This is a genomic window from Leifsonia sp. NPDC080035, assembly GCF_040050925.1.
Taxonomy (GTDB): Bacteria; Actinomycetota; Actinomycetes; order Actinomycetales; family Microbacteriaceae; genus Leifsonia.
In genome coordinates this window covers 1,735,309-1,792,979 of record NZ_CP157390.1, presented here as the reverse complement: position 1 = coordinate 1,792,979, position 57,671 = coordinate 1,735,309, and the positions used below count along the sequence as shown (strand labels likewise).

Genomic DNA, 57,671 nt, shown 5'->3' with positions numbered 1-57,671 from the left:
TCGATGCGGAAGCCGTCGACGCCGACGCCGATCCAGAAGCTCAGCACCTCCACGATCTCCTCGAAGACGTCGGGGTCGGTCGCATTCAGGTCCGGCTGGAACGCGTAGAACTGGTGGTGGTAGTACCGCCCGGCGCGCTCGTCGTAGGTCCAGACGGTGTCCTCCTCGCCGGGGAACATCGGATGGTCGCCCCTCTCGACCGAGTCGTCCTCGCTCCACACGAAGAACCGGGCCGCCGCCGAGTCCGGGTCCTCGCACGCCGCGCGGAACCAGGCGTGCCGGTCGGAGGTGTGGTGCAGCACGGCGTCGATCGCCACGCGCATCCCGAGCTCGTGCGCCCGGGTGAGCAGGGCGCGCAGCCCGTCCAGGTCGCCGAAGCGCTCGTCGACCGCCAGATGGTCGTCCACGTCGTAGCCGTTGTCGCGCCGGGCGCTCGGGAAGAACGGCAGCAGCCAGATCCAGGTGACGCCGAGCGACGCCACATAGTCGAGGTGCGCGATCGCGCCGGCGAAGTCGCCGAAGCCGTCGCCGTCGCCGTCCGCGAAACGCGAGAGGTCGAGCCCGTAGACGAGCTCGCCCGCTCCGCCCGCCCATCCGGTCTCGCGGGTCTTCGGGTTCTGCTGAGTATCGGTCACCCCTTCACTAGTACGCCTCTCCGCCCGGAACGCGGAGGATCGGGGTCATTCGGAGCGCGGAAGGCTGCGCGAGGAGTCATCCCGCAGCACGCCGACGGGCGTAACGATCGCGCGTTCCAGCCGGCGCACGACCTCCAAATAGTCGGCCGTCCAGACGATCCGCACCGCGGTCGCGGAGGCCGTTCCCTTCTCGCCGTCGAGGTCGTCGAGCACCGCGTCGGCCAGCCGCTCGGGGGCGGCGGGATCCGCTGCGGCCGGCTCGGGGAGCGGGTCGCCGGCGACCAGGCGTGCCGCCAGCCCGCGGTACCAGTCGTCGAGCCGGCGGAGGGACGCGTCGAGCGACTGCCTGGCGGCGGTGTCGTCTCCCCGCACGGCCCCGCGTTCCCGCCAGAGTTCCAGGATGGCGTCGCTCGCCAGCCGCATCCCGGCGACGCCGGTGACCGACGCCGACACCTCGGCGAGCGGGCGACGCTTGGTCCCGCGCTCGGCGAGGTAGGTGCGGAACGCGTCGTCAAGCCGGCGGGAGGCGGCGGCCGCGCGCAACGACGGCGCCCGCGCATCCACCGCCGGCCGGCCGTCCTGATCCAGCGGCCCAAGCCCGTGGTCGACGACGGCGCGGAGATACTCGACGCCGTCGACGTAGGCGACGGCGAGCGCCTTCCGCAGCGACGCCGCGGCCCCGCGCGGCCAGAACAGCAGGCCGACGACCAGGCTCACCGCCCCGCCGAGCAGGATGTCCTCGATCCGGATCAGCCCGACCGTCCATCCCGTCGGCGCGATGATGTTGAACAGCAGCACCAGCACGACGGTGAAGGCGGCCTGTCCTGCGGCGAACGAGACCGCCGCCGGGGCGACACCGGCGATGAGGATGGCGATCGGCAGCACGATCCACAGCACGATCGGGTTGTCGCCGATCACGAACAGCGCGGCGGCGCCGAGGATGACACCCGCCACCGTGCCGAGCACGCCCCTGACCACGGTCTGCCCGGTGCTGAGCGCGTTCGACCGCAGCACGGAGAGGGTGCCGAGCACCACCCAGAACGAGTGCTCGACCCCGGTGAGCTTGGCGAGCAGCACGGCGGCGCTCAGGCCGATCGCGCCGCGGATGCTGTTGCGCAGCCAGACCGAGTTCCAGCCGACGTACCCGGCCGCGCGCTCGGCGGCGGCGGCGACCGGTCCGGCGAGGTCGCCGGGCTGGCGCCCGAGCAGCCGCTGCCACCAGGTGCGGCGCTCCGCGTGGGCGGTGAGGGCGATGTTGGCGGCGACGGTCGCCACCGCGTAGCCGAGCTCCTGCGCGCGGAAGCCCGGGTCGAGCGCGCGGACGAAGTCCTCCGCCTCCCGCTCTCCCGCGAGCGCGGAACCGGACGGCCCGGCAGCATCCCCGCCGGTCCGCCCGGCGACCGGCTCGCGCAACGTCGCCTCCTCGACCGCCTCCCGCGCTTGGGCGAGACGCCGCATCGCTTCCTGCAGCGGCCCGGGGTCGCCGCCGTGCTGGGCGAGGAGCATCGCGCCCTCGTCCAGCACGTCCGCTGCCGCGCGCTTCACCGTCCACGCGGCCTCGTGGATGCGCCCGGGCGCCGACGTCGCGCCGGGCCCGAACCGGTCGAACTGGTGGATGACGGCGTTCAGCCAGTTCAGCTCGTCCACCAGGCGCACCACGGTCCTCGCCGGCGTGCTCAGCCCCGTCGGCCGGTACGGGGTCGTGAGGAACGCGGAGTGCAGGGCGGCGACGGCCGCGTCCCCCTCGATCACGGTGCGGTCGCGCGCCTCCAGGAGCGCGGGGTCGGCGCCGCCGAGCAGGTAGGCGGTCTCCGCCCGCAGCCGCTGGCCGAGCGCGCGGCACGCCTGCGCCGCCGGAGCGCGGAGCGGCTCGCGCGCCGGCGACGGCCACAGCACAGTGATCGCCACGATGCCGACGACCGACGCGAGCCCCCAGCCGAGCAGCCGCGGCCCGAGCGCCGCGATCGGCGCCGGCAGCATGACCGGAAGGATGAACGCCAGCAGCAGCGCGGTCCCCGCCGAGGCGAGCACCGAGCTCACCGATCCGGCGAACAGGATGACGAAGGCGACGACCGCCATCCCCACCGCCGACAGCCAGACCGGCTCCGCGGTCAGCGTCCCGAGACAGATGAGCACGGCTCCGGAGACGGCGAGCGCGGCCTGCGCCTGGACGCGCTCGCGCAGCGGACCGCCGAAGTCGACGAACATCAGCATGGCGAACGAGCCGAATGCGCCGAACAGCGCGACGTCCGGGCTCCCGATCACCCTGCTGCCGAGCAGGAACAGCGCGGGGACGGCGATGGCCGCCCGTCCGGCCCTCCGCAGCGCCGAGTAGCCAGGATCGTGCCGGCTCAGCCAGGTCGCGACGCGCACGCCTCCTCCATCGCATCCGCGCGGAGCCCGGACGATCGGGCGCCGTCGACGCACACGTTAGTCGCGAGTCGACGTCGCGGTCACGGTCCCCTCGCCATCGCTCCCGGAGTTCTTCACGCTTGCCTTCGGCGCGTCGCGGGAAGAACTCCGGAAGCGATGGAGGCGGAGGGTGCTTCACGCTTCGGGCGGGTACTCCAGATGCCCGTCCACGACGTGGGCGGCCGGGGTGAGCACGGCCGCCCGCACCGACGTCTCCGACAGGATGTCGAAGACGTCCACGCCGTCCACCAGCAGCGCATCAGTGACGAGGCGACGGTGGCAGCGCCACGGAACCGCCTCGCTGCACATGATGGCGGGGCGGCACTCCTCCGCCAGCGCTTCCAGCTCGGCCAGGCCCTCGGCGAACGGCTCGGTCGCCATGTAGTCCGCGTAGTCCTGGAACGCCTTGACTCGCCAGAAACCGTTCGGGCTCGCGACACCGGCTGGCGTGTGCCTGCGCCCGCCGAGATTCGGCAGCCAGCGGTAGGAGATGTCCGCGGGCAGCTCCGTCTCGATCGCCTCCCGGTTCCACTGCGGCAGCCGCCGCGACGAGGGGAACGAGCGGATGTCGACCAGGCAATCGACCGCGTTGTCGCGCAACAGCGCGAGCACCTCCTCGAAGCTGCGCGTGGAGTGCCCCACCGTGAACACGACGCTCATCCCACGCACCGTACGCCACCGCCGCGCGCACGCGCGCAGTCGCCGAGCACAGGGAGAATGTCGCGAAATCGGCCGCGGAAGAGCGCTTTTCCTGTGCTCGGCGGCCTGCGCGAGGCGGAATCAGACCAGGGCGCGGCGGACCTCGGGACGCACGTCGGGGCGCACGGGGATGACCACCGGGTGGCTGCCCGCCATCCGCTCGAGCACCCGGACCACCTGGCACGAGTAGCCGTACTCGTTGTCGTACCAGACGTAGAGCACGAGGTTCACGCCGTCCGCGATGGTGGCCAGCCCGTCAACGATCCCCGCACGGTGCGAGCCGACGAAGTCGGTGGAGACCACCTCGGGCGACTCGACGTAGTCGATCTGCTGCCGCAGCTTCGAGTGCAGCGACGTGCGCCGCAGGTAGTCGTTGACCTCGTCCTTGGTGGTCGGGCGGTCGAGGGTCAGGTTCAGGATCGCCAGCGACACGTCCGGGGTGGGCACGCGGATGCTAGACCCCGTCAGCCTGCCCTCGAGCTGCGGCAGCGCCTTCGCGACCGCCTTCGCCGCTCCCGTCTCGGTGATGACCATGTTGAGCACGGCGGAGCGGCCACGCCGGTCGCCCTTGTGGAAGTTGTCGATGAGGTTCTGGTCGTTGGTGAACGAGTGCACCGTCTCCACGTGGCCGCGTGCGACGCCGTACGCGTCGTCGATCACCTTGAGCACCGGCGTGATGGCGTTGGTGGTGCAGGAGGCGGCGGAGAGGATGCGGTCGCCGGCGGTGATCGTGTCGTCGTTGATCCCGTGCACGATGTTCTTCAACGGGGTCTTGCCCGGCGCGGTGAGCAGCACGCGGGCGGCGCCGCGGCTCTGCAGGTGCGCGGCCAATCCCTGCTCGTCGCGCCAGCGTCCCGTGTTGTCGACGACGATCGCGTCGCGGATGCCGTAGGCGGTGTAGTCCACCTCGGCCGGGTCGTCGGAGTAGATGACCTGGATGCGCGTCCCGTTCGCGATGAGGACGTCGTTCTCCGCGTCCACGGTCACCGAGCCGGGGAACGGCCCATGTACCGAGTCGCGGGAGAGCAGGCTGGCGCGCTTGAGCAGGTCGTTGTCGGAGCCGCGGCGCACGACGATCGCGCGCAGCCGCAGCCCGTGGCCGTTGCCGGCGTGGCTGATCAGGATGCGCGCGAGCAGCCGGCCGATGCGGCCGAAGCCGTAGAGGACCACGTCGGTCGCGCCCGCGCCCGCGGCCTCCGCCGGGACCTTGGCGATCTCCGACGTCAGGTGCGGGATCACGTCGCCGTCGGAGGGCAGGGACATGGCCAGGCGTGCCACATCGATGGAGGCGGGCGCCGGCGCGATGGCGAGCAGCCCCTCCAGCACCTGCCTGGTGCGCTCGAGCGTCAGCTCGTCGTGACCCAGCTCGCGCGCACGGTCGTGCACCGAGATGACGCCGGTGGCGGAAAGGTTGATCAGGCGATGGCCGTGGATGGACGTGACGACGCCGTGGTCGCGGTACAGCCGGCCGATCAGAGGGATCAGTTGTTCCGCCGCCTCCTCGCGTGCCACCCAGGCGGCTCGGTACGACTCGACGGCGGAGGGGACCCCTCCAGTGGAACTCGCCATGTGCTTTCTCTGGTCCCTCTCCGGGCTGCGTTGTCCGACCGATCCATCCTAAATGACCCGAGCGCACGCCGATCTCCCCTAGGGTCGGGGGCATGACTGCGCGGGTTGCCAATGTCACGTTCCATGCCGAGGATCCGGCCGCGCTCGCGCGCTTCTGGTGCGCGGCGATGGGGTACCCGGAGTGGACCTCCTGGGATCCGGAGGACGTCGCCGCGCTGCGCGAGGCCGGCCTGACCGACGACGACCTCGCCGAGCGTGCGGAGGCCTGGGACGGCGATCCGGCTCACCAGCGCTTCTACTTCACCCGCTACCGCCACGAGAAGCGGCAACGCAACCGGATGCACATCGACATCACGCCGTTCGAGGACCGCCGCGCCACCCGCGAGGAGCTGGAGGCCGAGCGCGACCGGCTGGTCGCGCTCGGCGCCACCGAGGAGAAGACGCTCTCCGGCTCGTGGGGACCGTTCGAGGAGTTCGCGATCATGATGCGCGACCCGGAGGGCAACGAGTTCTGCCTGCAGTGAGGCGGTCGGGGGGTCAGTCGCGGGCGCGGGCCGCGAGCGCCCGGATGAACCGGGCCACCTCGTCCGGCTTCTCCTCCGCCATGAAGTGGCCCGCGTCGATCGGCTCGTAGCTCAGGTCGTCGGACCACGCGCCCCAGATCGCCGTCGGGTCGAAGCCGAGCTGCGATCCCCAGTCCTGCGAGAGGACGCCGACCGGCATCGCGAGCTTCCGCCCTTCCTCGCGGTCGGCGCGGTCCTGCTCCAGGTCGATTCCGGCGCTCGCGCGGTAGTCGGCGACGATCGACGGCACGGCGGCGACGGAGCTGTCCAGGTAGTGCCTGCGCACCTCGGGCGTGAAGGTCGTGCCGTCGATGTCCCAGGCGTCCAGGAAGGACGCGAAGAAGTCCTCCGCGACGGCGGCGATCATCCGCTCGGGGAGCCCGGCGGGCTGGGCCATGAGGTACAGGTGCCAGGCGACCTTCGCATCCACGCCGTGCAGCACCGCCCAGGTGTCGAGCGTCGGGAGCACGTCGAGGATGCCGAGGTAGCGCACGGTCTCCGGGTGGTCGAGGGCCGCGCGCACGCCGACGAGGGCGCCGCGGTCGTGACCGATCAGGCCGAAGCGGTCGTGGCCGAGGGCGGCGGCGACGCGGACGACGTCCTCGCCCATCGTGCGCTTGGAGTAGGTGTCGGTGGTCTCCTCCGCCGGCTTCCCGCTCGCGCCGTAGCCGCGCAGGTCGGGGAGGATGACGGTGTGCTCGCCGGCGAGGCGCACGGCGACCTCCCGCCACATGTAGTGCGTCTGCGGGAAGCCGTGCAGCAGCACGACCGCTGGCCCCGAGCCTCCGACCGCGACGTTCAGCTCGACGCCGCCCGCGCCGGGAAGGCGCTCGGTGCGGAAACCGTCGATGGCGGGGGTGTTGGTCATGGTGGTCATGCGGTGGTGCTTCCTTCGTTGTCGGGTCGGGCGGGTCTGTCGGCGGGCGGGTCGGCGACGGTGGCCGTCGCGCGGTTGGAGAAGATGCCGGCGGGCAGCGGGCGCGGCTCGGCGGTGGCGGTCGCGCGCAGGGCGGGGATCAGGACTGTGTCGATCAGCGCCGCGAGGTAGTCGTCGCCGGTGTCGAGTCCGCACAGCCGCCGCATCAGCAGCACCGACCCGGCGACCTCCTCGTACGGGAACGGATCGACGCCGTCCGGCAGCTCGCCACGCCGGACCGCGGCCTCGACGACCGACGCGGGGAGGCGTCCGCCGGTCGGGCCCATCGATTGCTCGATGGCGTCGCCGAGCGCCCGGTCCTCGAAGCCGGCCTGCAGCAGGGCGAGGGCGGAGTACCCGTCCGTGGCGCTCATCGTCACGAGCAGGCGGCGCGTGAGAGCGAGCAGGTCGCCGCGCAGGCTGCCGGTGTCGACGACGTCCGCGCCCTCCCGGCTGGCCGGACCTGCTCGGAGCGCCGCGACGACGAGCTCGCGTTTGGACGTCCAGCGCCGGTAGAGCGTCGGCTTGGATGCACGCGCCCGCCGGGCGACCTCCTCGAAGGTGATTCCCTCGTAGCCGCGCTCGACGAGCACCTCGTAGGCGACCGAGAGGATCTCGGCCTCGCGTGCCGCGTCACGCGGACGACCACTGCTCCTATTTAAATACGACACGTCCCGTATCGTATCACGACTCCCCCCGCCATCCGTTCCGGAGTTCTTCACGCGACACGCCGCGTGCGAGCGTGAAGAGCTCCGGAAGCGATGGCGAGGGTCAGCCGACGAGCTCGCTCGGCTCGACCACCACATCCACCAGGGCGCCGTTGCGCCAGAGCGTCAGCTCCATCCGCCGCCCGATCGCCGCCTCCACCATCAGCCGCTGCAGGCCGGTCGTGTCGGTCACCGGCGACCGGTCGAGCGAGACGACGATGTCGCCGGGACGCGCACCCGCCTCCGCCGCGGGGCTTCCTGGCACGACGGAGACCACCTGGATGCCCCTCGCCGAGCCGACCTTCGCGGCCGCCTCCGCGTTCAGCCGCACGGTGGCACCGGCGACACCCAGCCAGGCGCGGCGGACGCGCCCGGTCGCCCGGAGCGCGTCGATGATGGCGAGCGTGCTCGGGTTGATCGGGACGGCGAGGCCGAGCCCGATGCCGGCCACCGCCGTGTTCACGCCGACCATCCGGCCCGCGCTGTCCGCGAGCACGCCACCGCTGTTGCCGGGGTTCAGCGCCGCATCCGTCTGGATCACCTCGTCGATCACGCGCCCGGACGGCGTCGGGAGCGAGCGCCCGAGCGCCGACACGATCCCGGCCGTGACGCTCCCCGCGAGCCCGAGCGGATTCCCGAGCGCGACGACGAGCTGGCCCACCTTCAGGCCGCTCGCGTCGCCGAGCACGACGGGCCGCGGCGTCCCGCCCTGCGCCTGCAGCACGGCGAGGTCGGAGAGCGGGTCGGCACCGACGACGCGCGCGCCCACGGCACTGCCGTCGGCGAAGGCCAGCTCGACGCCGATCGCGTCGGCGACCACGTGCGCGCTGGTCAGCAGGTGCCCGTCCGCCGAGATGACCGCGGCGCTCCCCGCGCCCCGTCCGGCCCGCGTGCGAACGTCGACGGACGCCACCGACGGGAGCACCGTCTCGGCGACCCGGACCACGGCCGCCGAGTATGCATCGAGAGCATTGGAGTCGTCCACACGCCCAGTGTCACCCCGCCGGCCGCCGCAGCGGCACGCGTTCGCCGCGGGCGGACGGGGTGATGGGTCAGGACTGCCGCGCGCGTCGTCCCCTGCGAAGCCAGAGCCCGGCGGCGAGCAGGCCGGCCGCGAGAAGGAGGGCCGGCGCGATGTCGCTTCCGGTGTCGGAGAGTCCGCCGCTGCCTCCTCCGGCTCCGGCGCCCCCGCCGCCTCCACCACCGCCCGTGCTGGTGGTGGCCCAGACTCCCTGCGCGTCGTTGTCCGTCTCGGAGACGTCCGTGTCGGTGTCGATGGTCGGGACGACCAGCGGGCCGAACTGCTCGATGATGGCATCACTGTAACCGTCACCATCGAGGTCGGTGTCGGCTCCCGGGGCGATGTACGCCACATTCTTCATGGACGAGGTGCCGGGCGGAGGGGAGGTCACGCGGACGGTCACGGTCAAGGCAGGGCCGTCGTCCCCTGGCGGGATCTCTTCTGCCGACGTCGCGATGGCAGTCCGGCCGTCGACGGAGTACCCGGCACCGGACATCGAGACCAACTCGACCCCGGCCGGGACCAGCTGCCGGATGCTCCACCCTGCCGGCGCCGCGCGCGGTCCGTCGTTGTGCGGCGTGAGCGTCCACGTCACCGTCCCGCCGGCTCCGATGGCGCCGGCTGCAACGAGCGACTCGGTGAGCGAGAGATCGATGCAGTTCATCGGGTACAGCACCGGCGCGACGGACAGCTCGTGGACTTCCGCTCCCCCGCCGGCGTAGTACGCGTCGCCGTCCAGGAAGCCCGTCGCCTTGCACCGCGCGCCCCAGTCATTGGGATCGTCATAGTCACGGGCGTCCACCGCGACCGGGCCGTCCGCCACGGCGACCAGCGGTTCCGCGCGCGTGGCATCGGCGACGACCTCCGGAGCCGTGTCGTCGCCGTCGACCGCGTTCGCGTACGTCCGGATCGCGGCGGATGCGGCGGGGAAGGTGTTGCCGGTGACGAGCACGGGATCGCGCAGGGTCCGGCGGGACGAGTCCGGCGACGCGCCGTCGGCCGTCCCGACCTGGAGCCAGGTCCCCGCTCCCGAGAAGACGTTGTCGACGATCCGGACGCCTGACGACGAGTACGAGCCGGCCAGTGAACCGTCCTGCCACAGCGGCGCGACCGTGATGGCGGCGAAGCCGTCGGCTCCGGCCTGATCGATCGTGTTGCCGGTGATGGCCAGATCGTGCGCCGGCCCCGCGGTCACGACGGTTCGCTGCCCGCTGATCGTGTTCCCCGCGAAACTGACGGCCGTCGTGCCCTGAAGCACGAAGAGGCCGTCGTCGTTGTCCCTCATGGTGTTCCCGTGCACGGCGATGTCATGGCTGATGCCGTCCGCTGGCGTGGTCACGACGAAGAGCCCGACCGCGGAATTGCCCGTGAACGTCACGCCGCTGACGTCGACGTTCGCGGCACTCCGCCCGTACAGCCCGTACTCGACGAGGCCCGCCACCGTCGCGTCGGTGATGGTGGACCCGTCGGTGCCGGAGTAGAAGAACCCGTATGAGCCGGCGTCGATCGAGGAGTCATCGACGTCCACGTGTTGGGAGCCATAGGCCCGCAGGATCGACGACCCGGTGTTGGAGGTCGGGCCTTCGTGCCCGTGGACGACGATGTCGTGCGCTGTCACGCCAACCGACTGATGGATCACGAGCGCCGCGCCCGTGATGTCCGCATCCACCGCCTCGATCGTCGCGTTGCGAGCGCCGAGGAGGTACACACCGTGCGACGCGTTCGGCGCTCCGATCACCGTGACGTCGGTGATCGAGATGTCGGTGCGATCGGAGGCGGGATCGAAGCTGGACTGCGACCCGATCGCATAGAGGTACCCGGTCGCCTTCTCGTCCTCGACCGTGACCCGGCCCGCGTTGACGAGGTTGATCTCGGTCCCGCCCACGGCGCCGCCCGCGTCGAGCACGGCGCCCGTCACCCTCGCGCCCTGCGTCGAACCGAGGGTGATGCCGCCGAACGCGGTGATGGTCGGGTCGGTGATCGTCGGCCCCGCACCGGTGTTCGCGACGTTCGTCGTGATGCCGTACATCATCCCCGCGATGGTGGGTGTCGTGATCGTCGCGCCCGTGGAGAGCAGCGTCAGGATTCCCGTGGACTGAGCGGTATCGGCACCGGTCACTCGGGCGCCGACGACGCGCGGGTTTCCGGTGGCGCCGAGCGCGATCCCCTCCCGCGAGCTGCCGTCGATGACGGCGTTCGTGATCGTGGGGCCCGCGTTGGCGTTGGTGGTGGCCGTCCCGATGCCGCGTGCGAACCCGTGCACGACCGCGCTGTCGATCACGGCTCCGCTCGACTGGGCGAGGTCGATCCCGGTGCCGGCCGACGCTGGCCCGGTCACCTCGAGCCCGGACACGCTCGGGGAGACCGCGCTGCCGAGGGAGACGCCGGATGTGGAAGCGGTGATCGCGCCGCCGGTGATCGTGATCCCTCCGGCCGTCGACGCAGCCGTCGCGGTGACCCCCGTCGCGACGCCGGTCACGGCCGCGTCCATGATCGTGGCCGAACCGGTGGTCAGATTGACGCCGTACGACGACGCCTCCCCGCCGCCGTCCATGTCGAGCCCCTCGATCCGTACGCCGGAGATGCCGGCTGCGAGCTGGATGCCGGTTGGACGCAGCACCGGCGTCGGGTTGCGGATCGTGATCCCGGCGAGCAGCGCGCCCGAGGAGGTGACGGTCACGACGGCGCCGGTATTGGCGGCCGCGATGGTCACAGTGTCGCCGAGGGTCAGCCCACCACCGGAGACGGTGAACCGCGCGTACAGAATGGAGGCGGCGCTCGATGCGAGCGTGACGGCACGAGGAACCGTGAGGGACCCGGTGAAGGCGTAGTCGTTCGGATCGAACGAGACCGCGCCTCCCTCCGGAGCCGTGTTCAGCGCCGCCTGCAGCGTGATGAGGGCGGCGTCCGCCGGACGCTCCGCAGGGGTGCCCACCCAGGCGATCCGTGCGGTGTTCGCGTTCGGGACGATCGCCGGCGACGCCGGCGGCGGCATCTCGACGATCGAGTCGTCCGGCACCGGCGCGGGCTCATCGAGCCCGTCGGGCACGCTCGGGTCTGCGGGCGGCTGCGGGTCACCCGTGTCGACCGTCCCGGGCGGCGATGCCGCCGACGCGGCCTTGCTCTCCACCGTGAGCGACGCCAGCGCGAGCGCCCCGACCGCCGCGGCGACCACGAGCGAGCGCCCGAGGCCCGCCTGTGAACGAACTCTCCCCATTGACCGCACTGCGACCCCCGTCGTCTCGTCGCGCATCGTCGACCGAACCGGCCCCCATCATGGAACGATCCTGAGGGTTCTCTCAAGACCCGTCTTCACCCGACCAGCCCGGTCAGCCCCTTCTGCAGCTGCAGCGCCCCGATCACCAGGAGCAGGGCCGCGTTGAGCACGTGCGTGTTCCCTGCCACCCAGCCGCGGGTGCGCAGCAGGAAGGGCTCGGCCGCCTTCCCGCGCACCACGACCACCAGCACAGGCGCCACGATCGACAGCGAGGCGATCAGCGCGAAGACCGTGAGCACGACGACCGCAGCCTCCGTCGTGACCGCGGCCTGCCGGGCCTCGAGCGCGGCGATGATGGCGCACGAGACATCCACCGGATTGAGCACGAACAGTCCCAGTCCCAGCAGGAACGTCCGTCCCGGGCGGAACGAGGCGACCTGCTGCAGCCAGCCCGGGAGCTGTGGTGCGGCCGCTGCGACCTCGCGGGGGCTGCTCGCCATAGCCATCAGCGCGATGCGCGCCTTCCCGCGGCGGTACACGATGACGGCGCCGAGGACGAGGACCGCCCCGATGACGAGCTGCACGATCGGCACCCAGAGCGGCGGGTGCCGCGCGGATCGGAGTTGCAGGGCGCCGAACAGGGCGAAGAACGCGGCGAGCGCGATCACGATGCCGGCCAGCCAGGCGAGCGCGAAGGCGATGCCGTTCGCCCGGGAGCGGTCCGAAACGAGCACCGCGATGAGCGCCATCAGCGCGAGCGGACTGAGGAGGATGCCGAACAGCGGCGGGATGAGGTCGACGATCAGCCCGCCCACGCTCACACCGTCCCCGGCGGCGTCAGCGGAGGTTCGGGGTGCGCGGAGGTGACGGTCGCCGGTGTTCCGGCGAGCCCGGCGGTGATCGCGTCGACCACGGCGGCGACGACCTCGGGCCCATGCCCGGCCTGGTGCCAGAACCGAGCGGTGAAGGTCAGCCGGCCCGGTTCGGTGGCGGTGGTGAGCACCCGGACCGGCTCTCGCTTGTGCACGCCGTCGACGCTCGCGCACGCGTCCGCGATGCGCCCGCGGAATGCCTCCACCTCGGCGGGAGGCGCCGCCACCCGCACCTGGACCTCCGCCCGCCGGCCGCCGAGCTCCGACTCGTTCACGAACGGCTGGCCGATCACGTCGGCGTTCGGGATGTGCGCCACCCGGCCGTCCATCGTGCGGAGCACCACGGTCCGGCTGTTGAGCTCCCGGACGATGCCGGTGAACCCCGAGATCTCCACCACGTCGCCGACATGGAACGGCCGCCTGGTCTGCAGGACGACTCCGGCCGCGAAGTTCTCCGAGATGCCGCGCAGCGCCAGCACGGCCACGACGGCGACGATGACCGCGATCGCGAGAACCGGCTGGATGGGCGCGCCGAGGAACGCGATCGCGATGCCGACACCGAGCAGGATGACGACGAGCCGGGAGATCCGCGCGACCCGACGGATGAGGTCGGGCGAGAGCCCGCCGATGCGGCCCAGGAGTTTCTGTACGCCGCGGTAGGCGGCGATGCCGAGCAGCACTCCCGCGACGACCGACGCGAGCGCGAACCCCACATCCCACGGGTCGAGCCCGGCGAAGAAGCCGACCGCGTCGGACGGGCTCGCCGCGTCGACCACCAGGCACCTCCTCGTCGCGCCTCGACGGGTGTCCCACCGCACCGGGCGACCCGAGCGCCATCGGCGGCGAGGCTACCGGGGCCGGTCCGCTCGCGTCTAGCGGCGGCCTGGCGCCATCACCCCGGCGAGCAGCAGGTCCATCAGGCGCCCGGCCTGCTCGCGCTGGTCGGCGTCGGGGCAGGTGACGCAGATGCCGACGAGCGCCACCACCACGTCCTCGCCGCGGACGTCCGGCCGGAGGTCCCCGCTCTCGATCCCCGCGTCCACCAGCACTTGCGCGGCCTCCGTCAGGCGCGCCCGGGACGTGCCAGCGGTCACGGCGCCGCCGCGGACGAGCGACCAGACGGCGTCGCCCATCGCGCGCTTCATGTCGAAGCGGCGGGCGAACCGGTCCATCCACTGCCGGAGCGCGTCGGCGGGTGCGTCGGTCCGCAGCAGCTCGGAGGCGGCGACGGCCACCTGCTCCAGCTCGTCCTCGTAGACGGCCGCGGCGAGCGCCTCCCGGTTCGGGAAGTGCCGGTACAGGGTGCCGACGCCGACGCCGGCGGCACGGGCGACCTGCTCGGGACCGGCCTCGCCGGACTCCTCGTAGAGCCGCCGGGCGGCCTCCAGGATCTTCGCCCGATTGCGGGCGGCGTCGGCGCGCAGCGCGGGCTTTCCGCTCGCGGATGTTGACAACCGGAACACCTTCCGTTTAGCTGGAACCACGAAACGGAACGAATTCCGCTTCGTCCGATTCTCGCACAATGGAGGTCGACATGACCGATTTCACCCGCCTCGCCGGAAAGCCGGTCCGCCGCGTCGGCTACGGCGCCATGCAGCTCGGGGACGTACACCGCCTGTCGATGACGCACGCGGACGCCGTCGCCTTCCTGCGCGACGTCCTCGATCGGGGCGTGAACCACATCGACACCGCGGAGTTCTACGCCGATGGAGCGATCAACCGGGCCATCGGCGACGCGATCCGGGACCGCGCACAGGATGTCGTGGTCGCGACCAAGATCGGCGCCGTGCACGACCCCGAGGTCCGGCTGCGGCCGGCGCAGAAGCCGGACGAGCTGCGGCGCAGCGTCGAGACCAACCTGCAGCAGCTCGGACTCGACCGCATCGACCTCGTCTACCTCCGACGCGCGGACGTCGCACCCGGCATCGTGGCCACCGGCGACCAGGTCGTCCCCCTCGACGACCAGCTGTCCGAGCTCTCGGCACTCAGGGACGAGGGCAAGCTCGCCGCGATCGGCCTCAGCCACGTGAGCCGGGACCAGGTGCGCGCCGCGATCCCGATCGGTATCGCCGCCGTGCAGAACGCGCACAGCCTCGTCGACGCCTCCAGCGAGCCGGTGCTCGACCTCGTCCGTGCCGAGTCGATCGCCTGGGCGCCGTACTTCCCACTCGGCGGCGCCTTCCCCGGGATGCCGAAGGTCACCGAGCAGGACGCCGTGATCGCCGCGGCGTCCGAGCTGGGCGTGACGCCCTCTCAGCTCGGACTCGCCTGGCTTCTCGCGCGGTACGAGCGCACGCTGCTCATCCCCGGGACGAAGAACGCCGCCCACCTCGCCGAGAACATCGCGGCGGGAGAGCTGGTGCTTCCACCCGAGGTCATGGATGCACTGCGGCCCGTCGCGGAGGCAGCCGCCGCTAGCTGAGGCCGCCGGCTCGCGGCGCGAGCACCGTCCGGCACCAGGTGCGGGCGTCGATCCTCCCGGTCTCGGCCCTGGCCCAGTCCGCGTCGTAGATGCCGTCGACCTGCGCCGCGAACATCTCGGTGGTGTCGCGGACGGCCTGCTCGCCGGCGCCGCCCGCACGCATCGCGGACGCCAGCTGGTCGATCGTCATGGGGCGGTATGCGACGGGACGGTGCAGCTCCTCGCTCATCACGGTGGCCAGCTCCTCCAGCGTGAGCCGATCCGGGCCGAAGAGCGGCACATCCTGTCGACCGGACCAGTCGCGGGCGGCGAGCAGGCCGGCGGCGCGCGCGGCGATGTCGTCGGTGGCGATCGTGGCGAACGGCCGGTCGCCGGGCGCGGCCAGGGAGAAGAAGCCCTGGTCGCGGATCGCGTCCAGCTGCCCGAGCAGGTTCTCCAGGTAGAACGGCAGCGACAGTGCACGGTAGGCAGCGCCCGATGCCGCGAGCCGCTCGTCCATGGCGAAGGCCGCGGACAGCACACCGGCATCCCCGGCCCAGCCGTGCCCCGCGCTCGTGACCCCAACCACGTGACCGACCCCATTCCGGCGGATCGCGTCGACGGCCGGCTCCGTGAAGTCGAGGTAGTACGCCCGCGCGCCGGCGGCGGAGCGGCCGGGTGGGACCAGCCAGAAGAGCGCGTCGGCACCGGCGAGTGCGGCGTCGAGAACGGCGGGGTCTGCGTGGCTGCCGGCCACGACCTCGACGCGCTCTCGGACCCGCTCGTCCAGAGCCTCGGGACGCCGGGCGACCACGCGCAGGCTCTCGCCGCGCTCGAGGAGCTCGCGCACGAGGCTCGCGCCGATCTGGCCGGTGGGGGTGGTGATGACGATCACGTGGATCCTCTTTCTAATCGGAACCGGAATTCCGCTTCACCATAACACCCGCATCCCCGCCCGTGTCAACTACACTCGGATGCCATGACGTCTCCGGCCCGCCCCCTCCGCGCCGACGCGCGCCGCAACCGGGAGGCGTTGCTGACCGCCGCGGGCGACCTGCTCGGCGAGCGCGGGGACGACGTCCAGATCGAGGAGATCGCGGCGCGCGCCGGAGTCGGGGTCGGGACGCTGTACCGGCACTTCGCCGACAAGGACGCGCTGGTCGCGGCGATCGTCGGTCGCCGGTTCGCCGCGGCGACCGACCTCGCCCGCGCCGCGGAGGAGCTGCCGGACGCCGACGCGGCCTTCACCGCGCTGCTCGACGGCTACCTGGAGTCGGTCGCGGGCGACTCCGCGTTCCGCCGGGCGCTGCTCGGCCCGGAGGAGCCGCGATGGGAGGCGATCTCGGCCGAGAAGACGGCGTTCCGCGAGGTGGTGTCACGGATCGTCGAACGCGCCGTGCGAGAGTCTGTGCTGCGCGAGGACTTCGGAGCCGACGACTTCATCCTCGTCACCCGCGGCGCCATGGCGAACATGGGGGAAAACGAGGACTGGCGCCGCCACGTGCGGCTCCAACTGGAGGGCGTGCGGCCGCGACCCTCAGCTCCCGCGCCCTCGGCCTGACGCACCGCGCTACGAGCCCGCGCTCACGCCCGGTTGTGCAGCGTGACGTGGTACCCGTCCGGGTCGGCGAAGGTGAAGGTGCGGCCGAACGGGCCGTCGATCGGCGCGGAGACGATGCGGTGGCCGTCGGCGGCGAGCGCGTCATGGATGGCCTGGACGTCGGTCGCGTGCAACCAGATCGCCGCACCGATGCCGGGCTGCGGAACCGCGTCGAGGTCGGTGCCGGGAACGAGGTCGCGGAGTGCGAACGCGATCGGCGCTGTGTCGAAGACGACGGCGTGCGGCGGGCCGGCCGGGGAGCGGACGAGGCCGAGATAGCGCTCGTAGAAGACCTGCGAGGCGGCGAGGTCGCGCGTCTGCAGGGAGAGGAAGTCGGGTCCGGTGGCGGACATGGGATGCTCCTTCGTTACGTGTCAGTTTTCTGACATGGCTCAGCGTATGTCAGAATACTGACATGAGTCAAGGCGACGACAGCATCCACCTCGAGACGTCGTTGGGCTACGTACTGAAGGAGGCGTCCAGCGCGCTGCGGGCGGCGATGGAGGAGGTGCTGCGGCCGCTCGGGATGAGCGTGACCCACTACTCCTGCCTCGAACTGCTCGCCCAGCGCCCGGGCCTGTCCAACTCGGAGCTCGCCCGCGGCACGTTCGTCACGCGCCAGACGATGAACGTGCTGCTTCAGGCGCTGGAGCGCGACGGCTTCGTCACCCGGGCGACGGAGGCGCCCGTCGGCAAGGCGCTCCCCACCCGGCTGACCGCGAGCGGCCGCCGGAGCCTGGAGGCGGCGAGCGCCGCGGTCCGCTCGGTGGAGCGGCGGATGCTCGCCGGGATGTCCGAGTCCGAGCAGTCGGCGGCGTTCCAGGCGTTGCAGAGCATGGTCCGCGCGCTCCGCGACGCCGGTTCCGCGTAGCCGGAACGCCGGGTCTATCGCTCCCGTGAGCGCGGTGGGATACTTCCCGCCATGGGCGGACTCCGCACAAGAAGCCTCGTCGCAGCCCTCGCCGCCATCGCGGTGGGGGCCGTTCTCGCGGTGACCGGCCCGCTCGCGCCCGCGCAGGCGTCCTTCGCGTCGCAGTGCGCGACCCCGACCAGGACCCTCGACGCCTCCGCGCCCTCCGTCTCCGTCGCCGCGGGCGAGACCGTGCTCCTCGCCTCCGGCAGCTTCGGCGGCGGGATCGATGCCCTGCCATCCGGGGCGACCCTCTGCGTCGCCTCGGGCGCCTCGCTTCAGCCGGCCTACATGAACAACGCGGCCGGCTCGGTCGTGATAGCCGCCGGTGGCAACGCGGCCTTCCCGTCGGTGTCCGTCGGCACCGGATTCGCGCTCGGGGTGGAGGGGACGGCGACGTTCGCGGGTCTCAACGTGAACGGCGCATCCATGTTCACGATCGCGGCCGGGGGCGCTCTGACCGTCAGCGGTGGCTTCTCCCCCTCCTCCGGCACCTTCGACAGCGCCGGCACCCTCACCATCGACGGCGCCTTCAACGAGAACTCCGGCGCCAGCCTCAAGAACACCGGCGTCACCACCGTGAACGGCGCCGCCACCTTCAACGGCCTCCTGCAGAACACCGGGACCGTGGAGGTCGCCGGCCCGCTGACCATCAACGGCGGCGCGGCCTTCGCGAACTCCTGCCGGGTGCGGACCGGCGGCGCGCTCGCGAACAACGCCACCGGCTCGACCAACTCCGGCATCGTGATCGCCTCCGGCGTCTTCACCAACAACGGCAGCTGGCAGCAGTCGGTCGAGGCCGCGCTCGCCGCGACCGGGCTCGCCGATGACGGCACCGTCTCGGGATTCGGCGGCTACCGGTTCACCGGAGCCACCAGCGTGCAGGGCAGGTTCACGGGGGACTCGGCGGGCTCACCGATCCAGGTCGTGACCCAGGCCCCCGCCGGCAGCATCTTCGACGTGCAGACCGGTACGGTGGCGAACGTGGTGCGCGTCACCGGCCTGCCGCCCGGCGACTTCGAGACACCCCGGCCGGGATGCGCCGATGAACCGATCCCGTTCGCGGACGTCTCCGTGACGAAGACGGGACCGGCGACCGTGCTCGAGAGCGGCAACGTCGCCTACACCCTGACGATCGCCAACGCGGGCCCGGACGACGCCGCAGGCGTGGTCGCGACCGACCGGCTGCCCGCGGAGGCGACCGGCGTGGTCGACGCCGGCGGCGGCACCGTGACGGGCGGGACGGTGACGTGGGACATCGGCGCGCTTGCCGTCGGCGCATCGACCACGCGCACGCTCACCGTGAGCCAGGCCGCTGCCGTCGGGACCGTGCTCCACGACACCGCGAGCTCCACCGCGACAACGCAGGACCCGAACCCGGCGGACAACGACGGCAGCAGCCCGGACAGCCAGGCGGACACCACGGTCGTCGCAACACCGCCACCGGCGAACAACCCGCCGAACGCGTTCCCCGCCATCCAGCCCGGCTTCACGAACGTCGCGCTCTTCGGCCGCGTCACCGCCGCCGACCCGGATGCGGGCCAGACGCTCACCTACACGATCTCGACCCGGCCGGCGCACGGCAGGGCCGTGATCGCACCGGGCGGCGTCTTCGTGTACCGGTCGGACGTCGACTTCACCGGCGACGACACCTTCGAGTACACCGTCTGCGACGACGGCTCACCGGTCCTCTGCGCCACCTCCTCCGTGTTCCTTCCGATCCGGCCGACCGCCGCCGACGACACCGCGCAGGCCTTCGCGGACACGCCCGTCGTGATCCCGGTGGCGGCGAACGACTCCCTCGGCGCGGAGACCGAACCCGCCCTCGTCACGGCACCGGCCCACGGATCGGTCACGGTCGACGCCGCGACCGGAAGCATCACCTACACGCCCGACGCCGGTTACACCGGCACGGATTCGTTCGTGTATCAGCGCTGCTCTCCGACGGACACCGCCCTCTGCGCCACGGCCACCGTCACTGTGGACGTCGTTCCCGCAGGCCACCCGCCCGTCGTCCAGCCTCTGCACCTGACCACCGTGACCGGCACCCCGGTCACTGGAACGATCGTCGCCTCGGACCCCGATGTCGGGCAGACCCTGACCTACATCCCGGGCGAGCCTCCGCGCTCCGGCACGGCGGCCGTGAACGGAGCGGAGACGACCTACAGCCCTCGTCGGGGCTTCACTGGCACCGAGACGTACCCGGTCATCGTCTGCGACAACGGCGACCCGAGTCTCTGCGCGACGGCGATGGTCACCGTGGATGTATACCCGATCGCGAACCCGGACACCGCGACCACCCCGGCCGAGACCGCCGTGACCATCCCCGTGAAGGACAACGACCTCGGCGCCGCCTCGGCTCCCTTCGTCGCGACTGCCCCGGGCCACGGCACCGCGAGCATCGACGGCGCGTCGATCGTCTACACACCGGCTCCCGGCTTCAGCGGGACGGACACCTTCACCTACACGATCTGCTCCGTGCTGAACCCGGACCTGTGCGCGACCACCACCGTCACGGTCACGGTGATCGGCCCGACGATTCCCCCCGTGAACCCGCCGGACGGCGGAGGCGGTACGGGCGGCGCGGGTGACGGGTCCGGCGCCAGTGGCGCGGCGGCACCCGGCAGCGGCGGCGACCTCGCCTCGACCGGCTCGGGCGTCTCCACCTGGCTGCTCTGGGCATCGGCAGCCGGCATCGCGGCCGGAGCGCTCACCCTCCGCCTGCGGCGCCGTCCGCGGCGCGAGGACCGCTGACGCGGCTGCCCTCGCACGGAGCGACTGCGCGTGCTCGCGCAGGCGCAATCGTTACGTAACGCAGCTTGAGCGAGCAACTCCGGGAAAGCCGCAGCGATGTTCGACCGGAACCGGCGTAGCGTGTGCCGCGTGCACGAGAAACACGCTGCCGTCACGCACGAAGACGTGGACGATGAGACCCGCATCCCGCCGCGGGCGGACCGCCGCCGGCGCGTCATGTACGGTGCGGCCCTCGCCGCGCTCGGCGTGGTCTTCGGCGACATCGGCACCAGCCCTCTGTACGCCCTGAAGACCGTCTTCCTGCTCGACGGCGGAGCGGTGCGGGCGCAGCAGGACGACGTCTTCGGCGTGATCTCGCTCATCTTCTGGAGCGTCACGATCATCGTCTCGATCAAGTACATCGCGATCCTGATGCGGGCGGACAACGACGGGGAGGGCGGGGTCATGGCACTCGCCGCACTCGCGCAGCGCCTGTACGCCTCCAAGGCGGGCAAGGCCGGCACCCTCCTCGTGATCGGGATCGTCGGCGTCGCGCTCTTCTACGGGGATTCGATCATCACGCCCGCGATCAGCGTGCTGTCCGCCGTCGAGGGCCTGCACGTCACGGTCCCGGCGATCTCGCACCTGGTCATCCCGATCGCGGCGGTCATCCTGGTCGCCCTGTTCGCCGTTCAGCGGTTCGGCACCGGGCGGGTCGGCGTGCTGTTCGGCCCGGTCATGGTGCTGTGGTTCGTCGTGATCGCCGCGGCCGGCCTGGCGATGGTCGTCCAGCACCCCGAGGTGCTGCTCGGGCTCTCGCCGACCTTCGCCGTCGCGTTCATCATCGGGCACCCGTTCCTCTCGTTCATCGCCCTGGGGGCCGTGGTGCTCGTCATCACCGGCGCGGAGGCGCTCTACGCCGACATGGGCCACTTCGGCCGCTCGCCGATCCGGCGCGCCTGGTTCTTCCTGGTGTTCCCCGCGCTCGTGCTCAACTATCTGGGCCAGGCGGCGCTGGTGCTGAACGATCCGTCCGCCCGCGCCAACCCGTTCTTCCTGCTCATCCCCGAGTGGGGACGCCTCCCAGTCGTGATCCTCGCCACCGCGGCCACCGTGATCGCCAGTCAGGCGGTGATCTCCGGCGCCTACTCGCTGTCGCGGCAGGCGGTGCAGCTCGGCCTGCTGCCTCCGCTGAAGATCCAGCAGACCTCGCTGCGGGAGGGCGGCCAGATCTACATGCCGGCGGTCACCATCCTGCTGTTCATCGGGGTCATGGCGGTGACGCTCTCGTTCGGCTCCTCCGACCGACTGTCGACCGCCTACGGCATCTCGGTGACCGGTGCGCTGGTCGTCGACACGGTGCTGCTCCTGCTGGTCGCGCGCCCGCTCTGGCACTGGGCGCCGTGGAAGCTCGTGCTCGCGGCGGTCGCGTTCGGCGGCCTGGAACTCGCGTTCCTGGCCGGCAACCTCTCCAAGATCATCAACGGAGGCTGGGTGCCGCTGCTGATCGCCGCCGTCGTCATCCTGGTCATGACGACCTGGCGCCGCGGCCGGCAGCTTGTTCAGGCGGACCGCAAACGCAAGGAGGGGTCGCTCGCCGACTTCGTGGAGGAGGTGCGCAGGATGCGCCTTCCGCGCGTGCCGGGGATCGCGATCTTCCCGCACCCGAGCAAGGAGACGGTGCCGCTGGCCCTGCGGGCGAACGTCAAGCACAACCACGTGCTGCACGAGCACGTCATCATCGTCGCGGTCACCTTCGCGCAGGTGCCGCACGTGCCGCCCGAGGAGGCCTTCGACTACGACGCCCTCGGCTACACGGACGACGGGATCGAGTTCCTCGGCATCCGGTTCGGGTTCTCCGACGACCCGGACATCCCGCGCGCGCTGCGCGCCGCCGTGCGGGTGGGGGCGCTCCCGCTCGACTCCGCGAACTTCAAGAAGGCCTCGTACTTCATCTCCCGCGGTGCGATCCGGGTGACCCGCCGTCAGGGCATGGTGCCGTGGCGCCGAGGTCTGTTCGTGGCGCTCGCGCACAACGCCGCCGACCCGGCCGCCCGCTTCGGGCTCCCGGCCCTCCGCACCGTCACGATGGGCAGCGACGTCGAGATCTAGGCCGCGTGTCGATCATGCCGTGATCGCCCCGCTTCCGTCTGCGGAGGGCGTGGGATTCGAACCCACGAGACATTTCTGCCCACCAGTTTTCAAGACTGGCTCCATCGGCCGCTCGGACAGCCCTCCCGGCGCCGCGCGCGGCGTCGGGAGCGAGTCTAGCGAACCTCAGGCGACCGGCCGTCGGCCGGTGAGGAACCAGTTGGCGATGCCGGCGCCGAGAACGATCAGTGCCGAGGCGGGCGGCGCCAGCATGGCGGCCTGGGTGCCGAGGCTCTCGCCGAGCGCGCCGACCAGGGCGGACGCGGCCGACTGACCGACGATCACGGCCGAGCCGAGGATGGTCATCACCGTCGCGGAGCGCCCCAGCGGGCTGCGCTCGGCGCCGAAGCTGTACTGGGTCACGAGGGTCGGCCCGACGCCGATCCCGGCGACAAGCAGCACCATCAGCATCCCCGGCACGGTCGAGACCAGCGGCAGGGCGAGGGTGGACACGGTGAGGATGCCCGCGAACGTCAGCCAGCGGGCGCGCAGGCTGAATCGCAGCGGGAACCAGGCGACACCGAGCGCGAGGGCCGCGGACCCGACGCCCATCACGCCGTAGACGAGGCCGGCCTGCTCGGGATGCCCGAAGTCGGAGAGGAACGAGGTCAGCGCGGTCAGCATCGAGCCGAAGAACAGGCCCATCCCGAGCACCCCGACGGTGACCGCGACGAGCGAGGGACGCGCCAGCTCCCGCGCGGGCGCCTGACGGACCGGCATGCCGTCCACCGCGAGCGGGACAGCACGGCCGCTGGGATGCAGCGCGAACGCGGTCACGAACACGAGCGTCAGCACGGCCGCGCCGATGACCGGGGCGGCGGGATTCAGCGTGGTCGCCAGCAGGCCGACGATGAAGGGACCGAACACGAAGACGACCTCGTCGGCCGCGGACTCGTAGGCCATCGTCCCGTTCAGCACGGACGCGTGACGGTCGCCCGGGAGGCGGTCGGCGATGATGCCGACCAAGCGGCTCCTGGACATGGGCGAGACCTGCGGTGCGGTCGCGCCGATAGCGAAGGCGACCAGCAGCACGAAGATGTCGGCGGCAGGGCTGAAGACGATGAGCGCCATGCCGAGCAGGGCCACGCTGTTCGCGATCGCCGTGATCAGCACCACCCTGCGCTGGCCGATCCGGTCGGCGGCGGCGCCGATCAGCGGGCCGAGGACCGCGGTGCCGAGGCCCACCATCGCGGAGGTCAGACCTCCGAGCGCGAGCTCGCCGCGGGCGGAGACGACGAGGGTCAGCACGCCGACGACCATCATGGCGTACGGCAGACGGGCGAGGAGCGCGACCGGGAAGTAGGAGAGTCCTGCCGCCTGGACGAGCGTGGCAGGCTGCTGCCGGCTCTCGGTTCTGGTCATGTGTCGGTTGGCTTTCTGTGCTTCGCGGTGGACCGCGGGCGTCGAGTGCCGCCTTAGTCCGCCGCCGCACAGGGCCGGCGCCAGGTAGATACACGTAGTTCAGTTGGTACAAGTCTGGGGCATGGCGGGATGTTCCCGCCATCCCCCGGGCCGCTCAGTCCTGGTAGGGCTTGGAGCAGGTGACCTGCGCGGCCGTCTGGCCGTGGACGTTGTCCGGAAGCTCGACGGAGCCGGAGCCGTTCCCGGAACCCGCGCCGGACGAGCCGCTCGTCGGCGCCTGGGTCGCAGGAGCCTGGGTCGCAGGGGCCTGCGTCGCCGGAGCCTGCGTGGCAGGGGCCTGGGTCGCCGGGGCCTGGGTGGGCTGCGACTTCGGGTCGGCCTCCGAGCCGACGCCGGTGTCACCGGTCAGGGTGACCGGCTGGTCGTTCTTGAGCGCCGTCATCAGCGTGTCTGCCGCATCCTCGGTCGGCACCACCCCGTCGCCCTCGTAGTGGTTCGGGTACTGCACGAACACGACCTTGCTCACGTCGATGTTCTTCAGCGCCACCGCCATCGAGGCGATCGTCGTCACGTTGTTCAGGCTCTCCGACAGCTCGATGTTGCTGGTGGCCGCCTTGGCGATCCCGAAGATCTTCGCCGGGTTCGCCAGGGTGTCGGCGCTCTTGATCGTGCGCACCAGCGAGGAGAGGAACACCTGCTGGTTGCTGATGCGGCCGAGGTCGGAGCCGTCACCGACGCCGTGCCGGGTGCGGAGGAAGGCGAGCGCCTGCGAGCCCTGCAGCGTGTTCTCGCCGGCCTTCACATCCAGGCCCGTGTACGGGTCAGTGATGTCACCGGCCACACAGACCGGGACACCGCCGACCGCGTTCGACATCTCGATCACGCCGTCGAACTCGATCACACCCGCGTACGGGATGTCGAGCCCGGTCAGCTTCTGCACCGTCAGCACCGTGCAGGCGAGGCCGCCGTAACTGAGCGAGTTGTTGATCTTCTGCCGGCTCATCGCGTCGAAGCTGCCGCCCTTGGGGTCGGGGCAGGACGGGATGGAGACGTACATGTCGCGCGGGAAGCTGATCACCGTCGCGTTCTTGTGGTCCGAGGAGACGTGCAGCAGCATCGTCACGTCGTTGAGATTCTCCCCGCGATCGCCGTACGCCGCGTTCCCGCCACCGCTGTCCGACCCGGCGAGGAGCACGTTGAACGCGCCGTTCATGGCCCCGACCTTGGGGACGACGGTCTTGCCCTTCGCATCCACCAGCTTGACGGACGGCTTGAGGCTGCTCGCCACGTCGTACGCCGCGTACGCGGCGACGCCGGCGCCGCTGATGCCGACGACGGCAACGGCGGCGACCAGGAACATCGCGAGGGTCTTGAACGGGTGGTGCCGCTTGAGGCGGCCGTGCCTGGCGACGGAAGGTCCAGCGGACTTCTCCTTCGCACGCGCCTGGGCGCGGGTGGGCATCTCGTTCATTCACTCCCCTTCACGCGCGATGCTCGGACCGGTGCGCAGGAGAATGCACACCGTCTATCAGTTTGACACACCCGGCTGGCAAAGGTCTGGACGAGAGAAGTCCTGGTCAGAGCGTGTTGAGCACCTGGGCGAGACCATCCTCGACGACCGTCCCCGTCACCTCCGACGCGATCGCCTTGACCTCATCGGGCGCCTGGCCCATCGCAACGCCCCTGCCGTCGGCGGCCGCCCACTGCAGCAGCTCCAGGTCGTTGCGGCCGTCGCCCACCGCCACCAGAGCCGCGGTGGGGATGTCGAGGGCGTGGCGCACACGCTCCATCGCCGTCGCCTTGCTGACGCCGTCCGGCGAGATGTCCAGCCATGCCGTCCAGCCGATCGAGTAGCTGACCCGCTGCAGGCCCATCCGCTCGACGATCGCGAGGAACTCCTCCTCGTCGTGCTGCGGCGAGACCACGACGACGCGGGTCGCGGGATGCTCGGTCAGCTCCTCGAAGCTCACCTGCTCGGCGTTGATCAGCTCCCAGTCGGTCATGCCCTCGGTGTAGCGGCGGAACCCGGTCGGGTCCTCCACCATGAAGCTCCCGGAGGGCAGGTGCGGCCGGATGGTGCGCAGCACCTCGGTCGGGTCGAACGTCTCGATGAACTCGCGCCGGTAACCACCTTCGACGGTGTCATCCCGCCGCATCGTCAGCGCTCCGTTTGCGCAGACGACGAACTCGCTGGTCAGCCCGAACTTCTCGTGGATGGGCCGCGCGGTCTCCCAGCTGCGCCCGGTGGCGAGCATGACCTCGTGGCCGGCGTCGCGCACCCGGGCGACGGCGGCGAGCACGGCATCGCCGACGGACTCATCCTCGTGGATGAGCGTCCCGTCGACGTCGAGCGCGATGAGCAGCCGGTCGCTCACCGGGCGACCGGCTCCAGCACCTCGAGGCCGCCGAGGTAGGGCCGGAGCGCCTCCGGCACCAGCACCGACCCGTCCTCGCGCTGGTGGGTCTCGAGGATCGCGACCAGCCAGCGCGTCGTCGCGAGCGTGCCGTTGAGCGTGGCCACGGGAGCGGTCTTGCCGCTCTCGGTCCGGTGCCGGATCTCCAGCCGTCGCGCCTGGAACGTGGTGCAGTTCGAGGTGGACGTGAGCTCGCGGTAGCGGCCCTGGGTCGGGATCCACGCCTCCACGTCGAACTTGCGCGCGGCGCTCGAACCGAGGTCGCCCGCCGCCGTGTCGATGACGCGGTAGCTGAGGCCGAGCGCCTGCATCATCTCCTCCTGCCAGGCGAGGAGGCGCGCGTGCTCCGCCTCCGCCTGCTCGGGGAGGGTGTAGACGAACATCTCCAGCTTGGTGAACTGGTGCACCCGGATGATGCCGCGGGTGTCCTTGCCCGCCGAGCCGGCCTCCCGGCGGTAGCAGGTGGACCAGCCGGCGTAGCGCAGCGGCTCCGTCACGTCGAGGATCTCGTCGGCGTGGTACCCGGCGAGTGCGACCTCGCTCGTGCCGGTGAGGTAGAGGTCGTCGTTCTCGAGGTGGTAGACCTCGTCGGCATGCGCGCCGAGGAAGCCGGTGCCCTGCATCACCTCGGGCTTCACGAGCGTTGGGGTGATCATCGGGACGAAGCCGTTGTCGAGCGCCTTGTCCAGCGCCATGTTCATCAGCGCGATCTCGAGGCGGGCGCCGATGCCCCGGAGGAACGAGAAGCGCGCACCCGAGACCTTGGCGCCGCGCGGCATGTCGATCGCGCCGAGCAGCTCGCCGAGCTCCAGGTGGTCGCGCGGCTCGAAATCGAAGGAGGGGACATCGCCGACCTCCTTGAGGACCACGTAGTCGTCCTCGCCGCCGGAGGGGACGCCATCCACGATCGGGTTGCCGATGCGGCGCAGTACGGCGTCGAAGTGCGCCTCGGCGGTGTTGGCCGCCTGCTGAGCCTCCTTCACCCGCCCGGCGAGCGCCTGCGCCTGGGCGACGAGCTCCTTCTTCTGCTCCTTCGGGGCCTGGGCGACCTGCTTGCCGAACGCGTTCTGCTCGGCCCGCAGCTCCTCGAAGGCGGTGATCGCGGAGCGGCGCTCGAGGTCGGCCTGGATCGCCTCGTCCACGAGCTGCACGGAGTCGCCGCGCGCCTCCTGCGAACGACGGATGACATCGGGGTTCTCACGGAGCAGGACGGGATCGATCACGTCCCTTACCCTATCGCCGTCGGGTAGCGTGAAACCGTGGCTGATCGGGCGGGGGCGGACCGGACGGTCGTCGCCGTCGTCTACAACCCGGTCCGGATCGACGTGCCCCGCGTGCGCGCGGCGGTCGAGGCCGCGGCCGCCCGCGCCGGCGACGTCGAGCTGCTGTGGCTGGAGACCACTCCCGAGGAGGCCGGCCAGGCGCAGACGAGGCACGCCCTGGAGCGCGGGGCGGCGCTCGTGCTGGCGGCGGGAGGCGACGGGACCGTCCGCGCCGTCGCCGAGGCCATGCGCGACAGGGATGCGACGCTCGGCCTGCTGCCGTCGGGCACCGGAAATCTGCTGGCACGCAACATCGGCGTCCCGTTCGCGAGCGTCGAGGACGCGTGCGCGATCGCGTTCGACGGCGTCACCCGTCGCATCGACATCGGCGTCGCGAGCGCCGAGCGCGAGGACGGCTCCCGGACCGAGCACGCCTTCCTGGTGATGGCCGGCATCGGCATCGACGCGGAGATGATCGCCAACACCCGGCCGGAGCTGAAGCGCCGGTTCGGCTGGCTGGCGTACGTGGATGCGGGCTTCCGCTCGATCCCGAAGGCCCGCAAGCTCCGGGTGCGGTTTCGGCTGGAGGGCGGCCACGAGCGCTCGGCGCAGGTGAGCACCATCCTGTTCGCGAACTGCGGGGTGCTGCCGGGCAACATGGAGCTGATCCCCGACGGCTCGGTCGACGACGGCCTGCTCGACGTCGCCATCCTGCAGCCGGCCTCCGTGTTCGGCTGGCTGGCGATCTGGCGCAAGGTCACCTGGGAGAACCGGGTGCTGCGCAAGAGCGCGCTCGGCCGCCGGATCATCCGGTTCACCGACCGTGCCGTGCGGACGCAGCTGAGCTACCTGCGCGGGTCCTCCGTGCAGGTGCGTCTGGAGAAGCCGGAGCCGTTCGAGCTGGACGGGGACGCGTTCGGCGACGTCGTCGGCCTCGACCTGGCGGTCGACGAGCGCGGCCTGCGCGTGCGCGTCCCCGCCTGACGCGCGCCCGCTCGCGCATCGGACGACACGTGGGGATCCGGAACTCCGGAGGCTTGCGACGAGACGCGGCGCGAGCGACCGTTCCAACGGTGATCCCGGCGAGAAACCGCCGGAATCGCCGGAATTACGGACCCCGGACACAGTCGGCGCCCTCAGTACCCCTCGTCCTCCGGCGGCTCCTCGACGGCGGGACGACGGCGGCCGGCGAGGGCCGTCAGGAAGAGCAGGGCGACCAGGGTGGCCAGACCGATCGTGATCAGCGGGCCGGCCATCATCCAGCCGAGCTGGGAGACGACGAGCGTGCCCACGTCCGAGCTGGGTGTCGCACCCGAGTACGAGAGCGACACGGAGAGGGAGTAGAGCACGATCCCGAGCACCACGAACCCGGCGGCGACGATCCACAGCGCCAGCATCAGCGGGTTGCGGCGCGGCGACAGGTCGAGCCGGTCGAGGATGCTCGTGCCCGGTGCCGTAGCCGACACGAACGCCTGAGGCACCTGCGCAGGCGCGGGCGCAGGCGCAGACACATCCTGCGCGAAGGATGCGGGGATGCTCTGCGGCGGGGGCACGATCGAGAGCGCCGCCGCCTCAACGGGTGCCGGCTGGGCGCCGGCGTCGCTCGCGCGTGCGGGGAACGGTCGCTGGTCCCGCCGCGGCTCGGGCGCGGACCCGGCGGCGGACGCGGACGCCGTGGCGGACGGCGTCGCCGCACGAAGCCGTGTCCGGGGCCGCTCCCCCGGCTGCGGCCGGTAGCCGCGCTGGAACGCGGGATCGTACCGCGGGTCGAAGCCGCGCGCGGAGTCCTGCTGCTCGTCGTCCACGATCATCCCGACCTCCCTGCTGCGCAGCTTACCCGCGGAAACCCCCGGGGACACCGGCGTCGTCGACCAGGGACGCCAGCCACTCGCGGGCCTCCGTGAACACCTCGTCGCGGTAGCGCTGGTCGAACTCGACGCGCAGCTTGTCGGCGCGCGGGTACGACCCCAGGAAGATCACCGACGGGCTGAAACGCCGGAGGCCGAGCAGCGCGTCGGCGACCCGCTCGTCGCGGATGTGCCCGTCGGCGTCCATCACGAAGCGGTACCGGCCGAGCGCGTCGCCGATGGGCCGCGACTCGATCAGGCTGAGGTTGATGCCGCGGGTGGAGAACTGCTCCAGGAGGTCGAGCAGCGAACCGGGGCGGTCGTCGGGGAGCTCGGCGATGAGGCTGGTCTTGTCGGCGCCCGTCGGCTCCGGGACGCTGCGGCTGGTGCTGACCAGCACGAACCGGGTGACCGCGTTCGGGTTGTCGCCGATGTTCTCGGCGAGCACGACGACGTCGTGGTGGTCGACGATCCCGGGCGGGGCGATCGCGGCGTCCGCGGTGCTGCCCTCGAACAGGGACGCCGCCGCGGCGACGTTGCTCGACGCCGGCAGGTGCCCGTGCGCGGGCAGGTTCGCATCCAGCCACTGGTGGCACTGCGCGTAGGCGACGGGATGCGCGTTGATCGTCCGCACGTCGGCGAGCGCCGTCCCCGGCCGCGCGACCAGCACGAAGTTCACCGGGACGAGGTACTCCCCCACGATCCGCAGGCCAGGGACGGTCGCCAGCGCATCCTGGGCGACCGAGACGCCGCCCTCGATGGAGTTCTCGATCGCGATCATCGCGGCGACGCTGCGGCCGGCGACCACGTCGGCGAGCGCCTCGCCCACGTTGTTCACGGCCCGCCAGCGCTTGCCGCGCGCCTCCGGCACCTGCGCGAGCGCCGCTTCGGTGAACGTGCCGGACGGTCCGAGGAAGCTGTAGACCTCGTCGACGGACGCGGGCAGCTCGGCGGACGGTTCGGCAGTGGCGGACATGGCGTTCAGCTTAGCGACGCGACGGGCGCCGCCCCTCGCTCCAGCCCCGCGGCCGTGGAAGCATAGGGGCCATGGACGAACGAGCAGGCACCCCCGCGCAGCCCTCCGATCTCATCGACGTCGACGCCCTGCGGCGCGCGTACTACGAGCTGAAGCCCGACGTGAGCATCCCGGAGCAGCGGGTCGTCTTCGGAACGTCCGGCCACCGCGGCAGCTCGCTGAACACCGCGTTCAACGAGGACCACATCGCCGCCACCACGCAGGCGATCGTCGAGTACCGGGCCTCGCAGGGCATCACCGGCCCGCTGTTCATCGGTGCGGACACCCATCTGCTCAGCGAGTTCGCCACCACCACCGCGCTCGCGGTCCTGGTCGGCAACGAGGTCCGTGTCCTCGTCGACGAGTTCGACGACTGGGTGCCGACCCCGGCCGTCTCGCACGCGATCATCGCCTACAACAAGGCCGGCCACGACGACCAGGCCGACGGCATCGTGGTCACGCCGAGCCACAACCCGCCCTCCGACGGCGGCTTCAAGTACAACCCGCCGCACGGCGGCCCCGCCGACACGGACGCGACGAGCTGGATCGCGAACCGTGCCAACGAGATCATCGCGAACGGGATGCGGGACGTGCGGATGGCGGAGCCGGCCGGCGTCGAGACCTACGACTTCCGCGGCAACTACGTGGCCGACCTCGAGAACATCATCGACGTGAAGGCGATCCGCGAGAGCGGCATCCGCATCGGCGCCGACCCGCTCGGCGGCGCGAGCGTCCACTACTGGCAGGCGATCGCCGACCGGTACGAGCTCGACCTGACGGTCGTCAACCCGGACGTCGATCCGGCCTGGGGCTTCATGACGCTGGACTGGGACGGCAAGATCCGGATGGACCCGTCCAGCCCGTCCGCGATGGCCTCCGTCGTCGCCCGCGCCGGCGAGTTCGACATCCTGACGGGTAACGACGCCGACGCCGACCGGCACGGCATCGTCACGCCCGATGGCGGCCTGATGAACCCGAATCACTACCTCGCCGTGGCGATCGACTACCTGTTCCGCACCCGCACCGGTTGGCGGCAGGATGCCGCGGTCGGCAAGACGCTGGTCTCCTCGTCGATCATCGACCGCGTGGCGGAGTCGCTCGGCCGTCGGCTCTGGGAGGTTCCGGTCGGCTTCAAATGGTTCGTGCCCGGCCTGATCGACGGGTCGGTGGGCTTCGGCGGCGAGGAGAGCGCCGGCGCCAGCTTCCTGCGCTTCGACGGCTCGGCGTGGACGACCGACAAGGACGGTATCCTGCTCGCCCTGCTCGCCAGCGAGATCCGCGCAGTGACGGGCAAGTCCCCCTCCCAGCTCTACCGGGAGCTGACCGAGCGCTTCGGCGACCCGGTCTACCAGCGGGTGGACGCGCCGGCGAGCCCGGAGCAGAAGTCCGCGCTGAGCAAGCTCGACGGCGACGCGATCGCCGCCACCGAGCTGGCGGGCGAGCCGATCACGGCCAAGCTGAGCAGGGCGCCCGGCAACGATGCTCCCCTCGGCGGCGTGAAGGTGCAGACCGAGAAGGCGTGGTTCGCCGCGCGCCCCAGCGGCACCGAGAACGTCTACAAGATCTACGCGGAGTCGTTCGCCGGCGAGGAGAATCTGCGCGAGGTCCAGGAGGAGGCCAAGCGGATCGTCGGGGAGGCGCTGGGCGGCTAGCGCGGCCCCGTCGCAATCGCTTCCGGAGTTGTTCACGCTCGCGCACGGCGTGTTGCGTGAAGAACTCCGGAACGGATGGCGACGCAGGCTGGGTAGGGCCAGCCTCTCAGCCGCGGCGCACGACGATCGCGAGCGCCTCGCTGAGGGGGTGCTCGGCGCAGGCGGCGCCGACGATGCGGGAGACCGCGCCGGCCGGTGTCGCCGAGCCGCGGACGATCGCCTCCGAGCGCCGCAGCCCGTGCTCGCCGCCGAGTGCGTCGAATGCGCCGTCGCTGAGGCAGAGCAGCGCATCCCCCGGCGCAAGCTGAGCGGTGCGGCTGACGCGCTCGGCGCTCTTGCCGAGCGGGAGGCCGCCCTCCAGACGTTCGAGGCCGCCCGCCTCGCGCACGATGAAGGCGAGACCGTGACCCGCATCCAGGTACTCGACGTCGCCGACGGACGACACGCGCGCGTGCAGCACCGTCGCCAGCAGCGAGAGGCGTCCGAGGTCCTCCTCGAGCGTCCGGGAGACCTCGGCGATCGCCCGCTCGATGCCCGCGTACGGCGTTGCGCTGCGGAGCGCAGCTCGCACCGTGGTGGCGACCACCGCGGCGGGCATCCCACCCCCGACCACATCGCCGACGGTCACGCAGAACCCGCCGTCTACGTCGTACCAGTCGTAGAAGTCGCCGGAGACCCGGGCCCCCGATTCGCACGCCGCCGCGACCTCGAAGCCCGTTGCAGCGGGCTTCCTGCGCGGCAGCAGCGCGGTCTGCACGAGGGTGACACCGCCGGCGTCGTCGTCCCTGACCAGCTCGGCCTGCACCCAGTCGGCGAGGTCCCGGAGCATCACGGCCTCCTCGTCGCTGAACTCGTGCGGCTCGGTGTCCAGCACGCACAGCGTCCCGACCGCCTCGCCGCCCGCCGCGTGCAGCGGCTCGCCCGCGTAGAAGCGGAGGTGGGGGTCGCCGACGACGAACGGGTTGTCCTGGAAGCGCTCGTCCGACCGCGCATCCGCGATCACGAGCGCGGAGTCCTGCCGCATCGTCACGTCGCAGAACGCGCTCTCGCGCGGCGCCTCCGTGGTGAGGCCGCGGTGCGACTTGCGCCACTGCCGGTCGCCGTCGATGAGGGTGATGCTGACCATCGGGACGCCGAACATCCGCTGGGCCAGCCGGGTCACCCTGTCGAAGCGGTCCTCCGGCGCCGTGTCGAGGATTCCGAGGGCGGAGAGGGCTTCCTGGCGGCGCTGCTCGGTGACCATGCCCCCACTGTACCGAGCCGTCTACCCGGAGGCGGGTGCGCGGCTCAGTGGTACTCGGTGCCGCCAGGGACGCCGAAGAACTCCTCGAGCGTCGTCACGCCCGTCGTGTGCAGCTGGGCGGCGAGCGGAACGCCGATGTAGCGGTAGTGCCACGGCTCGAACGTGAAGCCGGTGACCGGGACCTTGTCGGCCGGGTAGCGCAGCAGGAAGCCGAACCGCCACGCGTTGGCGGCGAGCCACGTGCCCTGCGGCGTGCCGGCGAAGCAGGCCGCGAGCGAGCAGTGGGCGGGGACCGCGCTGATGTCCACCGCGAGCCCGGTCTGGTGCTCGCTGTGGCCCGGACGGGCCGTGTCGGTGTCCGCATACGCCTGGCCGTTGGTGTGCACGTCGTCGTCGTAGACGCGCGTCTGCGACTCGAACGAGCGGTAGGCGCTCTGCACGGAGAAGCCGAGCCCGGCCTCCACCCTGCCCGCGTGGAACATCCTCACGAGCGCGTCCGCCACCTCGCGGCGCATCGGCTGCCGGTTCACGTACGTCACGTCCGGATAGTCGAGGTCGGCCGGCGCGTAGTCGAGCGGGGACAGCGCTCGCGCCTTGTTGACGACGACCCAGGTGCTCGCCGGATCGTCGATCGACTGGGCGGCCTTATCGAAGCCGACTGCGGTAGCCGTGGGCACCGTCGTCGGAGTCGGGCGCGGGAGCGGGAGCGGCTGCGGCGAGTTCGTCTCCGGCCTGTTCGTGGGACGCCGATGCGGTTCCGCGGCGGCGCCCCCTGACCCGGTCGCGCAACCGGTCAGGGCCAGCACGGCGAGCAGGACACCGCCGAGCGCGGCCGCACCCCATCGGCGAGCCGCGCGCCCCCGGATCCCGCCCCGGACCTCGCCCGCATTCACGGGTCGAGCATAACCGGCCGCGGCGGACGGCTACTTCGACAGGCTCCAGAAGTGGCCGATCGCTCCGGGGTGCTCCACCGTGATCGCGTTATCGAGGTCGCGGTAATCGGTGTCCTCGTTGTGGCCCACCATCTTGATCTTGATCTGGCCGTCGACCTTCTCGACCGCCGAGACGATCTGCACGTGGTCGAGCGAGTCGTTGTCGTTCCAGTCGAACATGACGATGTCGCCGACCTTGATCTTGTCGCGCTGGTCGAAGGAGTACTCGGTGAGGCCGAGCTGCGCGGCGTTGTCCCGGAAGTACTGGTCCATGGCGGGCACGTAGCCCCAGGCCGGGCTCCAGTCGGCGGCGGCGTCGTGGTTGTACCAGTCGTCGTTCATCTGCCAGCCGCGGGCGATCAGCGACTGGCTGACGAAGTTGGCGCAGTCGCCGCCGACCGGGTTCAGGTCGCCGTACTGCGCGGTGTTGTAGTCGTTCCAGTGCGCCATGGCGTAGGCGAGCTGCTTGTCGACCGCCGTCTGCACCTGGTAGTCGTACGTCTTCCCCGTCGAGATCGTCTTGCCGTTCGCGTCGGTGACCGCCACCGGAACGGCTCCCGTCTTGAAGCTCTGCGCGGCGGGCACGGTCGCGACGACCTTGTCCTTGCCTGCCTTCGTCACCGTGGCCGCCTGGCCGCCGATCGTGACGGTCTCCACCTTCTGCAGGTTCGTTCCGGTGATCGTGACGGTGCCGCCCGAGACGCTGCCGGTCGCGGGGTGGATGGCGGACACAGTGGTGCCCTGCGTCTTCGCGGCGGGCTCGGCGCCGGCCATCGCCTTGGTCACCGGGGAGGGCTCGCCCGCGCAGCCGGTGAACGCCAGCGCGGTGGCCGCGGCGGCAGCGGCGACGAGCAGGAGACGGCGGGGTTTCGTGTGAGAACTCATACGACCTTCGGAGGGGATTCGTAGCGGGCTCGGGTCGGGTCTCCTCCACGGTACGCCCGTCACCTATGCGCCACCTGGATGGGGGCCAGCGCGCCCGCTACTTCCGCGTGTTTCCGCGGTTCCGGCGGGCACGTTCGCCTCTGGCGAACGGGGTGCGGCCGGAGTAGTCTCGCGTTGCCGTAAGAGTCGCACTGGGTGTAACTTTGCACTCTCCGCAAAATTCGCAATGCCCTCCACATCGGTGTGACGTCCGCTGTCGGGCGTCCCCATCCGACTCTCGACCCGGAGACTCATGTCAAACGCAGCAGCGGCGACCGCCGCACCGAAACCGATCATGACGCATCGCCAGATCCTCCTGGTGATCTTCGGCCTGATGGCCGGCATGTTCCTCTCGGCCCTCGACCAGACCATCGTCGGTACCGCCATCCGGACCATCGGCGACGACCTGCACGGTCTGAGCCAGCAGGCCTGGGTCACGACCGCGTACCTCATCCTCTCGACGATCTCGACGCCCATCTACGGCAAGCTCTCCGACATCTTCGGACGCCGCCCGCTGTTCATCATCGCCATCGTCATCTTCATCATCGGCTCGGTGCTCGCCTCGTTCTCGACCTCGATGCTCGAGCTCGCGGCGTTCCGCGCGATCCAGGGCCTCGGCGCCGGTGGTCTGATGTCCATGCCGCTCGCCATCATGGGCGACATGCTCGCCCCGCGCGAGCGCGCCAAGTACCAGGGCTACTTCCTCGCCGTCTTCGGCATCTCCAGCCTCATCGGCCCGCTGATCGGCGGCCTGTTCGCGGGTGCGAGCGAGATCCTCTGGATCCCGGGCTGGCGCTGGGTCTTCCTCATCAACGTGCCGATCGGCATCGCCGCGCTCTTCATGGTCGTCCGCTTCCTGCACCTGCCGAAGCACGACCGCGGCGCCGCCCGCATCGACTGGTGGGGCGCCGCCGGCGTCATCGTGGCGCTCGTCCCGCTCCTCCTGGTCGCCGAGCAGGGCCGGGAATGGGGCTGGAGCAGCGCCGGGTCGATCGCCTGTTACGTGATCGGCGCGATCGGCATCATCGCCTTCATCCTCATCGAGATGGCGATGAAGGACGACGCGCTCATCCCGCTGAAGCTCTTCCGCTCCAGCACCTTCTCGATGGCGACCATCATCGGCGTTCTCGTCGGCTTCGGGATGTTCGGCGCGATGCTGACTCTGCCGCTTTACCTGCAGATCGTGCTCGGCGCGACCCCGACCGAGTCCGGCCTTCAGCTGCTCCCGATGATCCTCGGCCTGATGATCTCCTCCATCGTCTCCGGCCAGATCATCGCGCGCACCGGCCACTACCGGCAGTTCCCGATCATCGGCACGGCGATGCTCGCCGGCGGCTTCTTCTACCTGACGTTCCTGCGGTTCGGCGACTCGTACTGGTTCATCGCCGGCGCGATGCTGCTCATCGGCCTCGGCCTCGGCCAGCTGATGCAGACGCTGACGATCGCCAGCCAGAACTCGGTCGGCCTCCGCGACATGGGTGTGGCGACCAGCGCATCCACGTTCTTCCGTCAGATCGGTGGAACGCTCGGCACCGCCGTGCTGCTCTCGCTGCTGTTCACGGTGTTCCCGACGCACATCCAGACGGCGCTCACCGACAAGCCGACGCTCACCAACGCACTGGATGCTGCGCTGACCCCCTCGGTCGCCTCGGCTCCCGAGAACAAGCAGATCATGCACCAGGTCTACACGCCGATCACGAGCAAGGCGACGGAGGCGACCCAGCAGCAGCTGCAGAAGGCCGTCGACGGCGCGAAGTCGGCCGCAAGCGCCGCGGTCGCTGCCCAGGTCGCCGCCGGCGCCATCCCGCCGCAGGCTCAGGCCCAGGCGGAGGCGGCCGCCCAGCAGCAGGCCATCCAGGGCGCGACGGCCAAGATCCAGGCGCAGGCTCCCTACGCGAAGGTCGCCACCGACGGGACGGTGACGCTCGACTTCTCCGACGAGGCCGCCCGTTCCGCGTACGTGGACGCGCTGGTGCCGCGGCTGCAGACGGAGCTGAAGAAGTCGAACGGGTCGACCGACGCGTCGGCGACCAACGACACCTCGTTCCTGAACAACGCGGATCCGCGGCTCTCCAAGCCGTTCCTCGTCGCCTTCAACGACTCGGCGGTGCAGGTCTACTGGGTCGCGATGATCGTTGTGCTCGTCGCGTTCGTGCTCTCGCTGTTCTTCAAGACCCCGCCGCTGCGCGCCAAGTCCGCGCTGCAGGAGGCGGCGGACGCGAGGACGGAGGCCGCCGCGGCGGAGGCCGCTGCCGGCGAGCGCGAGCCCGTCCCCGCCGGCGCCGTCCGGTCGGAGGCCGCCCAGCGCGAGGACCTCGAGGAGACCGACCTCGGCATCATCGCCAGCCGCGTGGCGGGCGAGACCGGCGCGCTCATCGAGCCGGTCGTCGACACGGCCTCGGTCGCCGCGCAGCGACCGCGGCCCGCGACCGACTGATCAGTCGGCCCCGCCGGCGGAACGGCCGTCGCCCACCCGGGCGGCGGCCGTCGTCGCATCCCGGGCAGGCAGCCGCCGCAGCACGAGGGGTGCGACGACCCCGTGCAGCAGGATGCTGCCGACCACGGTCAGCACCGTCACTCCGAGCACGTCGCCGCTGTCGGCGTCCGGCAGATGGTTGAAGGCGAGCAGGCCGAAGACGATGGATGCCGTGCCGCGCGGGCCGATCAGGCCGATGTAGCCGCGCTCGCGCCAGGTCACCGGCGAGCCGAGCATGGACAGGTACACCGGAAGCGCCCGGAAGACGGTGAGCGCGAGCACGGCGATCACCAGCAGGCGCCAGTCGACGCCGTCCACGATCACGGCCGTGGTCATCCCGCCGAGGATGAACCAGACGAAGTTCGCGGCGACGGCGCTCGCCTCCTCCACGAGCAGCAGCTCGGCGTGGGGCACCGCGGGGAGGTCCGTGCGGCGGGTGCGTGCCACCCGGAACACGACGCCCGCGACGAACGCGGCCACGAACCCGTTGGCGCCGATCCCGTGCAGCGTGGCCAGGCCGAAGGCCAGCAGCGGGGTGAGCAGGGTGACGAACCGCACGCCGGTGGTGTCCGCCCAGCCGCGGCGCGAGGCCCAGCGGGTGAGCAGGCCGAACGCGCCGCCGAGCAGGATGCCGACGACGATCGCGACGACGGTCGCGGGCACCGCGCCGAAGAACGCGTCGATGAAGTCCTCGATGTTCTTCTCCAGCTGCTTCTGGTCCACGCCCGCCTCGCTGCCGGTGTCGGCGATGCGGATCAGCGTCGGCAGCGCGACGGCGATCGCGAGCGACATCCCGAACACCGGAGAGATGAGGCCGTCGTTGTAGCCGCTCTCGACGTTCAGGATGCGGCGCACCCGCGCGGGGACGCGGTCGGAGCGCAGCAGGGCGGTCGCCGGTGCGAAGTCGGTCGGCATCACGATGCAGGCGATCACGACGATCACGAAGATGCCGGTCTGCGGCAGCAGCCACGCCCCCGTCACCACGACGAGCGCGAGCGAGAGCGGAAGCGCGATGAGGACGAGCCGGGCGAGCGCGCGCCCCTCGCCCCCGAACAGCCCGCCGCGCACCTCGCATGCGTCGACGAAGAGCAGCACGGCCAGGATCAGCTCGACGACGTGCTGCGCGACGTCGCTGTCGATGGCCGCGGTGAAGCCGGGGACGTCGGCGGTGACCACGAGCGCGCCCAGGACCGCGAGCGCGGCCGGGCCGGCGATCCCGATCCGCTCGAACCGGTGCGCGACGAGCGACCAGAGCGCTACGGCGACGAAGCCGACGAGGATGATGACCGGCACGGACCCATCATGCCGCGCCTGTCCCCGTTCGGTACGTATGACCGTGCTCGAGATGGGCCGCTACGTACCGAACGGGCACCGTCGCGCGGTCAGAGCGCGGTGAGCAGGTCGACGGCGATGTTCCTGGCGTCGCGGAGCCGGGCGCGGTCGCCGCGGAGGCCGGAGCGGACCATCGCCCCCTCGACGAGCAGAGAGAGGTGGGTGGCGAGCCGGTCGGCGCGCGAGCGCTCGGTGAGCTCGCGCAGGCCGGCGGCGAGGATGCCTTCGACCTCCTCCTCGTGCCGGCGCACCACCTCGCGCGCCGCATCCCCGGCGGGCAGCTCCCCCGCCGCGTTCAGGAGCCCGCAGCCGCGGAACCCGTCCACGACGAGCGCCGCCTGGTCGGCGTAGGCGTCGAACACGGCGAGCACCCGCGTGATCGGGTCGGCGGCGCGGCGCGAGCGGCGCGCGTAGAGCGCCAGCCATTCGGTGTGACGGGCCTCGAGCACCGCCTCCACCAGGGCCGACTTCGAGGCGAAGTTGTTGTAGAGGCTCATCTTCGCGACCCCGGCCTCCGCCGTGACGGTGTCGATCCCAGTGGCCGCGATGCCGTCCGCGTAGAACCTCCGCGCGGCAGCGTCGAGGATGCGGCGACGGGCGGATCCCGTCCTCCGGCCGGTGTTCCGAGGCGTCTCCTGCATCTGCGCGGCCCTTCTTATCTAGGTAGGGCAGTCTATCTAAAATGAAGGCATATCCGATCACGATTCGGTCACGACGGCAACCTGTTCGGCGCGGAATCCCGCGCCTCTTCGCGGCGACGCCCGATTTGGCGTCGTTTCAACGATGAGAGCGCGACCACGGTTCGACTTGACAGCCCGCGGAGGACCGTTCTAGATTCCCTCACAACGTGTGAGAGCGCTCTCACGGTCGCGAACTGAGAGCGCTCTCACCGCTCATCAGACCCAGGCACACAACACCACGCACAAGGGAGTGATCCGTGAAGCTTTCACGTCGCACCAAGGTCGCTGCAGCCATCGCCGGCGCAGCCTCCTTCGCCCTCCTCGCCGCCGGTTGCTCGTCGAGCAACGGCGGCGGGAGCAGCTCGGACCCCGTCACGCTGACCGTCACGACGTTCGGCACCATGGGGTTCGACAAGCTCTACTCGCAGTACGAGAAGGAGCACCCGAACATCAAGATCAAGGCGACCAACATCGACACCGGTGACAACGCCCTGACCGACTGGCAGACGAAGGAGGCGGCCGGAAGCGGCCTCCCCGACGTGCAGGCCGTCGAGGAGGGCTGGCTCTCCAAGGTCATGCAGGTCTCCGACCAGTTCAACGACCTGAAGGACTACGGCGCCAACGACATCAAGGACCGCTGGGTCGACTGGAAGCTGAAGCAGGCCACCGACAAGAGCGGCCGCATCATCGGCTACGGCACTGACATCGGACCGGAGGGTCTCTGCTACAACGGCAAGCTCTTCGCCGCGGCCGGCCTGCCGAGCGACCGCGAGTCCGTCGCCAAGCTCTTCGGCGGCGACAACGCCACGTGGGACGACTTCTTCACGGTCGGCGAGCAGTACCACGCGAAGACCGGCAAGGCCTGGTACGACCAGTCCGGCTTCATCTGGAACTCGATGGTGAACCAGCAGCCCGAGGGCTACTACACCAAGGACGGCAAGCTCAACGTCAAGGACAACGCCGACCTGAAGGCGCTCTGGAGCAAGCTCGCCGCCGGCGCCGCTGCCGGTCTCTCCTCCAACCAGACCCAGTGGGACTGGGGCAAGGGCAAGGCGTTCACCGACGGCTCGTTCGCGACCTTCGTCTGCCCCGGCTGGATGCTCGGCGTGGTGCAGGGCCAGGTCAAGGCCGGCGGCGGCGACGCCACCACCGGCTGGGACTTCGCCAACGTCTTCCCGGGTGGTGCTGCGAACTGGGGTGGATCGTTCCTGACCGTCCCGAAGCAGTCCAAGCACCCGAAGGAGGCCGCTGCGCTCGCTGCGTGGCTGACCACCGCGAAGTCGCAGGTGCAGACCTTCCAGGCCGCGGGCACCTTCCCGTCCGTCACCGAGGCCCAGAGCGACCCGGGCGTGACCGGCGCGAACGACCTGACGAAGTTCTTCAACAACGCGCCGATCGGTGAGATCCTCGCCAAGCGCGCGCAGGGCGTCGTCGCCCAGTACAAGGGCCCGGACGACTCGGTCATCCAGTCGCAGGTCTTCGGACCGTCCGTGCAGCAGCTCGACTCCAAGAAGGCGAACGGCGACCAGGCCTGGGCCAACGCCATGAAGCTGCTCGACCAGCTGGTCGTCAACAAGTAACACCTCACCATCGGCCGCCGAGCACAGGGAACCTGCTGCGAGATCGGTAGAGATCGAGCAGGGATCCTGTGCTCGGCGGCTGCCTTCACCCGATACCTCCGGAGAAACGCATGACCACCGTGACCCGCGCGCCCTCGGCCAGCCGTACGCGTAGAGACGACCGCCGGGCGCTCACCTTCAAGCAGAAGCTCAGCCGTTTCGACGTGAAGGCATCCCCGTACTTCTACGTCGCCCCGTTCTTCGTCCTGTTCGGACTGGTCGGCCTCTTCCCCCTCATCTACACGTTCGTCGTCTCGCTGAACAACTGGAACCTGCTCACGGGTCCCGGCGAGTGGGTCGGCTTCGCCAACTACCTGGCCGAGCTGAAAGACCCGTTCTTCTGGAACTCGCTCTTCAACACGGTGAGCATCTTCCTGCTCTCGGCCATCCCGCAGCTCATCGCCGCCGTCTTCATCGCGGCCATGCTCGACCAGAACATCCGCGCCAAGACCTTCTGGCGGATGAGCGTGCTGCTCCCCTACGTCGTCACCCCCGTCGCCGTCACGCTGATCTTCTCGAGCGCGTTCGACGAGAAGTACGGGCTCATCAACAACATCCTCCAGGCCGTCGGCCTCGACCCGGTGATGTGGAAGACGGAGACCTTCCCCGCCCACGTCGCGATCGCCACGATGGTCAACTGGCGCTGGACCGGCTACAACGCGCTCATCCTGCTCGCCGCCATGCAAGCGGTGCCGCGCGACATCCACGAGTCGGCCGCCCTCGACGGCGCCGGCCAGTTCCGCCGGTTCTTCTCGATCACGCTGCCGAGCATCCGGCCGACCATGATCTTCGTCATCATCACGGCGACCATCGGCGGCCTGCAGATCTTCACGGAACCGAAGCTCTTCAACCCCTCGAGTGCGGTGCCCGGCGGACCGCAACGGCAGTACCAGACGACCGTGCTCTACCTCTGGGACATGGCGTTCAACCGCCAGAACTTCGGCAAGGCGTCCGCGATCGCCTGGATGCTGTTCCTCATCATCGTGCTGTTCGGCGTGCTGAACTTCCTCATCTCGCGCCGCATCGCCTCCACCGAGGCCCGCGCCCACCGCAAGCGCACCGCGCGCCGGCTGGCCCGCAGCCGTGCGGCCGCCGTCCCCGCCGGAGCCGCGGCGGCAGCGGGCGCCGCCACCGAGACCGACGCCGAACCGGAGGAGGCCGGCGCCGAGGGCGCCCGTGTCCTGGCCGCGGCGAGCGAGGAGAAGAACGTATGACCGCCACCGCGCCCAAGGCCCAGGGCCCCGCCCGCACCCGCGCTCCCAAGCGCCGCGCGCTCGGCATCGACCGCCGCCCCGGGTTCCTCACCTACGGCATCCTGCTCGCCCTGTTCATCGGCGGCGCCTACCCGCTGTGGTGGTCGTTCGTCGCAGGATCCAGCAACAGCACCGTTCTCACCTCCACCTGGCCGCCGCTGCTGCCGGGCGGGCAATTCTGGAAGAACGTCGGCGAAGTGCTCGACACCGTGCCGTTCTGGCAGGCGCTCGGCAACTCGATCATCGTCTCCACGGTGATCACGGTCTCCGTCGTCGCGTTCTCCACGCTCGCCGGCTACGCGTTCGCCAAGCTGCGCTTCCGCGGACGCGAGGGCCTGATGGTGTTCGTGATCGCGACGCTCGCCGTCCCGACCCAGCTCGGCATCATCCCGCTGTTCATGGTGATGAAGCAGTTCGGCTGGACGGGCACGCTCGGCGCGGTCATCGTCCCGACGCTGGTGACGGCGTTCGGCGTGTTCTTCATGCGGCAGTACCTGGTCGACGTGATCCCCGAGGAGCTGATCGAGGCGGCGCGCGTCGACGGCGCCAACATGATCCGCACGTTCTGGCACGTCGGCGTGCCCGCAGCGCGTCCCGCGATGGCGATCCTCGGCCTCTTCACCTTCATGACCGCGTGGACGGACTACCTCTGGCCGCTGCTCGTCGCCCCGCAGAACCCGACGCTGCAGGTCGCGCTCAGCCAGCTCCAGTCCGCCAAGTACGTGGACTACTCGATCGTGCTCGCCGGCGCCGTGCTCGCCACCATCCCCCTGCTCATCCTCTTCGTGCTCGCCGGCCGGCAGCTTGTCTCCGGCATCATGGCGGGTGCGGTGAAGGGGTGAGCGTGACCGACAATCACGACTCCCAGCGCTTTGCCGCAGCCTCCGGGCTCAGCCGGTCAAGGCGCGGTGAAAGGCTAAGAATGACCGACAACCGCTGGCCGGAAGGCTTCCTCTGGGGCTCGGCCACGGCCGCCGCGCAGATCGAGGGCGCCGCCCACGAGGGCGGCAAGGAGGACTCCATCTGGGATGCCTTCGCCCGCGTCCCGAACGCGATCGCCGGCGGCGACACCCCGGAGCGGGCGGTGGACCACTACCACCGGATGCCGCAGGACGTCGCCCTGATGAAGGAGCTCGGGCTGCAGTCGTACCGGTTCTCCACCTCCTGGGCGCGCATCAAGCCGGGCGACCGGGACCCGAACCCGGCCGGCCTCGACTTCTACTCGCGCCTGGTCGACGAGCTGCTGGAGGCGGACATCCTGCCCTGGCTCACGCTCTACCACTGGGACCTGCCGCAGGCGCTGGAGGAGAACGGCGGCTGGGCGAACCGCGACACCGCCGCGCGCTTCCGCGACTACGCCGTGACGGTCTACGAGGCCCTCGGCGACCGCGTCACGCACTGGACGACCTTCAACGAGCCGCTGTGCTCGTCCCTGATCGGCTACGCGGGCGGTGAGCACGCGCCGGGCAGGCGCGAGCCGCGCGCCGGCCTCGCCGCGCTCCACCACCAGCACCTCGCCCACGGACTCGCGACGGCCGCGCTTCGCGAGCTCGCCGCCGAGCAGCAGCGGGACCTGAAGGTCGGGATCACGCTGAACCTCACGAACGCGATCCCGGACGACCCGGCCGACCCGGCGGATCTCGATGCGGCCCGACGCATCGACGGCCTCTGGAACCGGATGTACCTGGAGCCGCTGCTGCTCGGCACCTATCCCGCCGACGTGCTCGAGGACCTGCGCGAGCACCGCTTCGAGGAGCTGGTGCACGACACCGACCTGCGCACGATCGCGCAGCCGATCGACTTCCTCGGGGTGAACCACTACCACGACGACAACGTGAGCGGGCGCCCGCTCCCCGCCGACGCCGTCCCCGGGCTGACGCCGACCGACCGGCCGACCTCGTCGCCGTTCGTCGGCAGCGAGTTCGTGACGTTCCCGTCGCGCCACCTGCCGACGACCGCGATGGGCTGGGAGGTGAACCCGGGCGGGCTCCGCACGCTGCTCGTCCGGCTCACCGCGGAGTATCCGACGCTCCCGCCGCTGTACATCACGGAGAACGGCGCCGCCTACGACGATGTCGTGAGCGAGGACGGACGCATCCACGACTCCGAGCGCGAGGCGTACATCCTCGCCCACGTGGATGCGGTGCGCGAGGCGATCACGGACGGCGCCGACGTCCGCGGATACTTCGTGTGGTCGCTGCTCGACAATTTCGAGTGGGCGTGGGGGTACGAGAAGCGGTTCGGCATCGTCCGGGTCGACTACGAGACGCAGCAGCGCACCGTGAAGGATTCCGGCCTGGCGTTCGCGCGGCTCATCGCGGACGCGCGCACGGACGAGGCGGCCCTGGCGGCTGGACCTGCGTCGGCACGCGTCTAGCATGTGACTCGGACCCAGGAGAGGAACGCATGACCACGGAGCAGGTGGACGGCCGCGCCGTCCCCACCCTCGAGGCGGTGGCAGCACGCGCGGGCGTCTCGCGCGCCACCGTGTCGCGCGTGGTGAACGGCTCCACGAAGGTCACCCCGGAGGTCGTGGATGCGGTGACGCGCGCGATCGCCGACCTCAACTACGTTCCCAACCGCGCGGCGCGCTCACTCGCCTCCCGCCGCACGCAGGTGATCGCGCTGGTCGTGCCGGAGTCGACGGCCAAGGTCTTCGCGGACCCGTTCTTCGCCTCCATCGTTCAGGGCGTCGCGCTGAGCCTGGCCGACACCGAGTACACGCTCAACATGGTGATCTCGTCGGAGACGAACCCGGACAAGACCCGGCGCTACCTGATGGGCGGCAACGTGGACGGCGCGCTGGTGGTCTCCCACCACTCCGGCGACCACTCGTACGCGCAACTTGGATCCACCCTGCCGATCGTGTTCGGCGGGCGGCCGGTGAGCGAGGAACGCGGCGAGTCGTTCTTCGTCGACGTGGACAACGCCGCGGGGTCGTTCGGCGCCACCGAGCACCTCATCGCGCGGGGGCGCCGCTCCATCGCGCTGATCACCGGACCGCAGGACATGCCCGCCGGCCTCGATAGGTACCTCGGCTGGCGGCGCGCACTGGAGGAGCACGGGCTCGACCACTCCCTCGTGGAGTACGGCGACTTCTCCCCGCTCTCGGGCATGGAGGCGATGCGTCGCCTGCTCGCCACCGGCCGGCCGATCGACGGCCTGTTCGCGGCCAACGACCAGATGGCCGCCGGGGCGTATTCGGCGATCCACGAGGCGGGGCTGCGCATCCCCGAAGACATCGCGGTGGTCGGCTTCGACGACGACAACTTCGGCCTCACCGCAACGCCGCCGCTGACAACGGTGCACCAGCCCTCGATCGGGCTGGGCGAGACGATGGCGCGCGTGCTGGTGCGCCGCCTCGCGGGCGAGCCGGTGGAGCGCGTAACGCTGCTCCCGACCGAGCTCGTCGTCCGCCAGAGCAGCTAGCGCGCCCGGCGCCGCCCGTCCACCGAGCCCCGAAGGGCACGTCGTTGTCACTTTTCGGGGCCAAAAGCGACAACAACGTGCCCCTCGGGATCGAGGGGCACGTTGACGGCACTGCTCGTGCGGGAAACGGTTGCCCACGAAGGGGCGGGCTACGCGCGGAAGGCTCGGAGCTCGGCGGCGGTCGGGTACGAGGCCTGGGCGCCGGGGCGCGAGGCGGCGAACGCGCCGACTCCTGCCGCGAAACGCGCGGCGGCGAGTAGGTCGTCACCGTCCGCAAGGCGGAGCAGCAGGGCGCCCATGAAGGCGTCGCCTGCGCCGGTGGTGTCCACCGGGGTGATCCGCACGGCCGGGATGTGCGCGGGCTCCGCATCCCCATCCACCACCAGGCAGCCGTCGCCGCCCCGGGTCACGACCGCGCGGCGCACGCCGAGAGCGGCGAAGCCGTCGCGGACGGCGGAGGGATCGGACGCGACCGCGCCCTCCACCACGCCGAGCAGCGCCTCCGCCTCCCCCTCGTTGACGAGGAGCACGTCCGCGAGCGGCGCCAGTTCGCGCGCCGCCGGGCCGAACGGGGACGGATTGAGCAGCACGGTCACCCCGGCCGCGCGACCGCGCTCCGCCGCGTCCCGGACGGTCGCCACCGGCACCTCCAGGCACAGCCCGAGCACCGCGGCGCCCGCGAGCGCGTCGTCGGTCAGGTCGGCCGGTGCGAGCGTCGCGTTCGCGCCGGCGGAGACCACGATGGTGTTCTCGCCGTCCGCGGCGACCGTGATCAGCGCGGTGCCCGTTGCGACGCCGTCGCGCACCGAGACGGTCGCGATGTCCACGCCGGCGTCGGAGACCGCCGCGCGCAGCAGCTCACCGTTGGCGTCCGCTCCCACGGCGCCCACCAGCGAGACGTCGCCGCCGAGCCGGCCGGCAGCGACCGCCTGGTTCGCGCCCTTCCCCCCGGCGCCGATGCTGAGGTCGCCGCCGGAGACGGTCTCGCCCGCCCGCGGGAAGCGCTCGGTCCGCACGACCAGGTCGGCGTTCAGCGAGCCGACCACGAGGATGCGGCCGGTCACCGGTCCGCGCCGATCTCGGCCGACGCCGGGCGCGGGATGAGGAAGGACACCGCGAAGGCGACCGCCGTGATGGCGGCGCCGAGCAGCATCCCGGCCGAGTATCCCGTGGTCGACGACGCCGGAGCGCCGGTCGCCACCTGCAGCGCGGGGAGCAGCGCGAAGCTGAGGCCGGCGCCGAGGTTGAACGCGCCCGCGTTGAGGCCAGGCAGGAAGCCGGGGTTCTCCGAGGGCGACAGCACGACACCGAGGCCGTTCAGGACGATGTTCGCGATGCCGGCGTAGGTGATGCCGAGCAGCACCGTGGTCGCGATGAGCACGGGGAGCGAGTGAATGCCGACGAACGCCATCACCACGGTCGCGAGCACGCTGCCGCCGAGGCCGATCCGCAGGATGCGGCGGTAGCCGAGCGACGGCGCGAGACGCCCGGCGAGCGGGCCGACCAGCCAGCCGACAAGCGCGTACGGGGTGAGGAAGGCGAGGGAGGCGAGGTCGGGGGCCATCCCGAAGCCGGCATCCGCGTTCTGGGCGAGCGAGGTGACGAGACCGTTCACGACCGCGAAGACGCCGGTCATCGTCAGGAGCGTCGTCAGCAGCAGCGCCCAGGTCGCGCGGCGGCGCAGCAGCGGGGTCGGGACGAGCGGCTCGCGCACCCGGTTCTCGACTGCCCAGAACGTGGCGAAGGCGAGCACGGCGACCGCGAGCGACACGATCACGAGCACCCAGTTCGCTGCGGCGAGGCGGCCGGCCTCGTTGAGACCGGTCAGCAGCGCGCCGATGGACACGACGAGCGGGAGCACTCCCCACCAGTCCATCCGCACCCCGGCGGACGGCCGGGACTCCACGCCCCAGGCGGCGAGCATGACGACCGCGATCACGGTGACGAAGGCGATCGCCCAGAACACCGAGCGGAAGCCGAAGGTGGTGGCGAGCCAGCCGCCCGCGATCGCGTCGACGCCGGCGATGCCGCCGTTCACCGCGGTGAGCAGGCCCATCGCGGCGCCGTAGCGGCGCGGGTCGCTGATCTCGGAGCGCAGCATCAGCAGGCAGATCGGGACGACGGGCCCGGCGACGCCCTGCACGATGCGGCCTGCGAACAGCATCCCGACGTTCAGGGCGAGCGCGGCGATGACGCTGCCCGCGAGCATGACCACGAGCATCCCGATGAGGACGCGCTTGCGGCCGAGGATGTCGCTGAGCCGCGGCAGGAACAGCGAGAACAGCGCGGCGACGGTGAAGAAGAGCGTCTGCGAGAGGCCGATGGTGGCGTCGTCGGTGTGCAGCTCGTGCGCCATCGTGACAAGCACGGGGCTCAGCATGCTGGCGTTCAGCTGGAAGGCGACGCAGGCGGCGAGCAGCGCGGCGGTCAGGGCGGCGATGCGCACGGGACGGCCGGAGCGGCCGGTTCCGTCGGCGTTCCCGGCACCGGCCGTGGGCGTCGAGCCGGTCGAGGCGGTGGACGGCGCGCTCATGCCCGCACCTCCGGCTCGCCGATGCGCTCGAGGGCGTCGACGACGAGACCCCAGAAGCGCTCGTGGTCGAGTTCGAGAGCGGCCCAGGTGGGGCAGTCCTCGGGGGCGGGCGTGCGGCGGTCGGCCACGGTCATCCCGGTGGTCAGGCGGCCCTGGGTCTCGATCGCGATCGGCATCCGCTCGGCGCGCACGATGGTCGGGTCGATGACGTACGCGACGGCGCAGGGGTCGTGGACCGGCGGGCTGTCGAAGCCCTGAACGTCGGCGTAGGTGCGGCCGAAGAACTCCAGCAGCTCGCCGACGAACCGCGCGGGGCCGGTGCCGACGGCGGCGATGCGCTCGGCGACCTCCGGAGTCGCGAGCGCCTGGTGGGTGAGGTCGAGCCCGACCATCACGACCTTCCACCCGGCGCTGAAGACGATGTCGGCCGCCTCCGGGTCGATCACGATGTTGAACTCGGCGACCGGGCTCCAGTTGCCGACGTGCACGCCGCCGCCCATCAGGACGACCTGCTTCACCCGTTCGACGATGCGCGGCTCCCGGCGCACGGCGAGGGCGATGTTGGTGAGGGCGCCGGTCGGCACGATGGTGACCGTTCCCGGCTCGTGCGCCATGACGGTGTCGATGATGAGGTCGACGGCGTGCCGCTGGTCGAGCGCGAAGGACGCGTCCGGCAGCACCGGGCCGTCGAGGCCGGACTCGCCATGGATGTCCGGGGCGATCTCGACCGGTCGCACCAGCGGCCGGTCGGCGCCCGCCGCGAACGGGATGCCGGCGATGCCGGCGACCGTCGCGACGGCCAGCGCGTTGCGCGTGACCTTCTCCAGGGTCTGGTTGCCTGCGACGGTGGTGACCGCCAGCAGGTCGATGTCGGGGTTGCCGTGCGCGAGCAGCAGCGCGATCGCGTCGTCGTGGCCGGGGTCGCAGTCCAGGATGATCTTCTCCACTGAGGGAGCCTCCGCTTCGTCGGGGAACGTAAAACGCTTGACACCCTAAGCGTAAAGCGCTTGACGTCGCAACTCCGCCCGCGGGCGATAGCATCTCAGGCATGGCAGCCACTCCGCGCATCCCGTCGCGCGTGACCGCGGCCATGGTCGCCGAACGCGCGGGGACGAGCATCGCGACCGTCTCGCTCGTCGTCAACGGCAAGCACAGGGGCCGGGTCTCCGACGAGAACGCCGACCGCGTCCGCGCGGCGGTCCGGGAGCTCGGCTACATCGTCGACGGCACCGCGAGCGCGCTGGCCCGCGGCACGAGCGACGTCGTCGTCCTGCTCGCGCCCGACCTCCCCAATCCCTACTTCGGCCGCGTCATCAAGGGCGTGCAGGAGGAGCTGGACGACCGGTTCCAGCTGCTGCTCTCCGCCGCGTCCAGCGGGCGGCAGCCGACCGCGACCGACGTGCGGCGGCTCGCCGCGCTGCGCCCCGCGGGCCTGCTCGTCTCCGCGCCCGGCCCGGACTTCCTCGACGAGGTGCCGCCCGGCATCCCCCTCGTCCTCCTGGATGCACCGGGGCTGGAGACGCGCGCCGTCGCCGTCAACTACGACATCGAGCCCGGCGTGGATGCGCTCGTCGCGCACCTCGCCGAGCGCGGCCACCGCACCATCGGCTACCTCGACGGCACCACCCCCGCCGCCACCTACATCCTGCGCAGGGAGGCGCTCGCCCGGCTGGCCGCGGCCAGGGGGATGACCGTGCTCGCCGACGAGGACGCCCGCAGCGGACCGGACACCGCGGAGGCCGCCGCGGTCGTCGCACGCGTCCTGCCGCGCTGGCGTGATGCCGGCGTGACCGCGATCGTCGCCGCGGCGGACACGCTCGCCCTGGGCGTCCTCGCCGCCTGCGCGGACGCCGGCGTGCGCATCCCGGAGGACCTGGCGGTCGCGGGCTTCGACGACCTGCCGGCCGCGGCCGTCACCGCCCCGAGCCTGACGAGCGTCGCACTGCCCGGCGACGCGCTCGGCCGCGAGGCGGCGCACCGCCTTGTCGCGCTGCTCGACGGCGAGAGCCCGCGCGAACGACGGCCCGGTCTGCTGGATGCGACCCTCATCGTCCGTGCCTCCACCTCCGCGCCCGCTCGGGCGGCCGACGCCCCGGAACCGAGCGGCACGTAACCGGTTCAGGCGAGGGCGCGGTACAGACGATTGCCGATGACGGCCAGGAACAGGCCGGTCGCCGCGATCGCGGCCACGCCGCCCGCGTAGGCGATGAACAGGTGCTCCGAGCCGCCCTGAGTGGAGAAGTAGGTGACGGCGAGCGCGACCAGTGAGCCGACCATGAACACGAGCGCGATCCACAGCAGCGCCCACAGCTTGGCCTGCACCGGCGGGTCCGCCGGCGGAAGCCGCAGCCCCGCGAGCACGACGCCCGCGATGGACGCCCAGAACGCGACCACCAGCATCCCAGCGATCACGTCGCTCGGGCGGTGCCATTGCTCGACGAGGGTGGATGCGCCGGCGGCGACCGTGAACACCGATCCGACGACGGCGGCGACCGGGCGGTAGCGCGGCGAGCAGACCAGGAAGACGACAAGCGCGGCGGAGCCGGCGACGGCGGTGTGACCGGACGGCAGCGAGTTCGCCAGCCCGACATCCACCCCCTTCGGCGGACGCGACAGGATGGCGTACTTCAGCACCTGGGTGCTCACGTTGACCGCGACGGCCGCGCCGATGGCGATCCCGAACACGAGCCAGTTGCGGCGCACGAGCACGATGACGATCGCGATGATCGCGCCGATGACCACGGAGGCGACAGGGAGGGCGTCGAGGAACGTCCTGGCGAACTCGATGAGGTCGCCCTTCCAGGCGTCCGCTCCGGCGAACGCCCGCTCGTCGATGACCTGGCCGATGTAGCTGCGCACGAAGACGAGGTAGATCAGCGTGAAGGCGACGGCGGAGCCCAGCGCGGCCCAGACGAAGGGCAGAGCACGGAGCGGGGGTCGCATAGTCAACAACCCTTCCACACGCTTCTTGCCAAAACCCTGACGTCGTCTGCGCGTCCGGTCAGTCCAGGAAGCGCACGCCGTCGGCGGCGGAGAGGCGCTCGCGCATCACGGCGATCGCGTCCGGGTTGCTGTCCACCAGCAGGAAGCGCCGGCCGAGCGCCGACGCGACGGCGCCGGTCGTGCCGCTCCCCGCGAAGAAGTCGAGCACCCAGTCGCCCTCCTCGCTGGAGGCCTGGACGATCCGCCGCAGCACCCCCTCCGGCTTCTGCGTCGGGTACCCGGTCTTCTCCCTCCCGGTCGGGGACACGATCGTGTGCCACCAGACGTCGGTCGGCAGCTTGCCGAGCTCGGCCTTCTCCGGAGTCACCAGGCCGGGAGCCATGTACGGCTCGCGGTCGACCGCGGACGAGTCGAAGAAGTAGCCGCGCGGGTTCTTCACGTACACGAGGATGGTGTCGTGCTTGGCGGGCCACCGGTTCTTGGCCTTCGCTCCGTAGTCGTACGCCCAGACGATCTCGTTGAGGAACGACTCCCTGCCGAAGAGCGCATCCAGCAGCACCTTGGCGTAGTGCGCCTCGCGGTAGTCCAGGTGCAGGTACAGCGTGCCGTCGTCGGCGAGCACCCGCCAGGCCTCGATCAGCCTCGGCTCCAGGAACTCCCAGTAGTCGTCGAAGCGGTCGTCGTAGCTGAGCAGGTCGCCCTTGATCCGCTCATAGCTGCGGCCCTTGAAGCCGATGACGCTGCCCGCGCCGCCCTCGGAGCGCACGGACGTCGTCCGCCGCCGCGCCTGCGGGCGGCCGGTGTTGAACGGCGGATCGAGGTAGATCAGGCGGAACGCGGCGTCCGGAAGCGAGGCGATCACGCCGAGGTTGTCGGCGTGGACGACCGTGCTCGGCGCGTCCGGATGCCAGAGCGGCGGCGCGGCATCGGCGGAGACGGGCTGGAGCATGCCTCCATTGTCCCGTACGGCGGGATACTGTGGCGGCATGACGCTGACCGTGGAGAACCAGCCCGACCAGTCCCGCTACGCCCTGCTCGGCGACGGTGAGGTGGTCGGGGTCGCGGAATACGACCTGCGCGACGACGCGATCGTGTTCACGCACACCGAGATCGACGAGGAGAAGCGGGAACGCGGCATGGCCTCGCAGCTGGTGCAGGCGGCCCTCGACGACGTGCGCGACAACACCGACCGCCGCGTCGTCGCCTCGTGCCCCTATGTGCGCCGCTGGCTGGAGGACCACCCGGACTACCAGGCGCTGCAGCGCCGCTGAGTCGCACGCCCGCCGAGGGGCGTGCGGCGGCTAGCGGCGGCGGGTGGGCGCGCTCGCGCGGCCGTCCTCGCTGGGGGCGCGGCCCTCGGCGCGCTGGCCGCGGCCGGCCCGGCCGACGTCGATCGTGATCTTGCCGCCGTCCCACGCGCCCTTGTCGCCGTCGCCGGGAAGCGGCGCGGGCGCGGGCAGGAACGACTGGCGGTCCAGCTCCTGCTGCGCCTCGTGACGGGTCGGCGCGAAGATCTCGTCGAACGATCCGCCGATGGCACCGCTCATGGTCCCTGACCCGCGGTGCGCCTTGTTGGAGAGGTCGATCCAGCCGAGCTTGACCGCGACGATCACCACCACGACGAGCACCGCCACGGCGCCGACCACCCACCAATTCACCCGTCAAGGGTACCGGAGGCACGCCCGGCCGCCCGAGGACGCACAGGGAAGACCAAGGTCGGCGGACGTCCGCCCTACCCGACCCCCGGCACCGGCAGCACCAGCGGACGGCCCGTCCGCGGATGCTCCACCACATCCACCGGATGCGCGTAGACACCGCTCAGCAGGGCGGGCACGAGCACCGTCTCCGCGTCCCCGGTCGCGACGACGCGACCGCCGGAGAGCAGCACGATGCGGTCGGCGTAGGTCGCGGCGAGGTTCAGGTCGTGCAGCACGGCGAGCACCGCGCGTCCGGTTCGGGCGAGCTGCGCGGCGAGCGCGAGCACCTGCTCCTGGTGGCCGAGGTCCAGGGCGTCGGTCGGCTCGTCGAGGAGCACGATCGGGCAGTCCTGCGCGAGCACGCGCGCGAGCGAGACCCGTGCCAGCTCGCCGCCGGAGAGCGTGGTCACGTCGCGGTCGGCGAGCCGGGTCGTGCCCGTCCTCTCGAGGGCGTCGGCCACCGCCTCCTCGTCGCGCTCGCTCTGCGGCGTGCGCGCCCAGGGCAGACGCCCCATCGCGACGACCTCGCGCACCGGGTAGGAGAAGGAGACGCCCTTCTGCTGCAGCAGCACGGCGCGCAGCCTCCCGAGCTCGGCGGGGCGCATCCGCCGCGCGTCCCTGCCGTCGACCAGCGCGACGCCCTCGTCGGGCACGGTGTCGCCGGCGAGGGCGCCGAGCGCGGTCGACTTGCCGGCGCCGTTCGGTCCGATCAGGGCGACCAGCTCGCCGGGACGCACCGCCAGGTCGACGGCGTCCAGGATGCGGCGGCCGCCGAGCGAGACGCCGACGCCCCGCAGCTCCGCCCCGGTCACGACCGCTCCCCCGAGGCGACGGTGCGGCGCAGCAGCAGGAAGAACACGGGTCCGCCGACCAGCGCCGTGAACATCCCGATCGGGAGGTCGGCGAACGGGACGAGCGTGCGGGCGCCGACATCGGCGATCGCGATCAGCAGCGCGCCGCCGAGGGCGCTGGCCGGCAGCAGTGCGGCGTGCGCGGGGCCGATCAGCAGCCGCAGCAGGTGCGGGACGATGAGGCCGACGAAGGCGATGATCCCGGCGAACGAGACCGCCGCGGCCGTCAGCAGCGCGACCAGCAGGATGGCCGTCAGCCGCACCCGCTCCACCGGGACCCCGAGGTGGCGGGCCGTCCGGTCGCCGAGCGCGAGCACATCCATCCGCCGCGCGAGCAGGCACGCCCCGACGACGCCGACGGCAAGCAGCGGGAGCGTGACCGCCACGGCAGACCAGGTCGCGCCGTTCAGCGAGCCGAGCTGCCAGAACATGATCTGCTCGCGGCCCGCGGTGTCGGCGGCGAACACGAGCAGCGCGATCAGGGCGTTCGCGATGGCGTTGACGGCGATGCCGGTCAGCACCAGCATCAGCACCCGGGTCCGGCCGCGCGCCCGCGCGAGCACGTAGACCAGCAGCGTCGTCACGACCCCCGTCGCGAACGCGGCGGCGGGGACGGTCGCGGAGCCGAACGCCTGCATCCCGAACACGATGGCGGCGCACGCGCCCACCGCGGCGCCGGCGGAGACGCCGACGACGGCGGGCTCGGCAAGCGGGTTGGCGAAGACCCCCTGCATGAGCGCTCCCGCGATGCCGAGGGCCGCGCCGACGGTGAGGCCGAGGGCGATGCGCGGGAACCGGACGTTCCACAGCGCGCCGTCCGCGTACGCATCCGCGGGCGCGGTCGGAGCGAGCCCGAGCCGCCGCCCGATCGAGGAGAGGATCTCCGCGGGCGACAGCGAGAACTGGCCGACGGCCGCGGAGAGCAGCACCACCGCGAGCAGCGCGACGACGAGGCCGCCGATCACGAGCCCGCGCCGCGCCCTGGCGCGTGCGACGGCCGAGGACCCGTGATGCGCCCGCCGCACGGTCGCCTCGCTCGCGCGGAGGCCCTGCGCGGTCATCCCGCCGCTCCCGGCCGGTAGAGCGCGTCGGCGAGCGACCGCAGCACGGCGGGGGTGGACGGCCCGAATGACAGCACCTGCCCGTCCGCCATGTCGACCACCCGGCGGTGCTGCCCGGCGAGGGTGTCGGCGACGCCGGGACGCTCGAGCAGGCCGTCGACGCCGCCGGTCGACGCGAGTCCGTCCGTCATCGTCAGAAAGACGTCCGGATTCGTTGCGAGCAGCGCCTCGCTGCTCGCCGGTCTGGCCCCGGTGATCCCTGCAGCGGTCGCGACGTCCACCGCGCCGACGGCCGAGATGAGCGCATCGGCGCCGTATCCCTTCCCGAACAGGAAGAAGACCCCGGCCCTGCCGCGGACGTAGAGGAACGCCACCCGGAGCGCGCGGTCGGCCGCGGGTGCGATCGCCGCGATGTCCGCCTTCGCAGACGCCAGCTCGGCGTCCGTTCGCTCGACGAGCCTCCTGCCCAGGGCGTCGAGGCCCACGGTGTGCGCGACCGTCTCGATCTGCGCGCCGATGGTGTCGATGCTGCGCTTGGGGTCGAAGAAGACGACCGGCACGCCGGACACGCGCAGCTGATCCTGCACCTCGCGCGGGCCGAGCGTGGTGTCGGTGAGGACGAGGGTCGGCCGCAGCGCGAGGATCGCCTCGCCGTTCAGCTCGTGACCGTTCCGGGTGACGAGCGGCAGCGCGGCCATCGAGCCGAGCGCGTTGGAGGAGCCGCGCCCGACCAGGCGGTCGCCGAGCCCCAGCCCGACCACGGTCTCGGCGAGGGTGCCGTAGATGTCGAGTGCGAGGATGCGACTCGCGTCGGTCACCGTCACGCGCGTCCCGGTCGCGTCGGTGACGGTCACGGGCAGCGACGGCTTCGGCGAGCGCGCGATGGGCTCGATGTCCGGGATGGACGTGGCGGTCGAGGGGCCGGTGATCGCCCGCGGGTCGGGCAGTGCGTCCGACGGGCCGGATGTGGCGGGCGGGGTGCCGGTGACGGTCGTGGTCGGCGACGCAGCGGGTGCGGAAGCGGCGCATCCCGCCAGCAGGACCGTCGCCGTCGCGAGGGCCGCGAGGGCCACGGCGCGACGCGGCCGGACGCCCCGCGCACGCCCGAGGGCGGCGCGTGCTGCGCCGCCCTCGGTGGAGAGGTGTGCGGTGGAGAGGGGTGCCGTGGAACTCACACCGTCTCCGCGGTCGCGCGGGCCCGCCTGCGCTGGGCGACCAGCACGGCGGCCACGCCGGTGAGCAGCAGCACTCCGACGATCAGCGGCCACTGACCGGCGCCGTCGCTTCCGGTCGACGCGAGCGCCGAGCCGGCCGCGGCCGTGCTGCTGTCGCAGGCCACCGCGGCTCCGAGCGGAAAGGCGAACGACACCGGGTCGAGCGCCGTCCCCGCCGTGTAGAAGCCGGCGAACGCCTTCGCACCGTCCGCGGTCAGCGTGGCGGCGGCGCCGTCGACGGCGAACGTCGATCCGGATGCGGTGGCACCGCCCAGCGCGACGGTCGCGAACGAGACGCCCGAGAAGTCGCTCGGCGTGCCGCTCATGTCGGTCGAGTGGACGTCCGCGATCAGGGTCGCGCCGTCCGCGCCGGTGACGCGCAGGGCGATGTTCGAGAGCACGAGGTTCAGCAGCCCGTCGTGCCCGGTGAACGCCACCGAGCCGGGGAACCGCACGACACCGCGCGTCTCGGTGGGGTTGAAGCTCCCCGAGCCGCCGCTCCAGGCGTAGCGGCCGCCCTCGTAGCCGACGCCGTTCAGCGTCCACGAGCCGTTCGCGATCCCGCCGCTGATGTAGCTGCGGAAGCTCGCCTTGACGCCCCAGTCCAGCGTCGCACCGTCGACCGAACGCGCGACGCAGACGGGCTCGGCCGTTCCGGCCGCGGCAGGAGCGGCTGGCCCGGCCGACGCGCCGGCCGCCGTCACCGTGTGCGGCACCGAAGCGGCGACGGACGGTGCGAACGCGGACCGGTCGTCGGGCGCGAAGCTCGCGGTGAAGGCGTGCGATCCGACCGCGAGTCCTGGGACCCGTGTGGTGACCGACGACGAGGTCGCTGCGGCGAGGGTGGACGGGATGCGCGCGGCGGCCGATGTCACGGTGGCGGCGGACGCGGTGGCGGACGCGGTCGCGCCCGGCATCGTCAGCCGCAGGTCCTTGGCGACGACGGCGCCCCTGTCGTACAGGGTCACCGTGCCGGCGGCCGCCGGCGTGACCGTGACCGTCACATCCACCGGCGCGCCCTGGACGGACGAACCGGCGACGCTGATCGAGAGTCGGGTCGCGACCGCGCCCGCGGTGGGGGCGGCGAAGGCGATCGGCGTGTAGGTGTCCTGCGACCGATCGGTGGACCCGTGCGCGCCGAAGGTGAACACGCCGCACTCCACGGTGAGGCAGTCCACCGTCTTCCCGTTGGACGAGAACGATGCCGTGACGCCGGTCATCGTCGTGGTGAACCTCCCGTCCGAGCCGATCCTCGGCCCGGCGACGCCGGACGGCGAGATCCACTGCGCGCCCTGGAAATAGCTCGCGTTGAGGAACCAGTTCGGGTCGCTCAGCACCGACTTCGGGGCGATGCCGAGGTAGACGCCGTTGCCGGTCGTCGCGAACCCGGACCCGGTGACGGTGATGACGCCCGCGGTCGTGTCGATGCCCGATGCCGGGGACACCGTGACGTGCGGGGCGCCCGGCACGGCCTTCGCGGTGACGGTGGCCGTGACCGAGTCGGAGCGCGCCGCCCCGAACGCACC

At 71.5% G+C, this 57,671-nt stretch carries 50 protein-coding genes and 1 tRNA gene (2 of these 51 only partly in view); 16 read left to right on the top strand and 35 right to left on the bottom strand.

Annotated features, from left to right (window positions below; translation table 11 throughout):
• From AAME72_RS08770 to AAME72_RS08755, 4 genes are all read right to left on the bottom strand, one after another.
• Window positions 1–635 carry the beginning of an alpha-amylase family glycosyl hydrolase gene (locus AAME72_RS08770; RefSeq protein WP_348789857.1) on the bottom strand. 961 nt of this gene lie to the left of the window's left edge, so only the first 635 of its 1,596 coding nucleotides appear in the window; its start codon is at window positions 633–635; the stop codon falls past the left edge of the window.
• 45 nt (window positions 636–680) lie between these two features.
• Complete coding sequence (locus AAME72_RS08765) at window positions 681–3,008, bottom strand: FUSC family protein (protein ID WP_348789856.1); 2,328 nt, start codon at window positions 3,006–3,008, stop codon at window positions 681–683.
• A gap of 174 nt (window positions 3,009–3,182) precedes the next feature.
• A complete protein-coding gene (locus tag AAME72_RS08760) occupies window positions 3,183–3,707 on the bottom strand; it encodes a DUF488 domain-containing protein (protein WP_348789855.1) in 525 nt (174 codons plus the stop codon).
• Window positions 3,708–3,827: 120 nt separating this feature from the next.
• Window positions 3,828–5,315: a glyceraldehyde-3-phosphate dehydrogenase gene (locus AAME72_RS08755; RefSeq protein ID WP_348789854.1), complete on the bottom strand. Its 1,488-nt coding sequence runs from the start codon at window positions 5,313–5,315 to the stop codon at window positions 3,828–3,830.
• A gap of 92 nt (window positions 5,316–5,407) precedes the next feature.
• Between AAME72_RS08755 and AAME72_RS08750 the strand changes: the two genes are divergently transcribed.
• The gene (locus AAME72_RS08750; RefSeq protein ID WP_348789853.1) at window positions 5,408–5,839 is read left to right on the top strand and encodes a VOC family protein; all 432 of its coding nucleotides are present in this window, start codon (window positions 5,408–5,410) and stop codon (window positions 5,837–5,839) included.
• Between the two features lie 13 nt (window positions 5,840–5,852).
• On the opposite strand, the gene AAME72_RS08745 is transcribed toward AAME72_RS08750, so the two are convergent.
• The 7 genes from AAME72_RS08745 to AAME72_RS08715 all read right to left on the bottom strand — a co-directional run bounded on the left by AAME72_RS08745 (window position 5,853) and on the right by AAME72_RS08715 (window position 14,065).
• Window positions 5,853–6,746, bottom strand: a complete 894-nt coding sequence (locus AAME72_RS08745; protein ID WP_348790106.1) for an alpha/beta hydrolase — start codon at window positions 6,744–6,746, stop codon at window positions 5,853–5,855.
• A gap of 5 nt (window positions 6,747–6,751) precedes the next feature.
• Complete coding sequence (locus tag AAME72_RS08740) at window positions 6,752–7,465, bottom strand: TetR/AcrR family transcriptional regulator (RefSeq protein WP_348789852.1); 714 nt, start codon at window positions 7,463–7,465, stop codon at window positions 6,752–6,754.
• Between the two features lie 100 nt (window positions 7,466–7,565).
• The gene (locus AAME72_RS08735) at window positions 7,566–8,486 is read right to left on the bottom strand and encodes a trypsin-like peptidase domain-containing protein (protein WP_348789851.1); all 921 of its coding nucleotides are present in this window, start codon (window positions 8,484–8,486) and stop codon (window positions 7,566–7,568) included.
• A gap of 67 nt (window positions 8,487–8,553) precedes the next feature.
• Window positions 8,554–11,739, bottom strand: a complete 3,186-nt coding sequence (locus AAME72_RS08730) for a right-handed parallel beta-helix repeat-containing protein (RefSeq protein ID WP_348789850.1) — start codon at window positions 11,737–11,739, stop codon at window positions 8,554–8,556.
• 95 nt (window positions 11,740–11,834) lie between these two features.
• Window positions 11,835–12,554, bottom strand: a complete 720-nt coding sequence (locus AAME72_RS08725) for a GAP family protein (RefSeq protein WP_348789849.1) — start codon at window positions 12,552–12,554, stop codon at window positions 11,835–11,837.
• 2 nt (window positions 12,555–12,556) lie between these two features.
• Window positions 12,557–13,387: a mechanosensitive ion channel domain-containing protein gene (locus AAME72_RS08720; protein WP_348789848.1), complete on the bottom strand. Its 831-nt coding sequence runs from the start codon at window positions 13,385–13,387 to the stop codon at window positions 12,557–12,559.
• 96 nt (window positions 13,388–13,483) lie between these two features.
• Complete coding sequence (locus AAME72_RS08715; RefSeq protein WP_348789847.1) at window positions 13,484–14,065, bottom strand: helix-turn-helix domain-containing protein; 582 nt, start codon at window positions 14,063–14,065, stop codon at window positions 13,484–13,486.
• Window positions 14,066–14,145: 80 nt separating this feature from the next.
• Between AAME72_RS08715 and AAME72_RS08710 the strand changes: the two genes are divergently transcribed.
• Entirely contained in the window at window positions 14,146–15,033 is an 888-nt protein-coding gene (locus AAME72_RS08710; RefSeq protein WP_348789846.1) for an aldo/keto reductase, read from the top strand.
• Here the strand turns inward: AAME72_RS08710 and AAME72_RS08705 are convergent.
• A complete protein-coding gene (locus AAME72_RS08705; protein ID WP_348789845.1) occupies window positions 15,026–15,907 on the bottom strand; it encodes an NAD(P)H-binding protein in 882 nt (293 codons plus the stop codon). The two genes, AAME72_RS08710 and AAME72_RS08705, sit on opposite strands and share 8 nt — an antisense overlap.
• An 84-nt stretch (window positions 15,908–15,991) precedes the next feature.
• On the opposite strand from AAME72_RS08705, the gene AAME72_RS08700 reads away from it, so the two are divergent.
• Window positions 15,992–16,573, top strand: a complete 582-nt coding sequence (locus tag AAME72_RS08700; protein ID WP_348789844.1) for a helix-turn-helix domain-containing protein — start codon at window positions 15,992–15,994, stop codon at window positions 16,571–16,573.
• A 23-nt stretch (window positions 16,574–16,596) separates the two neighbouring features.
• On the opposite strand, the gene AAME72_RS08695 is transcribed toward AAME72_RS08700, so the two are convergent.
• Window positions 16,597–16,965, bottom strand: a complete 369-nt coding sequence (locus AAME72_RS08695; RefSeq protein ID WP_348789843.1) for a VOC family protein — start codon at window positions 16,963–16,965, stop codon at window positions 16,597–16,599.
• 62 nt (window positions 16,966–17,027) lie between these two features.
• On the opposite strand from AAME72_RS08695, the gene AAME72_RS08690 reads away from it, so the two are divergent.
• The 3 genes from AAME72_RS08690 (at window position 17,028) to AAME72_RS08680 (ending at window position 22,367) form a co-directional block, all read left to right on the top strand.
• Window positions 17,028–17,483: a MarR family transcriptional regulator gene (locus AAME72_RS08690; RefSeq protein WP_348789842.1), complete on the top strand. Its 456-nt coding sequence runs from the start codon at window positions 17,028–17,030 to the stop codon at window positions 17,481–17,483.
• A 51-nt stretch (window positions 17,484–17,534) separates the two neighbouring features.
• The gene (locus AAME72_RS08685; RefSeq protein ID WP_348789841.1) at window positions 17,535–20,276 is read left to right on the top strand and encodes an Ig-like domain-containing protein; all 2,742 of its coding nucleotides are present in this window, start codon (window positions 17,535–17,537) and stop codon (window positions 20,274–20,276) included.
• A 129-nt stretch (window positions 20,277–20,405) separates the two neighbouring features.
• Window positions 20,406–22,367 (top strand): potassium transporter Kup, encoded by a 1,962-nt coding sequence (locus AAME72_RS08680; protein ID WP_348789840.1) that lies wholly within the window; start codon window positions 20,406–20,408, stop codon window positions 22,365–22,367.
• Between the two features lie 41 nt (window positions 22,368–22,408).
• Here the strand turns inward: AAME72_RS08680 and AAME72_RS08675 are convergent.
• The 5 genes from AAME72_RS08675 to serS all read right to left on the bottom strand — a co-directional run bounded on the left by AAME72_RS08675 (window position 22,409) and on the right by serS (window position 27,405).
• Window positions 22,409–22,493: transfer RNA gene (locus AAME72_RS08675), tRNA-Ser, on the bottom strand.
• 39 nt (window positions 22,494–22,532) lie between these two features.
• Window positions 22,533–23,768: an MFS transporter gene (locus AAME72_RS08670; protein ID WP_348789839.1), complete on the bottom strand. Its 1,236-nt coding sequence runs from the start codon at window positions 23,766–23,768 to the stop codon at window positions 22,533–22,535.
• A 154-nt stretch (window positions 23,769–23,922) separates the two neighbouring features.
• On the bottom strand, window positions 23,923–25,239 hold the full coding sequence (locus tag AAME72_RS08665) for an LCP family protein (RefSeq protein WP_348789838.1): 1,317 nt from the start codon (window positions 25,237–25,239) through the stop codon (window positions 23,923–23,925).
• A gap of 106 nt (window positions 25,240–25,345) precedes the next feature.
• Window positions 25,346–26,143 carry an HAD family hydrolase gene (locus AAME72_RS08660; protein WP_348789837.1) on the bottom strand — a complete coding sequence of 266 codons (798 nt, stop codon included), beginning with the start codon at window positions 26,141–26,143 and terminating at the stop codon, window positions 25,346–25,348.
• Window positions 26,140–27,405, bottom strand: coding sequence for a serine--tRNA ligase (gene serS / locus AAME72_RS08655; RefSeq protein ID WP_348789836.1), 1,266 nt, complete (start codon window positions 27,403–27,405; stop codon window positions 26,140–26,142). The genes AAME72_RS08660 and serS overlap by 4 nt, the downstream gene beginning before the upstream one ends.
• 36 nt (window positions 27,406–27,441) lie before the next feature.
• Here serS and AAME72_RS08650 point away from each other — a divergent pair, with 36 nt between their 5' ends.
• Entirely contained in the window at window positions 27,442–28,428 is a 987-nt protein-coding gene (locus tag AAME72_RS08650) for a diacylglycerol kinase family protein (protein WP_348789835.1), read from the top strand.
• Window positions 28,429–28,580: 152 nt separating this feature from the next.
• Here AAME72_RS08650 and AAME72_RS08645 read toward each other — a convergent pair whose 3' ends face one another.
• On the bottom strand, window positions 28,581–29,255 hold the full coding sequence (locus AAME72_RS08645; protein WP_348789834.1) for a hypothetical protein: 675 nt from the start codon (window positions 29,253–29,255) through the stop codon (window positions 28,581–28,583).
• A gap of 22 nt (window positions 29,256–29,277) precedes the next feature.
• Window positions 29,278–30,267 (bottom strand): prephenate dehydratase, encoded by a 990-nt coding sequence (pheA, locus tag AAME72_RS08640; protein WP_348789833.1) that lies wholly within the window; start codon window positions 30,265–30,267, stop codon window positions 29,278–29,280.
• Between the two features lie 71 nt (window positions 30,268–30,338).
• Here pheA and pgm point away from each other — a divergent pair, with 71 nt between their 5' ends.
• Window positions 30,339–31,958, top strand: coding sequence for a phosphoglucomutase (alpha-D-glucose-1,6-bisphosphate-dependent) (gene pgm, locus AAME72_RS08635; RefSeq protein ID WP_348789832.1), 1,620 nt, complete (start codon window positions 30,339–30,341; stop codon window positions 31,956–31,958).
• Window positions 31,959–32,064: 106 nt separating this feature from the next.
• On the opposite strand, the gene AAME72_RS08630 is transcribed toward pgm, so the two are convergent.
• Genes AAME72_RS08630 through AAME72_RS08620 form a run of 3 tightly spaced genes read right to left on the bottom strand, consistent with a single transcriptional unit; the run spans window position 32,065 to window position 35,018 of the window.
• Complete coding sequence (locus tag AAME72_RS08630; protein WP_348789831.1) at window positions 32,065–33,201, bottom strand: SpoIIE family protein phosphatase; 1,137 nt, start codon at window positions 33,199–33,201, stop codon at window positions 32,065–32,067.
• A gap of 44 nt (window positions 33,202–33,245) precedes the next feature.
• The gene (locus tag AAME72_RS08625) at window positions 33,246–34,094 is read right to left on the bottom strand and encodes a M15 family metallopeptidase (protein WP_348789830.1); all 849 of its coding nucleotides are present in this window, start codon (window positions 34,092–34,094) and stop codon (window positions 33,246–33,248) included.
• A gap of 30 nt (window positions 34,095–34,124) precedes the next feature.
• Window positions 34,125–35,018 (bottom strand): DUF1287 domain-containing protein, encoded by an 894-nt coding sequence (locus tag AAME72_RS08620; RefSeq protein WP_348789829.1) that lies wholly within the window; start codon window positions 35,016–35,018, stop codon window positions 34,125–34,127.
• Window positions 35,019–35,310: 292 nt separating this feature from the next.
• Here AAME72_RS08620 and AAME72_RS08615 point away from each other — a divergent pair, with 292 nt between their 5' ends.
• The gene (locus AAME72_RS08615) at window positions 35,311–37,494 is read left to right on the top strand and encodes an MDR family MFS transporter (RefSeq protein WP_348789828.1); all 2,184 of its coding nucleotides are present in this window, start codon (window positions 35,311–35,313) and stop codon (window positions 37,492–37,494) included.
• On the opposite strand, the gene AAME72_RS08610 is transcribed toward AAME72_RS08615, so the two are convergent.
• Window positions 37,495–38,826 (bottom strand): cation:proton antiporter, encoded by a 1,332-nt coding sequence (locus tag AAME72_RS08610; protein ID WP_348789827.1) that lies wholly within the window; start codon window positions 38,824–38,826, stop codon window positions 37,495–37,497.
• 89 nt (window positions 38,827–38,915) lie between these two features.
• Window positions 38,916–39,506 carry a TetR/AcrR family transcriptional regulator gene (locus AAME72_RS08605; protein WP_348789826.1) on the bottom strand — a complete coding sequence of 197 codons (591 nt, stop codon included), beginning with the start codon at window positions 39,504–39,506 and terminating at the stop codon, window positions 38,916–38,918.
• Window positions 39,507–39,802: 296 nt separating this feature from the next.
• On the opposite strand from AAME72_RS08605, the gene AAME72_RS08600 reads away from it, so the two are divergent.
• From AAME72_RS08600 to AAME72_RS08580, 5 genes are all read left to right on the top strand, one after another.
• A complete protein-coding gene (locus tag AAME72_RS08600; protein WP_348789825.1) occupies window positions 39,803–41,125 on the top strand; it encodes an ABC transporter substrate-binding protein in 1,323 nt (440 codons plus the stop codon).
• Window positions 41,126–41,235: 110 nt separating this feature from the next.
• Complete coding sequence (locus tag AAME72_RS08595) at window positions 41,236–42,378, top strand: sugar ABC transporter permease (RefSeq protein WP_348789824.1); 1,143 nt, start codon at window positions 41,236–41,238, stop codon at window positions 42,376–42,378.
• The gene (locus tag AAME72_RS08590) at window positions 42,375–43,259 is read left to right on the top strand and encodes a carbohydrate ABC transporter permease (RefSeq protein ID WP_348789823.1); all 885 of its coding nucleotides are present in this window, start codon (window positions 42,375–42,377) and stop codon (window positions 43,257–43,259) included. Before AAME72_RS08595 ends, AAME72_RS08590 begins: the two co-directional genes overlap by 4 nt.
• A gap of 80 nt (window positions 43,260–43,339) precedes the next feature.
• Window positions 43,340–44,794, top strand: coding sequence for a GH1 family beta-glucosidase (locus AAME72_RS08585; protein WP_348789822.1), 1,455 nt, complete (start codon window positions 43,340–43,342; stop codon window positions 44,792–44,794).
• 29 nt (window positions 44,795–44,823) lie between these two features.
• Window positions 44,824–45,846, top strand: a complete 1,023-nt coding sequence (locus AAME72_RS08580; protein WP_348789821.1) for a LacI family DNA-binding transcriptional regulator — start codon at window positions 44,824–44,826, stop codon at window positions 45,844–45,846.
• A gap of 149 nt (window positions 45,847–45,995) precedes the next feature.
• Here AAME72_RS08580 and AAME72_RS08575 read toward each other — a convergent pair whose 3' ends face one another.
• From AAME72_RS08575 to AAME72_RS08565, 3 genes are read right to left on the bottom strand one after another with little or no spacing between them, the layout of a single operon-like run.
• Window positions 45,996–46,910 carry a ribokinase gene (locus AAME72_RS08575; protein WP_348789820.1) on the bottom strand — a complete coding sequence of 305 codons (915 nt, stop codon included), beginning with the start codon at window positions 46,908–46,910 and terminating at the stop codon, window positions 45,996–45,998.
• Window positions 46,907–48,379, bottom strand: coding sequence for an MFS transporter (locus AAME72_RS08570; RefSeq protein ID WP_348789819.1), 1,473 nt, complete (start codon window positions 48,377–48,379; stop codon window positions 46,907–46,909). The genes AAME72_RS08575 and AAME72_RS08570 overlap by 4 nt, the downstream gene beginning before the upstream one ends.
• Window positions 48,376–49,326: a nucleoside hydrolase gene (locus tag AAME72_RS08565; protein WP_348789818.1), complete on the bottom strand. Its 951-nt coding sequence runs from the start codon at window positions 49,324–49,326 to the stop codon at window positions 48,376–48,378. The genes AAME72_RS08570 and AAME72_RS08565 overlap by 4 nt, the downstream gene beginning before the upstream one ends.
• Window positions 49,327–49,427: 101 nt before the next feature.
• Between AAME72_RS08565 and AAME72_RS08560 the strand changes: the two genes are divergently transcribed.
• A complete protein-coding gene (locus AAME72_RS08560; RefSeq protein ID WP_348789817.1) occupies window positions 49,428–50,492 on the top strand; it encodes a LacI family DNA-binding transcriptional regulator in 1,065 nt (354 codons plus the stop codon).
• A gap of 5 nt (window positions 50,493–50,497) precedes the next feature.
• Here the strand turns inward: AAME72_RS08560 and AAME72_RS08555 are convergent, their stop codons facing one another.
• Both AAME72_RS08555 and AAME72_RS08550 read right to left on the bottom strand, forming a co-directional pair.
• Window positions 50,498–51,322: a phosphatase PAP2 family protein gene (locus tag AAME72_RS08555; RefSeq protein ID WP_348789816.1), complete on the bottom strand. Its 825-nt coding sequence runs from the start codon at window positions 51,320–51,322 to the stop codon at window positions 50,498–50,500.
• Between the two features lie 58 nt (window positions 51,323–51,380).
• Window positions 51,381–52,271: a site-specific DNA-methyltransferase gene (locus AAME72_RS08550; protein ID WP_348789815.1), complete on the bottom strand. Its 891-nt coding sequence runs from the start codon at window positions 52,269–52,271 to the stop codon at window positions 51,381–51,383.
• 37 nt (window positions 52,272–52,308) lie between these two features.
• Here AAME72_RS08550 and AAME72_RS08545 point away from each other — a divergent pair, with 37 nt between their 5' ends.
• Window positions 52,309–52,593, top strand: a complete 285-nt coding sequence (locus AAME72_RS08545; protein ID WP_348789814.1) for a GNAT family N-acetyltransferase — start codon at window positions 52,309–52,311, stop codon at window positions 52,591–52,593.
• A 30-nt stretch (window positions 52,594–52,623) separates the two neighbouring features.
• Here AAME72_RS08545 and AAME72_RS08540 read toward each other — a convergent pair whose 3' ends face one another.
• The 5 genes from AAME72_RS08540 to AAME72_RS08520 all read right to left on the bottom strand — a co-directional run.
• Window positions 52,624–52,980, bottom strand: coding sequence for a hypothetical protein (locus AAME72_RS08540; RefSeq protein WP_348789813.1), 357 nt, complete (start codon window positions 52,978–52,980; stop codon window positions 52,624–52,626).
• Between the two features lie 74 nt (window positions 52,981–53,054).
• Complete coding sequence (locus AAME72_RS08535) at window positions 53,055–53,831, bottom strand: heme ABC transporter ATP-binding protein (RefSeq protein ID WP_348789812.1); 777 nt, start codon at window positions 53,829–53,831, stop codon at window positions 53,055–53,057.
• A complete protein-coding gene (locus AAME72_RS08530) occupies window positions 53,828–54,931 on the bottom strand; it encodes an iron ABC transporter permease (protein WP_348789811.1) in 1,104 nt (367 codons plus the stop codon). Before AAME72_RS08530 ends, AAME72_RS08535 begins: the two co-directional genes overlap by 4 nt.
• Entirely contained in the window at window positions 54,928–56,106 is a 1,179-nt protein-coding gene (locus tag AAME72_RS08525; protein ID WP_348789810.1) for an ABC transporter substrate-binding protein, read from the bottom strand. The genes AAME72_RS08530 and AAME72_RS08525 overlap by 4 nt, the downstream gene beginning before the upstream one ends.
• Window positions 56,103–57,671, bottom strand: partial view of an HtaA domain-containing protein gene (locus AAME72_RS08520; RefSeq protein ID WP_348789809.1) — the 3' portion only. 1,407 nt of this gene lie beyond the right edge of the window; only the last 1,569 of its 2,976 coding nucleotides appear in the window; its start codon lies beyond the right edge, outside the window; it ends in the stop codon at window positions 56,103–56,105. The genes AAME72_RS08525 and AAME72_RS08520 overlap by 4 nt, the downstream gene beginning before the upstream one ends.

Bases quoted from the DNA above. Each gene is read 5' to 3' on its own strand.
- AAME72_RS08760 (WP_348789855.1), bottom strand. From the start codon at position 3,707: ATGAGCGTCGTGTTCACGGTGGGGCACTCCACGCGCAGCTTCGAGGAG.
- AAME72_RS08755 (WP_348789854.1), bottom strand. From the start codon at position 5,315: ATGGCGAGTTCCACTGGAGGGGTCCCCTCCGCCGTCGAGTCGTACCGA.
- AAME72_RS08750 (WP_348789853.1), top strand. From the start codon at position 5,408: ATGACTGCGCGGGTTGCCAATGTCACGTTCCATGCCGAGGATCCGGCC.
- AAME72_RS08745 (WP_348790106.1), bottom strand. From the start codon at position 6,746: ATGACCAACACCCCCGCCATCGACGGTTTCCGCACCGAGCGCCTTCCC.
- AAME72_RS08730 (WP_348789850.1), bottom strand. From the start codon at position 11,739: ATGGGGAGAGTTCGTTCACAGGCGGGCCTCGGGCGCTCGCTCGTGGTC.
- AAME72_RS08710 (WP_348789846.1), top strand. From the start codon at position 14,146: ATGACCGATTTCACCCGCCTCGCCGGAAAGCCGGTCCGCCGCGTCGGC.
- AAME72_RS08700 (WP_348789844.1), top strand. From the start codon at position 15,992: ATGACGTCTCCGGCCCGCCCCCTCCGCGCCGACGCGCGCCGCAACCGG.
- AAME72_RS08695 (WP_348789843.1), bottom strand. From the start codon at position 16,965: ATGTCCGCCACCGGACCCGACTTCCTCTCCCTGCAGACGCGCGACCTC.
- AAME72_RS08690 (WP_348789842.1), top strand. From the start codon at position 17,028: ATGAGTCAAGGCGACGACAGCATCCACCTCGAGACGTCGTTGGGCTAC.
- AAME72_RS08685 (WP_348789841.1), top strand. From the start codon at position 17,535: ATGGGCGGACTCCGCACAAGAAGCCTCGTCGCAGCCCTCGCCGCCATC.
- AAME72_RS08670 (WP_348789839.1), bottom strand. From the start codon at position 23,768: ATGACCAGAACCGAGAGCCGGCAGCAGCCTGCCACGCTCGTCCAGGCG.
- AAME72_RS08665 (WP_348789838.1), bottom strand. From the start codon at position 25,239: ATGAACGAGATGCCCACCCGCGCCCAGGCGCGTGCGAAGGAGAAGTCC.
- AAME72_RS08645 (WP_348789834.1), bottom strand. From the start codon at position 29,255: ATGATCGTGGACGACGAGCAGCAGGACTCCGCGCGCGGCTTCGACCCG.
- pheA (WP_348789833.1), bottom strand. From the start codon at position 30,267: ATGTCCGCCACTGCCGAACCGTCCGCCGAGCTGCCCGCGTCCGTCGAC.
- pgm (WP_348789832.1), top strand. From the start codon at position 30,339: ATGGACGAACGAGCAGGCACCCCCGCGCAGCCCTCCGATCTCATCGAC.
- AAME72_RS08630 (WP_348789831.1), bottom strand. From the start codon at position 33,201: ATGGTCACCGAGCAGCGCCGCCAGGAAGCCCTCTCCGCCCTCGGAATC.
- AAME72_RS08620 (WP_348789829.1), bottom strand. From the start codon at position 35,018: ATGAGTTCTCACACGAAACCCCGCCGTCTCCTGCTCGTCGCCGCTGCC.
- AAME72_RS08615 (WP_348789828.1), top strand. From the start codon at position 35,311: ATGTCAAACGCAGCAGCGGCGACCGCCGCACCGAAACCGATCATGACG.
- AAME72_RS08605 (WP_348789826.1), bottom strand. From the start codon at position 39,506: ATGCAGGAGACGCCTCGGAACACCGGCCGGAGGACGGGATCCGCCCGT.
- AAME72_RS08595 (WP_348789824.1), top strand. From the start codon at position 41,236: ATGACCACCGTGACCCGCGCGCCCTCGGCCAGCCGTACGCGTAGAGAC.
- AAME72_RS08590 (WP_348789823.1), top strand. From the start codon at position 42,375: ATGACCGCCACCGCGCCCAAGGCCCAGGGCCCCGCCCGCACCCGCGCT.
- AAME72_RS08585 (WP_348789822.1), top strand. From the start codon at position 43,340: ATGACCGACAACCGCTGGCCGGAAGGCTTCCTCTGGGGCTCGGCCACG.
- AAME72_RS08580 (WP_348789821.1), top strand. From the start codon at position 44,824: ATGACCACGGAGCAGGTGGACGGCCGCGCCGTCCCCACCCTCGAGGCG.
- AAME72_RS08570 (WP_348789819.1), bottom strand. From the start codon at position 48,379: ATGAGCGCGCCGTCCACCGCCTCGACCGGCTCGACGCCCACGGCCGGT.
- AAME72_RS08560 (WP_348789817.1), top strand. From the start codon at position 49,428: ATGGCAGCCACTCCGCGCATCCCGTCGCGCGTGACCGCGGCCATGGTC.
- AAME72_RS08555 (WP_348789816.1), bottom strand. From the start codon at position 51,322: ATGCGACCCCCGCTCCGTGCTCTGCCCTTCGTCTGGGCCGCGCTGGGC.
- AAME72_RS08550 (WP_348789815.1), bottom strand. From the start codon at position 52,271: ATGCTCCAGCCCGTCTCCGCCGATGCCGCGCCGCCGCTCTGGCATCCG.
- AAME72_RS08545 (WP_348789814.1), top strand. From the start codon at position 52,309: ATGACGCTGACCGTGGAGAACCAGCCCGACCAGTCCCGCTACGCCCTG.
- AAME72_RS08530 (WP_348789811.1), bottom strand. From the start codon at position 54,931: ATGACCGCGCAGGGCCTCCGCGCGAGCGAGGCGACCGTGCGGCGGGCG.